The sequence below is a fragment of the Microcoleus sp. PH2017_28_MFU_U_A genome, assembly GCF_020738035.1.
Taxonomy (GTDB): domain Bacteria; phylum Cyanobacteriota; class Cyanobacteriia; order Cyanobacteriales; family Microcoleaceae; genus Microcoleus.
In genome coordinates, this window is sequence record NZ_JAEQCX010000029.1 from 1 (window position 1) to 57,671 (window position 57,671).

Genomic DNA, 57,671 nt, shown 5'->3' on the forward strand with positions numbered 1-57,671 from the left:
GCTAGTAATTGGCAAAAACGTACAATGGAAAAATGAGATCAATTTAGGCAAGAAAACAAATCAAAACTTTGTCAGCATTCCTCATGCTCGACTAATTGAAATGTTGAAATACAAAGCTGAATTGATGGGAATAAAAGTGATAGAACAAGAAGAATCCTATACTTCCAAATCGAATTTTTTAAATTTAGATCCAATTCCTGTCTATGGGAATATTGGCGCCCAGGATGCCAAATTTAGTGGAAAGCGAATTAAGAGAGGATTGTACAAAACATCAGACGGTCGATTGATTAATGCTGATGTTAATGGATCTTATAATATTTTGAGAAAAGCAATCCCAAATGCCTTTGGCGATGGGATAGAGAGCTGCGTAGCTCAGCCGAGGCGGGTTAATCCGCTCGAAGTAAAAGTGAAAGGGGAGGGAATTGAAGCCTCCCATGTCATGTAATAGATGACTATACTTTTACCAGCTATTAAGCGTCAATTTGACCAGGTAAAATATTATGTCGCTCGATATGAGATGATATAAAATCATTTATTAGCGTTTTGGACAAATAGATAAATGTCATCCCGCTGATATTTGAGTGTAAATTGGGGATGGTTGGCGAGTTGAGTTATGAGGTTTTGCACAAAAGCTCGATCGCTCATCCAGCCAGGATACCTCAGATTTAGCAAGACATACTCAAACTCTGCGAGATTTCCAGGAGGCGTCTGAGCCTGAGTTAAGCGTACTACAGGGCGGTGCGTTAAGTGCGGAGCCATGTGAGAAGTGGTTAAAACACTGCCTTTTGTGTTGACAAGGGCGATCGCTTCTCTGCTAGCCGACAAGGTATCGAGGGAATCTACATAAATAGTCCAAAAATAGCCGTATTTCGCTAAAGCTAAGAAACCAATTAACGACCAAATTACAATAACTCTCGGTAATTGATATTTAGGAATTGGCAATTTATCAAAGATTGTATTTCCCTGGTGCTGATTCCTATCTGCTAAACTAGAAATTACCGCAACCAACAAAAACGGCAATATCGGAATAGAATATTGATGAATCAAGTCTCGTTGAGCGGGGATATCCGAAAGAATATTCATCGCCAACATTGGTACAGCGCTAATTAAAGGTGTCAGATGCCGTGGCGAAATCCACCAAATTACAGGTAATATTAATAAGGCTAAATATTCAAAAGTGTCAGCAGAAAACAAACGCCCTAAAATTAGATTTGGTTTCAAGATTAAATTAACAGCTATTTCTAAAACCGAGTTTCCCAAATATTGATATCGCCCGATTCCCGCGTGTTCTCTTCCCTGATTGAAATATGGTATAATTCCCTGAGTAACTACCAGAAACCAACCTACGCCAAGAAATAGAGCTATCAGCCCGCAATTGCGTTTTTTGTCAAAACATAAGAGCCACAATCCCATCGCAGCTACAGTTAAAGATAACACGGCTTTGCAGCTCAAAACTAAGACGATGGCAGCACAAAACCACAGAGTTTTATTGAGTCGCGCGGCGAGGATTGCTGCTAGCAGTGCGGGTAAAGCAATGACTTCGGGGTGGAAGTCGAAGAGGTTGACATTGAAGACTAAGGGGTAGAAAAGGTAGATACAGGCGATCGCCCAAGCTATACTATTCTTTAACCCAGCTTGAATGGCCAAACCCCAAACTGGCAAAGCCCCCGATGTCAGGGCGACTGCTTGCACTAACAACAGCCAATGAACATCGGGATATATTTTGTACAGCAAAGCCACGGGATACATCACCCCAGCGGCGTGATTTCCCAGGTGGTGAATTTCCAGAAATGAGGAAAACGGCGTTTCTCCTTGACTGATGAGATACGCTACTTGATCGTAAATTCCGAGTTCAAAGGCGTTGGATTCAAGCAGGGCGTGGCGTACACTGCTGCATAGAAAAAATATTAGGGCGAAAAGGGCGATTTGCCAACTTACTGGATGATATTTTAGCTTAAAATTGTTCATATTGTATTCATTCCCAAATTATCTTAAAATTATCTGCGTCTGTCTGTGTTGCATTTGCCTTAAATCTGCGGTTGGTTTATCAATGAATAATTGCAATAAGTCTACTAATTGCTGATTTTCTGAAACAAAAAAACATCATCTTGCTGAAAGCTAATTTTAAATGCAGGAGATTGTTTCAGTTGAGTCACGACACTCGCAGCAGTATCCGCAGTATCGTGCCAAGGATGGCGCATATTTAATAGCACATACTCAAATTCATTCAAACTTTGTCCGTTGGCAACTTGATGCAACAATTTAATTGTTGCACGATGAGCGAGATGAGTTGCTAGGGAATTATCCGTTAAGACATTGCCTTGAGTTTGCACTCTATTAATTGCCTGCCGCGTCGCTTGCCAAGTATCGAGAGACTCTAAATAAATTGTCCCAAAATATCCATACTTTGCTAAAATTAAGAAACTCAAAAACGACCACAAAATTAACAATTTAGACACATTAGCAAATAGCAATTTTCCCCACCTCCAACTGCGGTGAATCCACAGGCGGCGCATCCAGATATGTTTGACAGATTTAATCGAAATGCGTTTCGAGACGGGCTTCCAAATTCGCGGCATCAAATTGCGGTGATTCCATAGATAATTTCCGGCATTTTTCCAAAAATTATTGCCTCTTATCTGTCTGTCTGCTATGGTAGAGATTACGACGGTTAATACAAAGGGAAATATCGGTACTGAATACTGGTGAATCAAATCTCGCTGGGCGTCAATATCCGAAAGAATATTCATCACTAGCATGGGAAAAGCACCTATTAATGGTGACAGGTGGCGCGGGGAAAGCCACCAAATTACAGGGAAAAATAATAAAATCAAATATCCGAAAGTATCAGTCGAAAACAAACGGCCTAAAATGAGATTTGGTTTCAAGATTAAATTAATCGCAATTTCCAAAACTGAGTTTCCTAAATATTGATATCGCCCGACACCTGCGTGTTGTTTGCCTTGATTGAAATATGGTACGATTGCTTGAGTAGCTATCAAAAACCAGGCTGCACCGAGAAATATAGCGATGAGTCCGCACTTGCGGGTTTTCTCAAAGAAGAATAACCAAACTCCCATCATCAAGACTGTCAAAGATAGCACGGCTTTGCAGCTTAAGATTAAGAGGATGGCTGCACAAAACCACAATGTTTTATTCAGTCTGGCGGCTAGGATTGCTGCTAAAATGGCGGACATTGCTATGACTTCGGGGTGGAAGTCGAACAGATTGACGTTAAATACTGCGGGATATAGCAGATACATGGCTGAAATGGCGATCGCCTTTGGTTCAGTTAATCCCGCTTGACGTGCTAAACTCCAACTAGGCCAAGCACCTAAGGCTAGGGCAAAAGCTTGCACGAATAACAGCCAGTGCACGTCGGGATATATTTTGTAGAGTAAGGCTAGGGGATAGAAGATAAAGGCAGTATGATCTCCTAAAATATTGATTTCCATTAATGAGGAAAATGGTGTTTGATTTTGGGAGATTAAGTAAATTGCTTGGTCAAAAATTGCTAAGTCGTAGGCAGTGGAATGAAATAAAGCGTGGCGCGCGCTGCTGGCTACAAATAAGATTATCGTTGTGACGACAATCATTAACAATACTGGATGGGATTTTGGGGATTGTAAGGTTAGCATTTTCTTGGTTTAATCGGCGATGCGTTTAAATAGTAGAACTTGTTTTTTGTGATAAGTTAATTGAAAAGCGCGATCGTTTTTAAGTTGATTTGCTAAGGTGTTACCAATTTTTTCAGTATCTGGCCACGGATGGCGCAGGTTTAATAATATGTATTTAAATTCAGCTAGATTTGTTTGAGGTGAAGTTTGTGAAAGTAGTTTGACTGTGGGGCGATGGGCAAAGTGAGGAGCAAGTCTATTATCTGTTAAAATACTGCTTTGGGGTTGAACTTGGGCGATTGCTTCTCGTGTGGCTTGCCAGGTATCTAGTCTATTTGCGTACAGAATAAAGTCTTTGGATTCTCCCAGCAATAGGAATATTATTAATGACCAAATTATCATTGCTTTGGGTAATTGCATTCCCAGCCACAGTTGCGGAATTTGGATGTTTTTAAATTGTAGCTTTGCGGTATTTGGTGCGCTAGATAACGGTTGATTGAGTATGTTTGTATTTTTTATTCCTTGTTCTTTGGCGATAATTGCTAAGATTAAAAATGGGACAATTGGCACTGAATATTGATAAGCTAAACTGCGTTGAAATGGTAAATCGGAGAGGATATTGATAATTAATGTAGGGATGGCTGGAATTAGGGATGTTAAATATTTGAGGTTGCTTTTGCGGGAGAATGGCAGCAACAGCCAAATTACGGGTAAGGTGAGGACAAATAAGTATTTGAATGTGTCGAAGGAAAGGATTTTTCCTAATACTAGCTGTGGTTTTAATATGAGGTTGATGATGATTTCTAGGACTGATTTGCCTAAATAGCTGTAACGCCCGACTCCGGCGACTTCGCTACCGCTAAAGTAGGGGATGATTTTTTGGGAAGCTATCAAAAACCATGCTACACCGAGTAAAAGTGCGATCGCCCCAAATCGTTGCTTTTTATCGCAAACAAACAGCCATAAGCCAATAGCAGCAACGGTTATAGACAAAACTGCCTTGCAACTTAACACCAGCAGAATTGCGGTACAAAACCACACCAGTTTATTTAAGCGCGCTGCTAAAATTGCTGCTAACAGTGCGGGTAAAGCGATTACTTCCGGGTGAAAATCAAATAAGTTGATGTTGAATACCACCGGATAGAGCAAATAAATTAGGGCGATCGCACGAGACTCTTCTTGATTTAAACCCGCCAAACGCGCTAAACTCCAGCTAGGCCAGGCTCCCAGCGATAAAGCAACTGCTTGTACCAACAGCAGCCAATGCACATCCGGGTAAATTTTGTACAGCAAAGCCAGCGGATAATAGATTACCGCAGCGTGATCTCCCAAAATATGAATACCCATCAAGGAAGAAAACGGCGTTTGGTTTTGACTCAGCAAGTAAATTGCTTGGTCAAAAATTCCCAAATCGAAGGCTGTGGATTGGAATAAAGCGTGCCGCAAACTGCTACAGGCAAAGAAAATTGTAGCAGCAATGGCGATCGCCCAAACCAAACTCGACGGTAAGCGCGATCGACCTTCTTCTATATTTTCCCCGATTCCAACGCCGATATCCTCATGGTCATCAGCAAAATTTTCCCCATTTTCCATGAAATCTGGCACTAACTGACGACTCAAAATATGATTCCTTCAAATATGCTTACCACGCCATAGTTCAATACGGTTCACTTAAAACTATTTATGCGCCGGAGATCCCCCTAAATCCCCCTTAAGAAGGGGAGTAGGGGTTGACTTTGAGAGCATTCTTGTCCCACCCCCTACTCCCCTTTTTTAAGGGGGGTTAGGGGGGATCTGTCTTAATTGAACCGTATTGCGGCATAGTTAACCGCTAATTTTAGTTCCGGTAATCGTAATATTAGAATAATCCACAAAACCTTAAAAAATTGTGAAAGCAATAACTCTTCTCGGCTCCACAGGCTCCATCGGCACTCAGACTCTGGATATTGTAGCTCAATACCCGGAACAATTTCGGATTGTCGGGTTAACCGCCGGACGAAATGTAACGTTACTCGCACAACAAATTCGCCAGTTTAAACCAGAAATTGTCGCGATTTGCGACGAAGATAAATTAGAGGAATTGCAAAGCGCGATCGCAGATCTCGACCCTCAACCTATTTTACTTGCTGGCGAGTCAGGCGTTGTCGAAGTTGCCAAATATGGCGATGCTGAAGCCGTCGTCACCGGCATAGTTGGCTGTGCCGGTTTGCTGCCAACAATTGCCGCTATCAAAGCAGGCAAAGATATCGCCTTAGCCAATAAAGAAACATTAATCGCCGGCGGCCCCGTTGTCAACCCCCTGATCGAAAAATACGGGGTTAAAATATTGCCGGCAGACTCGGAACATTCGGCAATTTTTCAATGCCTCCAAGGCATACCGGCGGGAGGGTTGCGCCGAATTATTCTCACAGCTTCGGGCGGTTCTTTTCGAGATTTGCCGATCGACAAATTAGCACAAGTAACAGTCGCCGATGCCTTGAAACATCCGAATTGGTCGATGGGGCAGAAAATCACCATTGATTCTGCTACTTTGATGAATAAAGGATTAGAAGTAATTGAGGCTCATTACCTGTTCGGCATGGATTATGATGACATTGATATTGTCATCCATCCCCAGAGTATCATTCACTCGTTAATTGAGCTACAAGATACATCGGTTTTGGCACAATTGGGCTGGCCGGATATGCGTTTGCCCCTACTTTACGCTTTGTCTTGGCCGGAAAGAATTCAGACAGATTGGCCGCAGCTAGATTTAGTAAAATCCGGTGATTTAACTTTCCGAGAACCAGATCACGAAAAGTATCCTTGTATGCAGTTAGCCTATGCGGCGGGACGTGCCGGTGGTTCGATGCCGGCGGTGCTGAATGCGGCAAACGAACAGGCTGTAGCGCTATTTTTGGCGGAAAAGATTACATTTTTGGATATTCCGAAGTTGATTGAAAAGGTGTGCGACAAACATCAAGCTGATAACTGTGAAAGTCCGGCTTTAGATGATATTTTGGCTGCGGATCGGTGGGCGCGGCAGGAAGTTTTGACAAAAAGCATGGAATTGGGCGATCGTATTCTTTCGGTTCGCTGATTCTTAGATGGAGCGGTTGAAACCGCGTCTATACAAACAAAACCCGGATGGTGCGCGGGTTGAAGATAAGATGGTGAAAATTACGCGATTTTCTTCATTTATTTCTTCATTCCGCGGAGGCGGAATTCGTTTTTGTAGACGCGGTTTCAACCGCCGTCTTATATTTTCCCATTATTGATATAATTCCCCAATATGTCGATCGCAGCAACACCCAAGGAAGAAGCCCAACAATCAGAGCATTTCGAGCTTGGGTAAAACAGCAACTACAAACAAAACAGGGCTAGGGGCGGATTTCAGTAACTCCCCGCTTTCGCCGCCAAATCAGCCGCACTCATCTTTTCGTACATTTCAAAAGGTTGATGAATCCAAGGATTATCCGGCAAATAATCTACATAATAATCCGGCTTCGCAACAGAACAAGCCTTGTACCAAAGCACAGCAGTCCGAATTTCCTGAATATCCTCGCCGTAACGACTCTTCAGCCAAACAATAGCTTGCTCTAAACTAATTCCCGAATCCACCAAATCGTCAACTAGCAGAATGTGGCTGCCCAAATTATCGCCCACCATTGTTAAATTAGGCGCAAACTCGATCGCCCGCCGGACTTTTCCCTCCGCCCCACAATAGGACGAGGCTGCTAAAATCGCCAGAGGTTTGTCGAAAATCCGCGACAGAGTATCGCCGACGCGCAGCCCTCCCCTCGCCAAACAGACAATGCGATCGAATTTCCATTGAGATTCATTAATTTTTACAGCCAAATCTTCAATTTTTCGGTGGTACTCAGACCAAGAAACGTAAAGGTCACTCATGCCAAATATTATTGAAATATCAAAGATATTATTCAATATTTTGGGGAAAAAGACATGAATGCAGAGGAACTTCTCAGACGGTATGCAGCCGGAGAACGGGTTTTTCGTACAGTAGACCTGGCTGGGATCAATATGTCAAGGACAAATTTGCGCGATATTGACTTAACTGGAGCTAGTTTAACAGGTGCAAGTGCGATCGGCATAACGCTCTACAGAGCCAATCTGTATCAAGCAGATATCAGCAAAGCCGACTTCTCCCAAGCCAACCTCATGTCGGCTAATTTCGGCGAATGCGAGGCGATGGGAGCGAACTTGAGCGGAGCTATCTTGCGGAGTGCCGTGCTCAGCGGGGCAGATTTTACGGGGGCGAGTCTCAGGGGTGCAGACATCAGAGATGCCAACCTTCAACGGGCAATTTTGATTCAAGTTTATGCAGTTAACGCTAACTTGCAAGGTGCCAATTTGACAGAAGTAAAACTTTGCGGAATCAACCTGACTCAAGCAAATTTAACTGACGCCAACTTAACACAAGCCGATCTCAGCCATGCTAATCTCACTCAAGCAAATTTGAGTTGGGCTAATTTGACAGAAGCAAATCTCGAAAAAGCTAATTTGAAGGGAGCAGATTTGAGCGGAGCTAACCTGATTTGTGCAAATCTGCATCTAGCAGATTTGAGCGGAGTTTCCCTTAAGGGAGCAAATTTCAGGGGAGCAAACTTGCATCAAGCTTCTTTGCGCGGGACAAATTGGAAGGAGGCGAATCTGAGAGAAGCTATGATGCCTGACGGCACAATCTCGGAGTAAATAAGCTTGCAACACAGAATTTAAAACCGCAGGGTGCTGGTGGCGCACCCTACATTTAGCTTAATTCCAGATTTTATTGAGGGGATTTAATTCGATCTTCAGGTTACCCCGCCCAAAAACGGAGACAGGCCTCCGAGACTCGCCTAGTGGAGAGTCAAAAATTTTAGATCAAAGTTCAATCTCCAGATTTATCTGTTGAGACAATCTCAAATCTCAAATCTCAAATCTCAAATCTCAAATCTCAAATTGATTGACAGTGCATTTAAAGAGAAGTGGCAAAATTTTGGGTAACAGTTTAATCTACAACTTTCAGCCAGCCCCGGCGAACCGCGTGGAGCAAGCGGTTGATGGCTGTTTGATCTTCTTCGGTAAGACAGTCATTTAATAGCGCACTCTTGAGCTGTTGTCGGTGAGTGGGAGTCAGCAGACCGGAGTGATATACCTGAAACACTAGCTCTGCAATCGTAAATTGAGGTAAAAACGTTTGGGTCATCATTGGTTTTTTTTGAAATCACTTTTGACATTATTGACTGATTTTCCAAATATTTATGTGATTCAAATACGCCAGTAAATGTGATCGATTCTGTCTTGATTGGTGATTTGTGTCAATCGGACTTGGGGAGCGGATGTTTCCTCGATCGAGAGAGCATCTCGAAACACAAACCCCGTCCCGATTCCTCCTTTTTAGTAACTCCAAAATCTGTGTTTTTTGTTAAAAGCTGCTGACAAACAAATTAATATTAATTTAACAAATCACTAAGTATGTCCTTACCAATAAACATAGATGCGTTGAGGGGTGAGAACACTCATTTACTCTTTTGTATATGAGCGATCTTGACGCTGAAAAACACCTACAATGTACTGCCTTTTTTTTGCGATGACTACTAAGTAATTACTCCTAACTAAATCAACCGATATTAAACGTAAAACTTTTACGGTGTTGGGAAACCCACTTTGCTTGCATTTACTGGGTATCTTTGTGTAGTTTTTTTTTCCGTAGATATACTTAATGAGTGCCCGCTGCTGACTACTGACTACTGTCCGCGTGCGGGGACAGCACTAAGGACTGTTAACGGTTTTGCATCAAAAATCCCGGCATCTTCAAGAAACCGGGTGCGATCGCAACGATCGCAGCAGAAAATATTTGTGAGAGGGTTAATGGAGAGACCTACTCACTCAAATCTTACTTGCGGGCAAAGCTTTACACCAGACAGAGTAGAACTACCGATCTAAAATTGCTGTCTGAGGGTACTAATCGGAAATTCTGACCCATCCGCGGCGGATGGCGTGAAGTAGGCGGTTGACTGCATCTCGATCGTCTTCGCTGAGAGCGCTTTCACAAAGTGCACGCAGTCCGTGACTTTCGGTACGACTCAGATTACCCGAATGGGTGACTTGATAAAATAGTTCAGCGATCGTGCGATCGGATTTTAAAGTCAGAGTTTGCATGAAATCTCGTTGAACTCGGCTATTCTAATATCCAGCATTTGAGAACAGAGTAGGGTGATGGCCGTCGGCTAAGCTCTGTGATCTTTCTGAGATCAGCTTGTGATCTAAATCTCCAACTGTACGTGAGTCAAATCACCTAAAAGGAGAGACCTCGATCGCATTGGCTGTGATTGTGGCGGTAGCCTCCAGGTTGGACGAAACCTCAAAAACTCCTGATGGCAAGACTTTGAGCGCGATTGTTGGTGGTTTCGTCGGTGTGCCTCCGACATCCTAGGCTGTGGACTCCCAGACTGGTAAAACTGTTCGTTTTCAACACTCCTCACCAAGGCCTCCAGTTGCGATCGGCGAGCCGCAGCCTGAGATACAATAAATTATCAATACTTCGACCCCATCTATAGGCAGGCAGGTAAAAGAATGCTCATTATTGGCTACTTTTCGGTTTCCTTAATCGTTTTTGTGGTTTGGTTCATTGTTTTTTGGAACGATACTTCAACATCCAAAAAAGACTTGCTCTCTTGGGTAGCCTTACTACTCGGCCCCCTGGTTTGGCCTATTGTTCTACCCTTATCCCTGTTTCAAATTAGTAGCAGAAAGTCGGTTGAACAAGAAGCTAAAGCAGAGCAAAAATTATAGTAAATTGTGGAAGTAACTGACTCAAACATAGTTAGTCATCTTGCCTGAATCATCATTCCTCGCTCCTCCCATCGAGTAAATCATCTTGTTTTATTACAAAACGTGGCATCTAGAAGGTGGAATCAGATAATAAAAATACTGAATCCTAAAACAGTATGTTTTTACCGCTATCAAATTCTGCCTTCTGTTTTTTGATGCCTGCTGTTATTTGGTGAGATTGTGATTTAAGGCTGCCACTCAGTCAATCGATTTTAGATTTTAGATTTTAGATTTTAGAGGCGACCCCACGGATAAATTCGGGGGAAGAGAGGATTTTCGATTTTCGATTTGGGATTGATATTATTGGTCAAAAGTGTGAGACCCCGATTTTGGACAGCGACCGCAAAATTTTTTCAGTCATAAATTATCTTGCCACCTCCACCAAGCTCAAACTTAACAGGAAATTTAACACGTTCTCTTGCTGGCAAGAGTATAACTTCAGACATATTTTAGCGTTCGGCTGACAACTTAATGATTTTTATTATTTCCGGCTTCTGCGTACCATTAATCGAATTGGCGAAAATCATTGCTGGTTTTTGATAAAAAGCTATACTCTTTACCCTGTAAGCTTTTGATGTTAGATATTGACAGATTGTAGCAGCTTTCCAACAGAAAATTGTAGAGTTCGACATCGCCACAAGTCCGAAACTCTTACCACAGTTAGATACACAATTAAAGGCAGAGACTTCAATATGAAATAGCCAACAAAACTCTTGCTTGTCTCAAGCAGGACTTGTTTTATGGGAGGAATAACGAGTGAGTTTATAAGGCGAGCGATGGAATTTTGATCTGGTGCTGCATTTTTGGGAACTTCCCCAAAAAAGTGCCGTCACAGTATCAAAATTCACTATTTGCACAAACCCTAGGAGTGAAAATGAACGAAATGTCTGAGAAGCGAATTTATGGAATTCTTAACGCAGTGTCGCTGCTAGTGCTGACCTACTATGCAGCTAGTTCAATCAATTATCTTTTCCAAACTGACGCTCACATCTACAGCTACGACAGCCAGAGCTATGTCAACGGGTCACCAGCAGACTTAGAATCACACTGAGCGGGTAAATAGTACAGCTTGTCTATGAATGCCAACGATTTTTTCGGGAAATTGCTAATTGTTAATTTATTGTGTTCGAGCGCGTCGGAATTAGCAATTAGCAATAAATAATTGCTGAAAACTATAATTTATAAAATTAATTTTTTAAATATAGCTGTATTCCAACTTACCTAAGACTTAGGCAGCACTGACACTTTTACAAAGGGCTGCTATTGATTTGTTGTGGAAGGCTGCGTTGACGTGCTTCCCATGACAGAAAATATCTTATGCACGGGCCATTCCCACAGATAACTTGTGGGGATAACTCATTTCGGCCTCTAAAACCTTGCTGCTTAATGCTTTGGAGATAAATCTAGTGTTTTTGTTTTTTTGGGGAACTAATATTTTAACTGAACAGTCAGGTTGATTGAAGCGTACTAAGAAATGGCACTCTGTTAATTATTACGCAATCCTGACGATCGCAATTTGTGCGATCGATCATTATTTGCCATCTGGCGTGCAAGTTCTATCAAAGAGCATAGTCCCATTAAAAATGGTACATGAAAGCCTATAGCAGCCGGGTCAATCTGGGTCTCAACCGATGTCCCGTTTAATTGATGAAATCCCGTTGAAGGGAACAAGTAGAAAAAATAATTTAGGGGGGGAATGTAAATGACACAGGTAACTAATCCAACTCAGCCACAATCGGCAGTTGAAAATCGTGGGGGTGGACTTGATATTATCGGCACCCAAGGCGATAACAGGATACGTGGAACGATCGAAGAGGATATCATCCTAACTTTTGGGGGCAACGATATCATTGCTGGTGGCAGTGAGAATGACCTGATTTTTTCAGGAGGTGGCAATGATAGTGTGGGTGGTGGCAGCGACAATGATACTATCTACGCTGGTACAGGCAACGATGTAGTCGATGGTGGTAACGGCAACGACACACTCTTCGGCGGTAAAGGTTTCGATCTCGTCAACGGCGGTGATGGTGCTGATTTCGTCTCCGGAGATCGGGGCAATGACACGGTACTTGGCGGATCGGGTAACGATACTGCTTTGGGCGGTGACGGCAATGATATCGTCTTGGGCGGTGACGGCAACGACAGCTTGTTCGGCGGTCGAGGGAACGATACTGTCGATGGTGGGAGAGGGGATGACTTTATCTCTGGCGACAGAGGATCTGACCTTCTGACTGGCGGCGCCGGTAGCGATACGTTCTACTTTGCTGGTGTTGGTGGCGATTATGGAATTGACACAATTACCGACTTTAACCCCGGTGAAGATAAACTCAGTTTCGATCGCAATGCTTTCTCTGGTTTGGGTGGCTCTTTCGATGCTACCGACTTTATCGTGGTTGCTGGTTTTGCTCCCGGAAGCGCACCAGCAAATACTTTGAACAAGATCGTCTACGACCCGCAAAACGGTTTGTTGTACTACAATCCAGGTAACGGCGGAGTGAAGACTGTGGCTCAACTGCAACCGGGGCTCAATCTTAGCTCCACTGCTGTCAGCAAGAACAACTTCGAGCTGTTCTAGAGAAACTAGCTATTGTGAGAACAGCACCGGACAGATTCCGGGGCTGTTCTCACGTGGCAGTCTGACAATTTTGAAGGCTTCAATCTTAAGAAAGTGATGCTATGTGCTTAAGTAATCGATCGCCAAATCGATCGCCAAAATATAAATAATCTTAGAGTATAAAAATCTCAAATCATAACTCTGGGGGTTCACGCCGATGGGCTGAATTTCCAGGGAATAATGTGCTGCTCAACAAATTTTATTTTTCGGGAACTCTGGGCGGAACTTAAAAGTCTCGTGATTCAGAGTCTACTGAAAAATCGCAACTCAGTTTAAGCTCGATTGCGGGCGATCGAACTTTCGGGCGATCGACAGTTGCCAAGGACTGCGGTGCAATTTCTCAATCTTGAGAGCAATTAATTTATCGCGCTTGGCTTTCATCGTGAAAGCTTACCGAGGGATAACCGCTCCCATGCTCCCGATGAAGTAAGAAGCAAATGTCTAGACTTGGCACCCAAGGTACGTATGGTAGACTCACAAACGTTTAAGTGGAATATTTTCGTGCTAGAGGAGGGAGTGATGGAGCCGAGAGTCCAAGGCAGAAAACAACTGATACTTGCTGCTCAACGAATACAAGATTCAACTCGCGGTTCCCGGCTCCCTGCTGACCAAAAATTTGGGATACAAGCCCCGTCCTTTTAGGACGGTTTTAATTGTTCCTAATTTTATTGGCAAAGCCTGTAATATAACAACACTCAAAAGATTTCTAGGCCCAAGACGCGTTGAAACAGCTACGATGCGGGCAAACTTAGAGACGGCTATAAGGGCAATGGTTAGCTCCAACCGTAGGATAGCAGAGTAAAAAGTCGCCATAGGGCATTGGGAGACTCTAAACGGACGCAGAGACAGAGTAAGACTACGACCAGCATCAGTCGATGAAGCGTCAAGAATCACCGCACTTTTAGGGCGGTGAGTATGTCAAAAATTAAATTACATGACAGCTTATAGCAGCCGGGTCAATTAGGGTCTCAACCGATGTCCGGTTCGATTTATTGAATCCCTTTGGAGGGAAAAGTGTATTGTAGAAAAGTGATTCATCTTTTAGGAGGAGTGTAAATGACACAGGTAACTAATCCAACACAACCAGCAGTTTCTTTGCCAGGAGCTGGCGGCTCCAGTGTTGTCGGCACCACAGGCGCAAACAGATTAAGTGCAGGCAATCTCAACGATATCATCCTGACCTTTGGGGGCGATGATGTCATCGCCGGTAACGGTGGGGACGACATCATTTTTTCCGGTGGCGGCAATGACAGTCTCGGCGGCGGCAGCGGTAACGATGCCCTCGTTTCAGGCAGTGGCAACGATGCTGTCTCTGGTGGTGACGGCGATGATAGAATCTTTGGCGGCAAAGGGAATGACCAGCTCGACGGCGGTGCTGGCAATGACTTGGTTTCTGGAGACAAAGGCAACGATCTCGTACTCGGCGGAACTGGTAACGATACCCTGTTCGGCGGCGAAGGCAGCGATACTGTCAGCGGTGGCGATGGCAACGATACCCTCTGGGGCGGTAAAGGCAGCGATACTGTCGATGGTGGCGCTGGCAATGACTTTATCTCTGGCGACAGAGGCAGCGATGTCCTGACTGGCGGTGCTGGCAGCGACACGTTCTACTTCGCCACCTCCGCCGCTACCGGCACATTAGACGGCATAGACACGATCACTGACTTTACACCGGGTGAAGATAAGATTCGCTTGAAGCAGGGCGGTGTGTTCGCTGGTTTGGGCAGCAGCTTCGAGGCGAGCGAGTTTGTCGTCGTTTCTGGTTTCAGCGCCAGCAGCCCAGGATCCACCAGTAACAAGTTGATCTACGACCCGACAAACGGTGCGTTGTTCTTCAACGGTGGCAACGGAGTGTTACAGGTTGCTCAGTTGCAGCCTGGCCTGACTATTACCTCGAACAACTTCGAGCTGTTCTAAAACAACTGGCGGTTGTGGGGCGACACCGGATTTTATCCGGGGCTGTTCTCACAAAAGCTGATAGTTTGAAAGGATTTCAACCTCATTCTGCCAACAGCGGGGTGAGGTTGAAATATTCAAGGGCTCAAGTGAAGCAAGGGCATTAAAAAAAATCGACCAACACCGATCGACCGAATTAATATTTTGCCCGATCGCACAAAATATAAATCAAGACCCTTGGGTTAAGCCAGATCCCCCCTTAGCTTGCCCGCTACTCCCCCTTAAAAAGCAGGGTGGTTTTATTGTGGTCACACAAATTAGGTACGTAGTTGCGCTTGGGCGCTCTTTCCTAATCTTATAAAGAGCGCTGAAGCGCAACTACGTACCTTCGCCCAAGCGTGAGCCAATCTTTGAGCGATAATTTTGGTAGTTTCAGATTTCTTTTCCCGACAATAAAACCACCCTGCCTAGCCCCCCTTAAAAAAGGGGGGGACAAGAACTTCATCAAAGTCCCCCTTTTTAAGGGGGATTTAGGAGGATCTCCGGGTAATAAAAATTGTGAACCCGATCGCCTAAAATATAGATAGTCTGAAAATATCAAACTTTCAAATCAGAATTTATAAGTTTTCCTGAAGCGGTAAAGCAACCGCAACTGCACGGCAAGCAATGACCACTCAAGAATACATCCGGCAAGCCCAAGTTTATTTGAAGCAGGGAAAGTTAAGTCAGGCGATCGATTTTTGCCATCAGGCGATCGAACGACAGCCATTTTCGCCGCTAGCTTACACCACTTTAGGCGAAATCCTCGAAGCGAGCGGAGATCCGACGGCAGCAAGAGATGCTTTTGTGCAAGCTTTGGAGATTTCGCCAACGTTTGTGCTGGCCCATGCTTACTTGGGTCAACTTTACAGTGAGTATTGCTGGCTGGATGAGGCGGCTTTTCACTACGGCAAAGCTCTGGAGTTGAAGCCAGACTGGCCGGAGTTAAATTATAACTTGGGAAATGTTTTTCACAATCAGGGTAATTTGTTGGGGGCGATCGACTGTTACCGAAAGGCGATCGCCCAAAAACCCGATTATTTACTTGCTGTATTCAATCTGGCTGTGGTTTTAAATGAAAATAATCAGCTAGAAGCGGCAATTGATAGCTACCGTCAGGCGATCGCCCTCGGGCCCGATTATGTAGAAGCTTACAGCAATTTGGGCGTGATTTTGCTGAAGGAAGATCGCCCTGCTGAGGCGATCGAGATTTACCAGCGGGCGATCGAGATTAAGCCGGAATGGGCAACGCCGCACAATAATTTGGGCCAGGTGTTCCACGAAAAAAGTCCCGAAAAGGCGATCGCATCTTACCGTCGCGCGATCGAGCTAGCGCCGGAGATGGTTTTGGCTCACTACAATCTAGGGAAAGCTTGGCAATTGCAGGGGGAACATTTGGCGGCGGTTGCTTGTTTCGATCGGGTAATCGAACTCAATCCCCAACATATTTCCGGCTATACAGACGCCGGATTTTCTTTGATGTTTTTGGGCAAAATTGCCGAAGCCATGCCTTATTTTCAGCAGGCGGTAGCTCTCAAGCCAGAATTTGTTGAGGCTTACTGCCGTTTGGGAGAAACGAGGCAAGTTGCCACTGTAGAGGATGATGAGTTGTCAAGGGCGATCGCTGCGTGCGATCGATTTCTGAAAGCGCTAACTGGAAGCAAGAAGGAAGAAGGAACAAGGAACAAGGAACAAGGAAAAGCGAACAAGGAAGAAGGAAGATTTATTACCGATGCCCAATTCCCAATTCCCGATGCTCAATTCCCAATTCCCGATGCCCAATTCCCAATTCCCGATGCCCAATTCCCAATTCCCGATGCCCAATTCCCAATTGCTGAAATATGCGATTATTTAGCAGAAATTTACCTGCATTTGGGGAATGCTTTAACAGAGTATGGCGGATATGAATCAGCCGCTGCTTATTATCAAAAAGCTTTGCAAATTCAGCCCAAAAATGCAGAGCTTTACTGGCGGCTGGGAAATTGCTTGGCCCAGCAGCACCGATTCGGCCCGGCAATTGTCGTTTACCGCATGGCTTTGAAAATTCAACCAGCTTTACCTCATGTTTATTTTGAGTTAGCGAAACTGCTGGAGAAACAAGGACATTGGGAACGGGCGATCGATTATTATCAACAGGTTTTAGAGTTGCAATTGCACGGGTATGGACAGCCAAAACAGTGGGGCAGACAGAGTTTTATATCTTCAGAAGGCAATTCTTTAGAACGTCCGTGCGGTATTTATTTATCGAGTTGGGATTGGCTGGTTAATGCTAAGTTGGATGCTGGCAATTATGTGGAAATTGTTTGGGAATCTGCAACAGAAGCCAGGGTAGAAAATATTCAGACTTCTAAATTTTCTGTTAATTCGCAGTTGGCAAATTCCGATTGTGCCGGTTTAACTTGCGGGCTGTGTTTGCACAGAATTTCTAAGTGGTTCGATCCGGTGCATTTGGGTTGGGGAGTTTGCCGTTTGTCTAACTCGCAGCCGATACCTGTGGATTCCCCAAAAACTTTTGTCGCACAGATTCCCAACGGGCGAGTTTGGATTGTGCCGCAGCAAAATTATTGGCTGATTTGCAAGGCGATTGCTGTCATGACTCCTGATAATTATTTGCTGGCTGATGTGTCGAGAGATTATCCGGGTTTGTTGCCGGGATGCGAGAAGCATGATATCAGAAAACATAGCGTTTTTAAGTTAGAATCCTTTCCACCTTTAAAGCAGATAGACGGCAGCGTGGCGGTGCTTTCTGGTTTATCGGGAAATGTCTATTTTCATTGGATGGTGGACGTTTTGCCGAGGATAGAATTGCTGCGGCGCAGCGGTAGGGATTTGGCGGAAATTGATTGGTTTTTGGTGAATAGTTGTCAGCACGAATTTCAACGGGAAAGTCTCCGGATTCTGGGGATTCCCGAGGAAAAGGTTTTGGAGAGCGATCGCATTCCTCACCTGCAAGCAACAGAGTTAATTGTACCTTCTTTTGCGGGATATTTGGGCTGGCCGTCCGGATGGGCGATCGATTTTTTGAGGCGGGAGTTTCTCAAGGGAATTATACCTGGTTCAAGTTATCCAAAGCGCATTTACATCAGTCGCAGCAAAGCCAGATATCGCAGAGTTTTGAACGAGGAAGATGTGGTTGAGGTTTTGGCACGATCGGGCTTTGTTTCTATTTTACCTGAGTCGATGTCTTTGGCAGAGCAAATTGCTCATTTTTACCATGCTGAGGTGATAGTTGCTGCCCACGGTAGCGGGTTAACAAATACGATTTTTGGTAAATCTGGAACTAAAGTAATTGAGTTGGTGTCGCCTCATTATATCAGTCATTATTACTGGGGAATTAGTCAATATTTGCAGTTGGAACATTACTTTTTAGCTGGTGAGGCTTTTGAATGTTATCCTATTAGACAGTTAATGTATCAAAATTCGCTGACTGAGGATATTTTAGTGAACATGAGTTCGCTGAAAAGGATGGTTGAAGTAGTTGGTTTGGGTTAGCTGGCGTCTGGAGTAAGTTTATTTATGCCCTCGATTGAGAAGATGGAAAAAGCAGCGGTTGATTTGAATCGGCAAGCAGAAGTTTATTTGGTTGAAGGAAGGTTGAATGAGGCAGTTGCTGCTTGCGAGTCAGCGCTGAAAATTGAACCGAATTTGGCGGTGGCTTGTCAGACACTTGGGAAGGTAATGCAGGTTCAAGGTGAAGTCGAGCAGGCTAAACAGTGGTATGAAGCGGCACTGGATCGCAATCCGAATTTGCCGGAAGTGTATGCTAATCTAGGCAGTTTGTATTCTCAAGGAAAACAGTGGGAAAAGGCGATCGCAAGTTGTGAAAAAGCGATCGCCCTAGCACCGAATTTTGCCGCGGCTTATCGGCTGTTGGCGAAAATTTGGATGCAGTTGGATCGGCGAGCACAGGCGGCAGACTGTTGGTATCAAGCTTTCAAGATCGAGCCAAATTGGGCAACGGCTGAGGAATACGTCACTCTGGGAAATAGTTTAGTTGAATTGGGAAAGCTCGATCGCGCTACTGAGTGTTATTCGCAGGCAATTGAACTAGACCCGCAACTGGCAACAGCTTATCACAATATGGGCGAAATGCTGGTCGCACAGAAACGGTGGGATGAGGCGATCGCCAATTACCGACAAGCCATTGCCATCAATCCAGATTCTTTTGAATCTTACCACAGCTTGGGTCAAACTTGGGCAGAGCGAGGAGAAGGCGATCGGGCGATCGCCTGTTACCGCAAAAGCATTGAACTCAATCCTAATTATGCTCGTGCTTACCTTGGTTTGGGCAATGTTTTTGTGCAGAAAGGTGAGTTTGATGAAGCTATTCAATGTTACCGCCAGACTCTGGCAATTAATAATAATTCCTATTGGGCGCATAATTATCTAGGAGAAGCTTTTGCTCACAAAAAGCTGTGGCAAGAAGCTGTTATTTCCTACCGCAAAGCGATCGAACTAAATTCAGATATTCCTTGGTTTTATTGCAATTTGGGAATTGCCTTAACCTGCGAAAAATCCTGGGATGAAGCTGTTGCTGCTTTCCTGCGCGCGATTCAACTTGAACCTAATTTGAGAGGAATTAATCAGAGGTTGGGATATGTTTTGCGGAAGCGCAGTGAATCGGGGTTAGACAGCACAATCGCAACTTTCTGTCAAGGTATTGAGGCACTTGGTAGCGGGGAATTTTTCCATAAATTGCTAAAAATTGAGTTAGATGGAGCTGATTTTTTTATAAATTTAGGCAATAGTTTAGCGAAACAGAAGCAGCTCGAAGGTGCGATCGTATTTTATAGCATGGCCGTGCAGATTGAACCCAATGCTGCGGAAGTTGTCGCGCAACTCAAGGAAGTTCGCGCGCAACAACAGGAGTTATACGTACAAATTGCTAATTACCGCAGCCAAATTGCGATCGATCCGACTAATTCTAAGGCTTACAATGATTTAGGCAATATTTTACCGCAATTAGGGGAATTGGAAGAAGCGATCGTTTGCCATCAACAAGCGAGCGCATTGAGGGGTTGGCCTGAGTGTGCACAGAAAGATTATCAATTTACTCAAGATTGGTTTACCCACAATATTCCTATTTGGCAACGGCACTTGCAGCCGCTTACAGGAATTGCAGATTTTCAAGTGGTGGAAATCGGTAGTTTTCAAGGAATGTCGGCTTGCTGGCTGCTAGATAATATTTTAACTCATCAGACTGCCAAAATCACTTGCATCGATTTATATTTTCAAGAAACTTTTAAGGGCAATATTGTTAAAACGGGGGTTGGTGAGAAGGTAATTGAATTGGAAGGTTACTCTCAAGATTTATTAGTAAACTTGGATTCAGAATTTTACGATATTGCTTACGTTGACGGCTGTCACAAACCCACCAGCGCTCTGCAAGATGCGATTTTATCTTGGAGGTTGGTGAAAGTTGGGGGATTGATGATTTTTGACGATTATCAGTTTACGTTTCCCGACAGCCCGGAGCAAGATACTAAAATCGGCATTGATGTTTTTCTGGAGATGTTTGGAAGTCAGTTAAAATTAGTCCACAAAGGCTATCAACTGATTGTTAAAAAAATCGGCAATGAAAGTTTGGGCGAGGAGCAAACTCTTTTGTCTCTGGGTTGGGAAAAGTTGGGGAATATTGCGGCAGATGCAGGTTATGTGGATGAGGCGATCGAACGGTATCAAACAGCTATTAAAATTAAGTCTGGCAACTACTCAACTTACCACAAGTTGGGCAAAAGTTTGCAAGAAAAAGAAATGTTCGAGCGAGGTGCGGCGGCTTACCAACAGGCGATCGCACTCAACCCTAATTTTAGCTGGTCTTACCACTTTTTGGGCGAAACTTGGCAGGTGATTGAGCAATACGGCGAAGCTGCTGCTGCTTACCGCAAAGCCATTGAATTAAATCCAAATTTTTGTTGGACTTACAACAATTTAGGCGATGTGCTGATGGAGCTTTCTGAGTGGGAGGAGGCTGTTGTTAGTTACCGCAAGTTAATTGAGTTAAATCCCGATTTTTGTTGGTCTTACGACAGGTTGGGCAAGGCTTTAATTGCAGTGGAAAATTGGGAAGAGGCGGCCGCGGCTTACCGCAAAGCTATTGAATTAAATCCCGATGATTGTTGGCTGTACAATAGTTTGGGGGAAGTTCTGGAATCACTAGAAAATTGGTCAGAAGCAGCGGTTGCTTTTGCTCGTGCTGTTGAGCTAGAACCCGAGCACAGTTGGCTGTACAAGAAGCTGGGCGATGCGCTGCGGGAGCAAGGGGAACTCGAAAGGGCGATCGCAATTTACGAGCAAGGCATCAATATAGATCCAAAATCCTGTTGGTGTTACGAAGGATTGGGTTTGAGTTTAATGGTACAACAGCAGTGGGATAGGGCAATATCTAATTTTGTTAAAACCCTGCAAATCAAACCCGATTTGTTTGGAGTTTACTATCATCTAACATATGCTTTAGAACAAAAAGGAGAAGTGAATGAAGCCGACCTCCTCAAACTTGGCTATAATTTTTTGCCGTTAAGTTTTCTCAAAAAATACTGTGGATTTACAGATGATTTAGTGATTGCAGCAGACTCAGATCCAGGGATTACTTGCACAGACATCTATCCTGCAAGTGAAATCAATTTATCTGACTCCAAAACAATCCACACCAACAGCAAATGCTGGAAAGATGAAATATTTTATATCAAAAAATCTTTTGTTGCTGCCATACCAAAAGGACGAGCTTGGGCAGATATTGCTACTACCGCCGTCATCACTTCAGACAATAAACTTGTCACCGATATTTCAATGGGTTGTCCTGAGTTGGTAATAACATCCGACAAATTGTCTCCCGTCGAACACATCGAGGGAAATGTAGCTTTTTTATCCGCTCGCTGGGGAGGCGCAGCTTATTTTCATTGGATGTTTGATGTGGTTACACGGTTCGAGCTTTTGCAGCGCTGCGGATTGATAGACACTATTGATAAGTTTGTTATCAATGCTTGCGATTTGTCTTATGAAAAAGAAAGTTTAAATACTTTAGGAATTCCACTAGATAAAATTTTAGAAAGTCGCTACCAGCAACACTTTACAGCGGACAAATTAATAGTTCCTTCAATTTGTGATGGTGCTTCGGGAACCTCTAAATGGAAATGCGAATATCTGAAACGAATATTTTTAAATCAAGATAATTCCCAAAATACAAAATATTCAAAACGAATTTATATCAGTCGAAATCGAGCATCCTATCGGCGAATAGTCAATGACGAAGAGGTTGTCGCCTATCTAGAAAAAATTGGGTTTAGTACAGTTAAGTTAGAAATGATGTCGGTAGCGGAACAAGCAGCCTGTTTGGCTGCGGCTGAGGTAGTTGTCGCACCCCACGGAGGTGGATTGACTAATTTAGTTTTCTGCACTCCGGGAACTAAAGTAATTGAGATTTTTTCTCCGATTTATGTGCCAACTTGTTTTTGGACTATTAGTAATTTATGTGAGTTGGAACATTACTATTTAATTGCTGAATTGTTTGATGACCAAACTCATAAATATTCGGGACATAAAGATATGCGGGTGGATATGAACTCGCTAGAGAAGTTAATGAATATTGCAGGAGTTGTGCATGAATAGTCACGATTACCACAAGTTGGGCAATTCCCTGCAAGAAAGCGGTGAGTTTAATGATGCTGTTGCTGCTTACCGCAAAGCTGTTGAATTAAATCCAGATTTTTCGTGGTCTCATCACAGTTTGGGCGATGTTTTGTTGAAACTAGAACGCTGGGAGGATGCTGTCGCGGCGTACAAAAAAGCTGTTGAGTTAAATCCAGATTTTTCGTGGTCTTATCATAATTTGGGTGATGCTTTACTGAAACTCGAATGCTGGGAGAATGCTGTCGCTGCTTACCGCTGCGAGATTGCACTCAACTCAGATTTTGCTTGGTCTTTTTACAATTTAGCCAACGCTTTAACTAAACTTAAAGAGTGGGATGAAGCTATTGTCGCGTATTTAAAAGCTATTCAAATTGACGGAAATTTGCCGGGAATTTACGAGAAGCTTGGATATGCTCTCGGACAAACAAAGTCTGACTCAAAGTCATTATCACAACAATTTCAATTGCAAGTTACACCGGAAAATTTGCAGTTTTATTTACAGTTAGGAAAGAATTTAGCAAAGCGCGATCGCCCAAAAAGCGCAACAATTATTTACCAAACAATCTTGACAATTATCCCAGATTGTGGGGTGTCATCAGCAGATTTGGAGCGGTTGTTACAGGAGCAGCAAAAGTGCGTTAGCGAAGCCATCGAGTGCGATCGCCTTTTAGCCTCAGCCCGCGCCACAGTCGCCCAAAAACCGGATGATTGCTGGTCTTATTACAATTTAGGTGCGGTTTTGAGCCAGCAAAAATATGGGGAGGAAGCGGCGGCGGCATTTTTGCAAGCAATGGCAATAAATCCCGATCTTCCTTGGTGGTTTTATTACAATTTGTGGGAAGTTTTGATTCAGCAAAACAAGCTGGATCGAGTTGAGAACTTTTGCCGAGAAGTTGTTGATGCTCAACCGGAGGCTTTTTGGCCTTATTTGAATTTGGGAGAAGTTTTGACGAGGCAAGGCAAAATTGCTGAGGCGATTAGCTGTTATCAAACTGTCAGTTACAAACAAATTTTTGCATCTGTTATTAATAAAAGAACAAGCAATGTAGCTGTGGCAGAAAATACAGAGACAGGCAAGATGCCTGTGCCACAAAATATGGAGACAGGCAAGATGCCTGTGCCACAAAATACAGAGACAGGCAAGATGCCTGTGCCACAAAATTGGAACTTAAAACCAGTCAAATTTCCTAAGTTTATAATTATTGGTTCTCAGCGCTGCGGGACGACTTCTCTGTACACTTATTTAGCTGAACACCCGCAAATTTTGACTCCAATTAAAAAGGAGATGGATTTTTTCTCCTGGCACTTCCACAGAGGGATTGATTGGTATTGGGCCCATTTTCCCCCAATGCCACAGGGAGGGGAATTTATAACGGGTGAGGCAAGTCCGAGCTATTTTGATTTTCGGGAAGCGCCGGAACGTCTCTACAGCGCGTGTCCAGAGGTAAAGCTGATTGTGCTGTTGCGAAATCCGGTCGATCGCGCGATTTCTCATTTTTACCGCTTAAAGGGCCTAAACTGGGAAGGGCGATCGCTCGATCGGGCAATTAGCGACGAAATCGAACGGCTGAATCAAAACCCAGAATACATCATCGGCGAGGAACCTGGGAATTACTTAGCTCGCGGTAGGTATATAGAATTTATTAAAAATTGGCTGGCTTTCTTCCCCCGAGAACAGTTGTTAGTTTTGCAAAGCGAAGATTTGTATGCAGGTGCGGCGGCGACTGTACAGCAAGTTTTAGCATTTTTAGAGTTGCCGGAATATCAATTATCTGAATATCAAAATGCTAATCCTGGTTCTTATCAGCGGGTAAATGAGTCAGTTCGCAAACTGTTGAGCGATTATTTTCAACCTTACAATCAGGAATTAGAGGACTATTTGGGGAGAAAATTTGATTGGGAATAAGATAACACGGCGGTTGAAACCGCGTCTATAAAAACAAAACCTGCCTCCGCAGGTTGAATAAAAGGCGATTAAATTTGGGTTGTTCTCTTCAGTCTGCGGAGGCAGACATCGTTTGTGTAGATGCGGTTTTAACCGCCGTCTGCTAAAATTAGAACAACTTGTAAGGAGGTAATACTAATGCTGACAATCGAGCTAGATACATTACTTAAACAACAAGCACTCCAACGCCAAGATCCTGAAGAGCGCTACATCACGGATAGGGTGAACTGGGAAGAATACGATACAGTGCTAAATCGAATTGGAGATGCTGCGGGATATCGAGTTACTTATTTAGATGGGCTTTTAGAAATTATGTCACCTTCTCGTCGCCATGAAAATGGTAAAACTCGCATTGGGAATTTGCTGGAAATTTATTTTGTAGAAGCTGACATTGAATATTTCCCTTTTGGGTCTACAACTCTGCGGCAAGAGGAAAAAAGTGGCGGTACGGAACCGGATGAAGCTTACTGTATTGGCACAGATAAAGAATTTCCCGACTTGGTAATTGAAGTGATTGTTACCAGTGGCAGCATCAATAAACTAGAACTCTACAGAAGGTTGAATGTGCGAGAGGTTTGGTTCTGGCGAAATGAGAGATTTTCGATCTACCATTTGCGAGAAGAGATTCCGGTTGAGTTTGTATCAAACTGCGGTTATGAATTGATCGCAAACAGCGAATTGCTACCAGAACTTGATATCGAGATGTTGACAGAATGTGTCAAAAATCCTCACCCGCTAGCAGCAGCAAAGGCATGGAGGCGAAATTTGCGATCGAACTAAGGATCGCGAATTAAATAATTTACACATATTTGTGGGATGGGCGTCCCGCCCGTCCTTTCTGGACGGGCGGGACGCCCATCCCACAAGAACAATAAAAAATGTAAGTTATTTAATTTTCATTCCTAAACAGCAATTTTTCAATCTTATCCATGGGTGCATCTCACCTTTGAAGAGGGCGAAGCATGACCGCATATAAGTTATTAGTTATCATCCCATATTGACTACGGTCATGCTTCGCCCCTACAAACATATTTGCCAAAAGCCAGATGCACCCTGCTCGATCGCCAAGCTGTCGCAAAGACGAGCAACTGACTCGCGCGCACCCAGCAGTCCCAAGAAAAAACCCACTGCCCTTGACAAGTCATACTCGTTATGAGTACGCTATAACAAGCAAAGGAATTTAACCCAAGTACCGAAGGATTCAAAATCATGCTGACGAACCACGAAGGTCAAAGAGTACCCAAAGTCACGTTTCGCACTCGCAAGGACAACGAGTGGGTGGATGTCACCACCGATGATTTGTTTGCAGGCAAAACTGTAGCAGTGTTTTCTCTGCCGGGAGCTTTTACTCCCACTTGTTCGTCAACGCACCTCCCTGGCTACAACGAATTGGCCAAAGTTTTCAAAGCAAATGGCGTAGATGAAATCGTTTGTATTTCCGTCAACGACACTTTTGTAATGAACGAGTGGGCAAAAGACCAAGAATCAGACAATGTGACGTTAATTCCCGACGGTAACGGTGAGTTTACCGAAGGCATGGGAATGCTGGTAGATAAAACTGATTTAGGCTTTGGGAAGCGGTCTTGGCGTTATTCGATGGTAGTCAAAGATGGCTTGGTTGAAAAAATGTTTATTGAACCGGAGGAACCGGGCGACCCTTTCAAGGTTTCCGATGCCGAGACGATGCTGCACTACATCAACTCCGCAGCAGCTAAGCCGAAGGTAGTTTCGCTGTTTACAAAAATGGGCTGTCCTTTCTGCGCCAAGGCTAAGAAAATGCTGACTGAAAAGGGCTTGGATTATGAAGAAATCGTCTTGGGCCGGGATGTCACAACCCGATCGCTCCGGGCGGTGACTGGCGCTACAACCGTGCCGCAAGTGTTTATCGACGGCAAGTTGATCGGCGGTTCCGAAGCTCTAGAGTCTTATTTGGCAACTGCTTAGTTAGGGAAAAATACTTAGGCTGCGGGTTGGCAGCGCACACCTTACTCTGTTGTTGTAGGTGTACGCTGCCAACCTGCAACCGTCTTTAGGAATATATATCGCCATTCCCAGAGTTCGATCGCACCATTGATCCATTCTCGTGTAACAATTATTTGTGAAGTAATATTAAAAAAATCAGAAATGGGAGTGAACGATCGTGGATTTAAGCCTCGTAGCGTCAAATATCTTAAATCCACCAGTATTAGCATTTTTCATGGGAATGCTGGCGATTTTCCTAAAATCTGACTTAGAAATTCCTGCGCCCATCCCGAAACTGTTTTCGCTGTACCTGCTGTTTGCGATCGGATTTAAAGGCGGCGTCGAACTGTCCCGAAGCGGAATCAACCAGCAAGTCGCCCTGACAATCTTCGCAGCGATGCTGATGTCAGCGCTAGTACCAGTTTATACTTTCTTCATACTGAAGATCAAACTCGACTCCTACAATGCCGCGGCGATCGCAGCCACCTACGGTTCCATCAGCGCCGTCACCTTTATCACCGCAACTTCCTTCCTCAAAGAACTAGGAATCGACTTTGACGGTTACATGGTAGCAGCGCTAGCATTAATGGAATCCCCTGCAATTATCGTCGGTCTAATTCTGGTAAGTGTCTTCGGTGGAGAGGAAGGAAAACGCGAAATAGTTTGGTCAGAAGTGCTGCAAGAAGCCTTCCTCAACAGTTCAGTTTTTCTGCTAGTCGGCAGCCTCATTATGGGCATTCTGACAGGAGAACACGGTTGGGAAGTTATGAGTCCGTTTACTCAAGATTTGTTTTACGGGGTTCTGACTTTTTTCTTGCTAGACATGGGTCTGGTTGCTGCTAGCAGAATTAAAGATTTGCAAGAAACAGGAATTTTCCTGATCGCCTTTGCAATCCTAATTCCTATAGTTAATGCAGCAGTTGGTTTACTGATAGCAAAATTAATCGGAATGCCGCAGGGAGATAGCCTGTTATTTTCGGTATTGTGTGCGAGTGCTTCTTACATCGCAGTACCAGCAGCAATGCGGCTGACAGTTCCCGAAGCTAACCCCAGCCTTTACATTTCAACAGCCTTAGCAGTGACGTTTCCGTTTAACATCGTTGTAGGCATTCCCATGTATTTATACGCAATCAATATGTTTTGGATGTGAACTTATGGACGCAGTTAAAAGGATAGAAATTTTTGCGAACTCGGTGGAGCTCCCAAAGATTTTAGACGGTTTAGACAAAGCTGGCGTCCCTGGTTATTCGGTGATTCGCGGTGTCGCCGGCAAAACCACTAGGGGACGCAAATCGGACGATTTAGCAATGAGTATGCTGGATAATATTTATGTGCTGGCTTTCTGCGAGCCCGATAAAATATCGGCAGTTGCAGAAAATATTAGACCGGTGCTAAATAAGTTTGGTGGGGCTTGTTTTATTTCGGATGCAGTGGAATTGCTCACTACTAAGTGCGTTGGGTAGTCAGTTGACTGTTGACTGTTGACTGTTGACTGTTGACTGTTGACTGTTGACTGTAGTCAGTAGTTATTAGTAAGTAGTTACTGATTATTGGCAGATATAGTCTTTGTCAAAAAGATGAGGTACGTTGTTGGGCTTGGGCCCTATACGTCTAAGCGGTTATACAAGCCGCCAGTCATACCTCATTTTTCTGAGAATCGCTATATTCAAAAATAACAAATAACAATTGCCAACTGCCAACTACCAACTGTCATTAGAAACCCGGTTTATTTAATAAACCGGGTTTCTGAATATATAGCCTTTCTCAAAAAGATGAGGTATAACTGACAGCCCACATAACTCTTAAACTAAGAGGGCTGAAGCCCAACAACATACCTCATTTTTCTGAGAACCGCTATATAGCCTTTCTCTGAAAAGTGAGGTGCCCATTTTGCGATCGAAAGCTTGATACTATAAGGGTTGCAGCATACCTCGGCATACCTCATCTTTCTGAGAAACGCTATATAGCCATTTCACATTATCAAAATCGGCCATTGCTCCTACATAAAATCGGATTGAGCTTTTACATAAGTTTTTTTTAATTAATTTAGAGTAATTTAATCAACGATAATGTGATAAAAATCTGTGTTGATTATAGCAATTTTACAATTTTAAAATCATCAGCGATCGGTCATTAGCCAGCGGTCATTTCAGGATTAATTGCATTTCGCCGCCCGCACCAAATTCAGAATTCTTAAGATATAGAAAAGAATCAGTAGCCCAAATCCGTTAGCGTGGTAAATTCTAAGCCACAACAGGCTATCGCGCGATCGACTAGCGATATTTTCAATAGGAGTTTAAACATGGCTGCATTAAAAGTCGGCATCAACGGATTTGGTCGCATCGGACGGCTAGTCATGCGTGCCGGCATCAAAAACCCGAACATCGAATTTGTCGGTATTAACGACTTAGTTTCGCCAGAAAACCTGGCTTATCTTTTCAAATACGACTCTACCCACGGTATTTATGACGGCGAAGTTGAAGGGAAACCAGACGGGATTGTCGTTGACGGACGTTTTATTCCCTGCACTTCGATTAGAAATCCGACTGAATTGCCTTGGGGTAAAGCTGGTGCGGATTATGTTGTAGAATCTACCGGATTGTTTACTGATTTTGACGGCGGTTCAAAACATTTGACGGCGGGAGCAAAACGAGTAATACTTTCCGCACCGACTAAAGATCCAGAAAAAGTTCCAACTTTTCTAGTAGGCGTCAACCACCACAAATTTGACCCGGCCACAGATACTGTTGTTTCTAATGCTAGCTGCACTACTAATTGTCTAGCACCAATTGCCAAAGTTATTAATGATAATTTTGGTTTGGAAGAAGGTTTGATGACGACTGTTCACGCGATGACTTCTACTCAGCCAACTGTAGACGGGCCCAGCCAAAAAGATTGGCGGGGAGGACGCGGTGCGGCTCAAAATATTATTCCTTCTTCGACTGGTGCGGCGAAAGCTGTTAGTTTGGTGTTGCCGGAATTGAAGGGAAAATTGACGGGTATGGCTTTGCGTGTGCCGACTCCAGATGTGTCTGTGGTTGACCTTACTTTCAAAACGGGGAAGGAAACTAGCTATAAAGAAATTTGCGAAGCTATGAAGAAAGCTTCTCTTGGCGAACTGAAAGGTATTCTTGGATATACTGAGGATGCGGTGGTTTCGACGGATTTTCAGGGCGATGCCCGATCGAGCATTTTTGATGCAGGTGCGGGTATTGAACTGAATTCTAAGTTTTTTAAGGTCGTTTCCTGGTATGACAACGAGTGGGGTTATTCTAACCGCGTCATTGATTTGATGATCTCGATGGCCGAGAAGGACGGAATTTTGGGTAAGTAGTATTGTAGGGTGGTTCGGCGGGGCGATCGAATGCGAACACGAATAAATCGAGATTTTCCCGCGCCGAACCTACCATCTGGGTAGACCGCCATGGGTTAAATTGTTGTTATTGTCGATCGCACTCCAACTCGAATTATGTCTGAACTGCCACCGCTGAACAACGAAACTATTTGGGCTATCCTCAACGAAGAAATGGACGATGCTGCTGTCAACCAATTAGTTTGGCTGTATCTAGGCTACCGCTTTGATGCGGAGACTGGTAAGTGGAATAGCGCTGATGTTGCTAGCGAGTGGCGCGAAGATTATCCGGAACCGCCGGATTTTATTGATTCTAGGCCTGCGACGGTGAAATTGACGCGATCGACTCTTCCAGAAAACAAGCAGTTGCTGAAGGAAAAATTGGGATTTAAGGGCTATAAGATTGGGGAATTCGGGCCGAGACAGACTCGCAGGGCGACGATGGCTAATTGGTTGATGGGTTTTTTGGAGGCTGGGGCTTCATTCAGTTGACAGTTGACAGTTGACAGTTGACAGTTGACAGTTGACATGGAAGTCCGAGGATTGGAGTAATGAATCGTCTTCTTTTAATTTTTCCCCGATCGGGCTTCGGGCTTTAAACCAATTCTTTCTGGTAATAAATAAGAATTAAATAACTTATAATTTTAATGATTGTGGGATGGGCGTCCCGCCCGTTCTTTATAGACGGGCGGCACGCCCATCCCACAAGCTTGTGTAAATTATTTAATTCGCGATCCTAAGAAAGTATCGAATATTAGGGATTGAAACATTGATCAAAGTCTTGCTCAGTTTCTATTTTTATCTGCCGTTAATTAACAAAAATTAAAGATTTTTAGCGTCAGAATAAAGTAAAACCCGATCGCCCACACCAACATTAATCACCCGCAACCCTGACATCCGGCGGTTCCGTGCACTATTCTAGAGTCGGAACAAAACCATTGTGAGGAAAGCTTTATGAAAACAACCACCATATCTCGCTTAACCAGCATTTCCCTAGCTACGCTCATGCTAGTCGGCGTTTCAGTAAATGCGATCGCCACACCAGCCAACATCAAACCCGCAACCCAACTAGCCCAAGCTACCGCCAAAAAGCGCCTCGTCGTCATGGACTTCGACTACGGCACCACCAACAGCTATTACAGTTCCTACAGAGGAGTCGGCGCAGCCAAAGGCATCAGCGAACTGCTAATCAACGAACTCGTTAACAATGGCACTTACACAGTAGTCGATCGCAGCAAACTCGAACAAGTCCTCAAACAAGAAAATCGCAGCGGTTCAATGGATGCCGGCACCGCAGCCGAAATTGGCAAAAAACTAGGAGTTGACGCCGTACTCATCGGCACCATTACCAAGTTTAATATCGACAAACAATCCGGCGGCGGCAGTTTCATGGGTATCGGTGGCGGTTCCCAAAAAACCAAAGCTACTGTGCAAATAGACGTGCGGTTAATCGGAACAGCTTCCGGAGATATTCTGGCCACGGCAAAAGCACTAGGAGAAGCAGATCAAAGCGATTCGAGTTTTTCTGTCAGAGGCGTTGGCGGCAATTCCGGGAGTAGCAATGAAGATGGACTTTTGAGCGCAGCAGTTGACAAAGCCGTAGCCCAAATGGTAACTAAACTTGCAGAAGTCTCTAAGAAATTAGGATAAGAAGTTTAAAAGTATTTTAGATTTTAGATTTGGCATAATTAAATCTAAAATCTAAAATCTAAAATTATTTCATATCATGTCGGTTCAATTGCCTGTTAGAAAGTTTTTTCGCTCGCTGGGGGCGCTTTATAGATATTGTGGATATCAATGAAAGATTGTTAGTGAAATCGGCTCGATCCATGTAATATTTATTGGTAACTTCATCAAATCTGCTCAACACATAGCTTTTCTCACTCTCCATGAAGTATGACAATTTTTGTGACTGGTTGATAGTACGAAGAGCGTCTTTATCTCCAGAAAACTGACAAAGCTAACAGGCACAAGGAATTACGAATTACCAATTACTATTTAGCATTACCGTCGAACACCTCATCTTTTAGAAAAAGATTACCAAGAAGAATGGGTTTAAAGCCTCCTCCTTTTAGGTGGGAAATAAAACAAAATTATTCACTATTTCAATCCTCTTCCTTTTATGGAGAGGTAGCCCTCAAGCTGTCAACTGTCAACTGTCAACTGTCAACTGTCAACTGAAACTCCAGCCTTAACAGTTTAATTAGTTTTGGGATTTGAGTCAGAAGCAACAGCGCATTTCCCCTGTTGATTCGGGTTGGGACTCGGATTAGTTGCTATCTGAGAAACAGCATCTTGTTCTTGAATCCATCCGATTTCCCCCGCTTGCAATTTGGCGCTTTCTACTCCCACTGTTGGTTTAACCGTGGGAGATGGCGAGGAACTTGCTACCGCCGGAGATGGCGAGGAACTTGCTACCGCCGGAGATGGCGAGGAACTTGCTACCGCCGGAGATGGACTGACTGCTGGTGTTGAAACATTAGAAAAATCCTTATTTAACTTGGGCTTGGGAGAGTTCGATCGCCCTATTTCAGGAATAGAACAAACTTTCAATTCCAGCCAGTTGCCTTGAGGCGTAAGCTGTTTGTTTGTTACCTGCAAAATGCTGCCCGCGGGGACTGTTCCCTTAATGGGCGAGTCACCGATGGCGACTCGCAAATTCAAGCGATCGCCCAATGGATCCAATTCCCCAGTCCCAGAACTTTTAATCTCTATAAACGTGCCTTTTTCTAAAGACTTGCTCGCAGTAGGTGCAGATTCAACTATTTTCCCCGACCCGTTTATAGGATTAGTTAAACGGCGTTTACCGAAAAGCGACTCCCCGGCAGTATCGATCGCCCGACCCACCGGAGGAATGAAAAAATAAGCAAATACACCCCCCAAACCCAACAAAAATACTATTTTTACCAGCAGCGTAAATAGACTTTTGCCTTTGTCGGGCGATCGTACTAACTGCGTTTTCACTTCAGAATTCGTATCGCTAAGGCTGGGGCTTTCCGTCAAATCGGTTGGCATATCCTCGCTGTCAGCAATTAGTTCCATCGGCACTTCTAAAGGTGCGACAGACAATTCTGTCAAAGTATTGCTTTCTTCCCTCAAATGTGCTTGACAGTGAATCAAAGCTACAGTGACATTATCGTGACCGTTTCTAGTATTAGCAATCTCGATCAGTCGATCGCGCGCCTTCGCCACAGTAATGCTACCGTCGAGAATCGGCAAAATCTCCTCTTCCCAACATTGCTCAACCCGGTCTTTATCGCTCAAACCGTCGGAGCACAGCAGCAAAACGCAATCCTCATCCACCGGAAAACGTTGCACCGTCGGGTGCAGAGTGTTGGAAGAAGTAATGCCCAAAGCTTGAATCAGAGCTCCGGCGGCCACTTGTTCCAAAGCATCCCGATAGAGGGAGTAGCCCAAACGTACCTCGCGGCAAGCCACATCGTCATCGAGAGTAACTTGATAGCAGCCGGTGCGGGTAATCCAGTAAGCCCGACTGTCTCCCACGTGGGCGACATAGAGCTCGTGAATGTGCGCTAAAGCCATCACCAGGGTAGTACCCATGCGCTGGCGGCCTTGGCGGTGTTCCGTGTCGTTGCGACCCGCTATTTTGTCGTTAGCAGCACAAGCTGCCCGTTCCAGCTTGGAAGTCAGGCTCAGCGGGTCCCAATTAGCTTGATGCAGGGGCATTTGCAGCAACTTGTCCCGCAGCACAGTAATCGCCAATTCCGAAGCGACTTCGCCGCCGTCTTGTCCGCCGATACCGTCACAGACGATCGCACAAGCTTCCGATCCCGGAATTCCGGCAAACACCGTACCATCGGGCGGATAGCAAGCATCTTCGTTGTGAGCCCGCGCTCTACCGACATCCGTGCCCGTGGCAATTTCCACAGTCCGATCGTAAAATCGGCCGCATTTTGCCAAAGCTTTATCCAATTGGCCCATCAGTTGTTCGCCGTGGCGCACTTGACCGGCCACCATTTGCTGGCAAAGCTGTCGCAAAAAATTGGCGATTGCGGGGTGAGCATCATCGATCCACTGCTGCCACAATTTGCCCAATTGCGACAAACTAGGCGGTTTGGGATCGGGCTGCAATTCCAAAAACCGAACTAATTGCCCTTCCACCCGTAGCAGTTCCGGAGTCAGCAGCGTCGCAGCCACGCCCTGAGCGATAAACGGCTGCCAAACTTTGGCAATTTGCCACAGCCAATTGAGCTGTCGCATGGCGGCGGCCCCTTTCCAGGTGTCCGCCAATTCCGGCATTAATGATTCCGTCACCTTTAAAATAGGTGCGTTTTCCAGCAGCCAGATATCTCCCGAGAGCTTGCTGAGCCGGGACGATACCAGTCCGTATACTTGAGGTACGTGCAACTGATAGGCAAACAGTCTCAGATAAGGAGCGATCGAACTCGGAATCTCTTCGGGCATTTCCGGCAACTGTTCCGGTTGAGTATCGACAAGAAGTCGATCGCGCTTGAGCAAATAGCGACCCGCGATCAGATCGCCCGGCTTACAAGCTTTGATCCCTTCACCTACAGCCCACAAATAGTGTTTTGGCACAGAGTTTTGCATAAGGGTTCCTGACGCCTTTGGGCCCAGTGCTGATCTGAACTATTCTAGCGCTTGAACCTCGATGGGTTGATACGTGGCGATTATTTTACACCCCCGCTTTCTCAGCACGCGGGGACTCTTAAGACTTTACAGTGCTAATCTCCTGATTTTTCAGGTTCCTAGGCTCACCAAGCTAGCACTTTTCGGTGCTCTGTGATTTCTCCAGATAATGTTTTAGGCGTGACTTTCCCCCAGTCCAGCAGTTAGTTTTAATGTCTTGTACTGACAAAAACAGTCTACCATTTTGTGGGCGCTCGGATAAATCTGGCGATCGGCTTTCATAGCTTGACTCAGGCGCGACGGAACCGAAGTCAGGAAGCTGAAGGGCGCGATGTTTTTAGCATATTCCCGATCGTGCCAATGGACGAAGCAATCGCGACTTTGAGCGGGAATAGAGACTTTGAACTGACTGTAATGCTAGGATGCAGGTACGTAGAAGTCCCCTGAGCCAGCAGGTATAAATAAGTATCAATTCTCACTTTTGTCGCGAAGGGCGATCGGTGCCTAGTGCCTGAGTTTCGCCTGTCTAGTTAAATTTAACGTTACCCGCATACCGATGCCAGCCCCCGACAGGAGTCGCAAGCAGCACAAAAAATTAGATATTAGTTCAAGCCCCCAGATTCATCTGTGGTATCAATCTAAAATCTAAAATCTCAAATTTAAAATCGATCGGCCTCTGCAAGCTGTTGAGTTACTAACCATGCCCGTACAAGAGTCCAGTACCATTCCCGAGAATTTGCCCGATCCGAAGCTGCTCCCGACCGTCGAGGTAGACGAAATGCTGACTAAGATTAAGCATTCTCACGGTTTTTATTACCAAGTGATGAATCTTGAGGTATGGGCGCTGGTGGAAACCTTGGATGGGCTATTTCCGGGCGCTTGGGGTCAGTTTATGACCAACCGCCAAGTTGCGGTAAAACAGTTTTTGCAGCGCGATCCCAATTGTGCGGTAACTCCCAAGAAGAGCGGGAAAGACGCAGAAACGGTGGGGAGTGAGGAAGATTGATCTATTGACAACTCCCCTGCCTTGCAGCTTGGGGATTCTTGGTTCATCAGGATAGCTCATGCTACTTGCCCTCCCCAAAATTCACTGCGATGTGTCCCACCGCTGTATATCCACGTTGCAAAACCACTTGCGCGGCTGCTACATCTCGATTCGTTTCAAACCCACACTCAGGGCATTTGTGCATCCGTTCAGACAGTTCCTTCTTGCCTGTGTGCGTCTGGCATCTAGGACAAGTTTGACTTGTTCCATTAGGATTGACCTTAGCAAAGTATGCACCCCTCTTGAAACAAACATGATTCAAGAGGTTGAGGAACTGTCCAAACCCTGCATCCAGAGTGTGCTTGCGGAGCATTCCGGCTGACATCGCTTTGAGATTCAAGTCCTCAGCAAACACAGTCTGCGCTTGGTCGCATAGATGATGAGCGGTTTTGAAATGAAAGTCCTTGCGGCTATTCGAGATGTATTCGTGATGATTAGCAATTTGATGTTGGAGTTGACGAAATTTTCTAGAACCCTTTTTCTTGCGCGACCGTTGACGTTGCAGCAATTTCAGCTTGCGTTGTCCATCCACAAAGAATCGAGGTCTATCAATCAACTCACCATCAGACGTTGCTAGAAAATGTTCCAACCCCAAATCAATGCCTAGTCCGTGACCTGATGGTGAAACTTGAGGGACTTCGACATCGCACTGCAACGTGAGCATCGCATAGTAGCCAGATGCGCGTTTCACAACACGAATTTGCTTGACCTCAAAGCCATCAGGAATGGGACGCGACAAGTGCATTTTGACCAAACCAATCTTAGGAAGATTGACCCAATCCTCACCATCGAATCGTTTCACGGATTCTAAATTCAGTTGCGGAAAGACAAACGATCTCATCCTTTTTTTGAATCTAGGGAAACCGTGACCCCGTTCCCACATTGCGACAAACGCTGCTTCGAGTTGACGCAACACTTGCTGCAAGACATGGGTATGAGGCAGCTTCAATTCAGGGATTGATTTCTTTGCCTCGAAGAGTGTTTTGCACTGACGAGCAAAAGTGGGTCGGGGTGCATCATTCGTGATGATGTACTCCTGCTTGATGCTGCATGAATCAACATCGCACTTACGGGAGTTAACCCAATCTTTTCGCTCACGCAATGCAAAGTTGTAGACCTTGCGGCAAATATCAAGCCACTGGTCGAAGGTTTCGCGCTGCGCGTCGGTCGGAATGAGTTTGTACTCGTAGGTTAAATTCAGCATAAAACCATTCTAGCCTTCCTCTGAATAAACGGATATGTATTTATTCAGAATCCTCGATGAAGCTTTTGATTCTGCTTGACTAAGACTTGAAAGCCGTCCAGGAAGGACGGGGCTTGTACCCATTTCTTCGGTCAATCGATTTTAGATTTTAGATTGAAGAATTTTAGATTGAAGCATTGACCCCACGGATAAATTCGGGGGGCAAGTTTCATCGGATACAGGTTTTTTATTTCTCCACGGATGAATCCGGGGGCTTGTATCCTGGATGATTTCGGTCAGTTGTCGGTTGTCAGTTGTCAGTTGTCAGTTGTCATTAGTCAGCAGTCATTAGTCATTAGGAAGAAGGAAGAGGGAAGATTTTTTTAATCTCCCCGTCTCCCCGTCTCCCCGTCTCCCCTTAGAGGTGAATTTTGGCATCAACTTGAGGAAGTCCCATGCTGTAGTTGACAGCGCGGCTGTTGAGGTTGTAGCTGATTTGGCCTTTTTGTAAGAACGATCGCACCAAGTGTTCCAATTCCGAACCGATGCGGCGGAGGTTGTATTCCGTCAAGTCTTCGCCCTCGTAGGAGTCTACGAGTTGGTCAAATTTGGCATATACCTGTTTGACTGACTCGTCGTTCCAGTTGAGTTCGTTATCTGGGTCAATGTCGATCGTCAAAAGGTCGTTGCTGGGTACGAGTTCGTTGTCTTCGAGGATGGCGGTGTATATGCGAATATGGCGGGTGGTGGACTTGAGCTGCATGAGTTCTTATGTGTAAAGATTTTTTCCTGAACCTATTGTAATGGCACAGAGATGCGCGAAGGACTGGGATGACGAGGATTGAACCGCGAAGACGTGTTAGGCTTGCGCCGCGCGTAAGCACTCTTGTCGCGAAGGAAGAGAGAGGGGAAGAGGGGGAAAGGGGGGAAGGGCGATCGTATTTTCATGTTCGCAGTCAGGTTCGTAGTGAGGACTTCAGTCCTTCTATTTTTAAGGACTTCAGTCCTTACTACAAACATTTTAGTTTTGAGACTTACTTAATTCAACACTAAAAACGAAAGCATTCGCAATGTATAATAGTTGAGAATTCGCCTAGGAGGACAAGGTGGAAGGCAAGAAATTTATTCACTCCCTGCAACTGCAAAACTTCCTTTCCTATGGAAGTGAGGGGGAAACAATTGAACTGCAACCATTAAACGTGTTGATCGGTACTAACGCATCGGGCAAGTCTAACTTAATCGAAGCGATGGGAGTGTTGAAGGCAACACCTACAGACTTACCTGCTCCGATCCGTCAAGGCGGAGGCATCAGCGATTTTTTGTGGAAAGGTGAAAAAGGTATTCCTACAGCAAAAATTGAGGCTATTTTAGATTACCCAGAACGAGCGATGCCACTGCGCTATCAGATTAGTTTTACCACATCCGGTCAGAGACTTGAGGTAGTGGACGAAGCTATAGAAGATATGGAACCGCGCTATAGTTCAGAAAGCGAGCCATTTTTTTATTACCGTCATAATAATTGGGGACGCCCAGTTATCAACGTTACAGAGGACAACGAGCAAACAAGAAAGTTGCGGACTCTGCGGCGAGAAGACATCATTCCCGATCAATCAATCTTATCTCAAAGAAAAGATCCAGAACAATATCCAGAGCTATCATATCTGGGTAATACATTTTCCCAAATAGGTTTATATCGTAACTGGCAGACAGGGAGAGATTCAGTATCGAGAAAAGCTCAACAAACTGATTTGCCGGAACATCCACTTTTAGAAGATGGTGGCAACTTAGGACTGGTTTTAAACAACTTACAGTATCAATTAGGAAGCAGGCAGATTATTGAAAAATTAAAAATATTTTACGATGCAGCCGAAGAACTGAGTATCAAGATTTATGGCGGTACTGTCCAGATATTTATCCGCGAAACCGGATTGATTCAGCCAATTCCCGCAACCCGTTTATCAGACGGTACGCTGCGTTATTTATTCTTAATAGCTTTACTCCTAGATCCAACTCCACCGCCACTTATCTGTATTGAAGAACCGGAGATTGGCTTGCATCCCGACATTTTGCCTGCGATTGCTGAAATGCTAATCGAAGCTTCACAGCGCACGCAATTGATTGTGACAACTCATTCCGATGCTTTAGTGTCGGCGCTGAGTCCTGAGTCTGTGTTAATATGCGATCGAGATGATAGAGGAAGTCACCTGAGGCGTCTCGATCCAGAACGACTAAAAAAATGGCTTGAGAATTACAGTTTGGGAGACCTCTGGCGGATGGGAGAAATCGGGGGAAACCGATGGTAAAGGAGGTTCGCATTTACATCGAAGGTGGCGGCGATGGCAAGAATACAAAGCAATTGCTCCGACAAGGATTTAGCAGTTTTTTCAAAGAACTGGTGCAGGTTGCCCAAAGCAAGAAAATCAAGTGGCAGATCATTCTCTGCGGTTCTAGGAATCATGCTTTCAGGAATTTTAAGAATGCTTTGGAAGATCACCCAAATGCCTTTGTCATCCTTTTAGTTGACTCAGAAGCACCTGTAAAGCAGTCGCCTTGGGAGCATTTGAAGTCGAGGGATAATTGGGATTCGCCTGGGGTGGATGACACTCATTGCTATCTGATGGTTCAAGCGATGGAAGCTTGGTTGATTGCTGATATTGATACTTTGAAAAGATTTTAGGGGCAGGGATTTAAAGAAAATGCGATTCCTAAAAATAGGAATGTAGAGATGATTGAAAAGGATTTGTTAGAACCAAGTATGAAAGCAGCTACCCGCGACACAAAATCGAAAGGCGAATATCAAAAGATACAGCACGCTTCCAAGCTGTTAGAAATGTTGGATGCTGAGAAAGTTCGCAAGGCTTCTTCAGAGTGCGATCGTATTTTTAGAATTCTCACCAAACTAATGGAACAAGACAAATAGAGCGACTTACGCGCTCAGGCCAGAAACCGGGTTTTTTCGAGATATTTCGTTTCAGCCCGCAGATTCGGCAAAAAACCCGGTTTCTCAGAGTCGCAGTGCTTAAATCCAGTACAGGGGCCAGAAACCGGGTTTTTTCGCGAAAATATGGGTTTGGGGCGACAGATTCGGCAAAAAACCCGGTTTCTTTAGTCGCAATGCGTCACTCCAGAAATATAAGGATTGAAGTTTTTATTACACACATTAATTTATTTGCGAGTTCTCTTGTAAGTTCTGCCGTCTGGCATAATTGCGCCCGTTAGTTTTGCACCTTCCATCTTTGCTCCTGTTAAGTTTGCTCCCGCCAAATTAGCCTCCTTCAGATTAGCTTTCTCTAGGTTTGCCATTGTCAAGTTTGCCCCGCGCAAGTCTGCTGAAGTTAGATCGGCTTCACTCAAATTGACACCACTCAAGCTAGTTCCACATAGATTGAACCACCTTAAGTTTTGCCCGCTCAAGTTGATGCTATCTAGGGTTAATCCGACCAAACTTACCCCAATAAGATTAACACCTCTCAGGTCAAGACCTCTGAGGTTAGCTCTCTTCAAGTTAGCTCCAACAAAGCTTACACCTGTGAGGTTAGCGACCTTCAAGTTAACGTTCGTAAGGTCTACTCCCATAAAACTTACACCTGTCAATTCAACGCCTGTCAGATTAGTAGCACTTAGGCTTGCGTTGTTTAGATTTGATTTGCTTAAATCTGCTCCTGCCAAATTAGCACTATTTAGATTGGCAGAAGTTAGGTTAGCACTATTTAGATTGGTAGCAGTTAGGTTAGCAGCCGCAAAATTTGCCCCTGTTAAGTTTGCTCCACTGAGATTTGCCCCTGTGAGGTTTGCTCCTGTGAAGTTTGCATCGCTTAATATTGCTTGACGGAGATTCGCTTGAATCAGTTTTGCATACTCCAATTTTGCCTTAGTTAGATTCGCACTGCTTAACTTTGCCTCTATCAAATCAGCTTGTTGCAGATTGGTTGAGCTTAAGTTTGACTCTTGCAGGTTAGCTCCAATCAAGTTTGCCTTGACTAGGTTGGCATTACTCAGGTTGGCATTACTCAGGTTTGCTTGACTGAAACTAATGGGAGATTCCAGAATTTTTCCGCTCAAATCCACTCCTGCTAAGTTAACGCCTGTAAAATCTCGTTCTCCGTCTCTACACCGCCGCCAAAATTCCTCAGCAGTCAGTGCCGGTTCCTGACTTTCTTGAACTGAACTATCTACATCCCCATCTACTTCCACATTATCCGCATTCACAGGATTAGCAACAGACTCTCCCGCAGCCACTTCCTGCAATTGCTTATCCACCCGATCGCAAAAACGCCTCAAAACCTCAGCATCATCAACCTTCCCACCAGCATTCGAGCTTTTATCAACCGCATTCTCAACATGATACTTGTCCACAAAACTTTGCAATCCAGCATTATATCCTTGTCCTACAGCCTGAAATCTCCATTCACCATTCTTTCTGTACAAACGTCCAAACTCTAAAGCCGTTTCTTGCAAAAAAACCTCTTTTAAATTATACCGAACCAGTTCGCTACCAGTCTTGAGATTGTAAAGCCGGATAAACGAATTTCTGACTTGACTAAAATTTTGATTATTTGCCTGTCCCTCGTGAATGGTAACAACAAACACAATTTCCTCAACAGCAGCATCGATCAGACTCAAATCCACATAAACCGTCTCGTCATCTCCCTCGATTTGTCCCGTTGTGTTGTCTCCCGAATGCCGCACCGCGCCGTCTGGCGATGTCAAATTGTTGTAAAATACAAAATATTTTTCATCGGGAATTCGACCGTCAGCGCCTAACATGAAAACAGATGCGTCAATGTCGTAGTTTTGTGCTGTCTGGCTGACTTGCCAACCCAGGGCGATCGCAACTTTATTGAAATCAGGAGCTTCCTTAGAAAGATTAAATCTGTCACCCTTCGTTAATTCGATAGTCATCTTCAATAATTACCTGATATTTGAAATTAGCGCTTTAAATATTTTAAGCTATTAGTTAGAGAGGATACAACAATATTGTGTCCCTACCCAGCCTACAATACAGATTATTTATGTTAAACCGGAAACAAATTGCATTTTATCTAGAAGATATTGAAACGCCCACAGGGAGAACCGTTAGTTTAATTATTACCGGACTAATTCTCCTCTCTTCCGCCAGCTTTATCGCTGAAACTTATCCGATTTCCCAATCCGTTAGAATCAAATTACAAACTCTCGACACCGCCCTTTTAGTTGTTTTTGCTGTCGAGTATTTACTGCGACTTTGGTGCGCTGACTATAAAATTAAGTTTATTTTTAGTTTTTTCTCTATCGTCGATTTGCTGGTGATTTTACCATTCTTTTTTGGATTTGTCAATGTCAGTTTTATTCGGATTTTTCGCTGGTTTAGAATTCTTAGACTCATCCGCTTTCTGGAATTGAAAAATTCTGTTTTTCGCATCAGCAGCGAAGATGGAGTGATTTTTTCCAGAATTCTGTTTACTTTGCTGGCGATAATTTTTGTTTATTCTGGTTTGATTTATCAAGTTGAACATCCCGAAAATCCTGAAGGTTTTGGGACTTTTTTGGACGCTGTTTATTTCTCGGTTGTGACGATGACTACGGTGGGATTCGGTGATGTTACTCCGATTTCGGAATCTGGTCGTTTTCTGACTATTTTGATGATTGTGACGGGGATTGCTCTGATTCCTTGGCAATTGGGGGATTTGATCAAGCAGTTAGTTAAAAGTGCTAATCAGGTAGAAACTGTTTGTACGGGTTGCGGTTGGTCTGTACATGATGCTAATGCTAAATTCTGTAAAATATGCGGCACTCAGTTAGATAATGGTAAGAGGTAATTGCGAATGGGGCATTGGGCATTGGGCATTGGGCATTGGGCATTGGGCATTGGGCATTGGGCATTGGGCATTGGGCATTGGTTATTAGAACCAACCAATAACTAATAACTCATAACCAATAACCAATAACCAATAACCAATAACTAATAACTAATAACTAATAACTAATAACTTCTTTAAGCTAAGGGTAACAAGATTTCAAATTCGGTACCGGTGCCTAATTGCGATCGCATTCTGAAGGCGCCGCCGTGTTTGCCGGTCACTATTTGATAGCTAACGGCTAAGCTCGTTTCTTTGAGGGCGCGTTTTTCGGTAGAGAATGATTCTAAGATTTTATTGTACTTGTTAGGTGACATTCCTGGGCCGTTATCTGCTATGCGAATCGAAACCCAGCGAACGTGTAATTTATCCAAATCACTCGCAGGTTCGGGACAGCAGACTTGAGTTGTGATTTCAATTTGAGGCTGGCGCTCGAAGTCTTTTATTACTCCACCTTTGAACTCTTTCGCCAATTCTTGACCGACTGCTTCGTTAATTAATGTATTAATAGAATTGGTCAAGATATTCATAAATACTTGGTTTAGCTGTCCTGCATAGCACTGAACTGGCGGCAGGTATCCGTAGTTTTTGACTACTCTGATTTCCCTGGTCAAACGACTTTTGAGCAGCAAAAGTATGCTATCTATGTTGGCGTGCAAGTCGGCTGGTTTGGGATAAACATCGTCGATGTGGCAAAAGTTTTGCAAACTGCTTGCTAATTTCCTCAAACGTTCGGCTCCGGCTTTGATGCTGGTAACTGTTCGGAGGAAATCGTTTTGCAAAAAGTCATAGTCTATATCTTCTTTTAGCTGTGCTATTTCTGGCGGGGGATTGGTACAGTGCGCGTCGTAAACTGAGAGCAACTGCATTAAGTTTTTGCTGTATTCGCTGATGTAGGTTAAATTGCCCCAAATGAAGCCTACCGGATCTAAAATTTCGTGGGCTACTCCGGTGACTAAACGACCTAAGCTGGCCATTTTTTCGCTTTGAATCATTTGAGTTTGGGCTCTTTCGTAGCGGACTTGAGTTTCTATGCCACGAATTTGCCAGTAGGCGATGTTTAGTGCGTGAGGATCTAAGAGCCGGTAAGATTGGGAGTCGATTTGGACTACGATTGGTTCTGACTGCAATTCGGGCGATCGACGCAGAGCTTGTTGAGCCGCTGCCAAAATGGTTGTACTCTCTGCAAGCAATAATATTTCGACGCGAGCGTAACTGTAGAGAACCTTCAGCGGTAAGTGCAAAAATAGCTCGGGGCCTTGGGGTTTGAGCAAATATTCCAGCAGTTGTCTGCGGGATATCATCCCGACCAATTTTCCTGCTTCTATCAATACGGCTCCCGGGATTGGGCGATTCTGTTCAAAGATTTCGGCAACTACTACGGCCAAGCAGCTCGATTTAACCTGAAATTGATACAGGGGCAAATCTTGGAGGGTAGACTCTAGGGAAAGATCTTGATGGCTGCCTTCGGAGAGTGAAGGGCCGAGGAGTTTGGGACTTAATGTATTTGCCACTGAAACTTTTAGTTGCCGAAACACGCTCTTAAAGCAAAATGAGGACTTAACTACTAAGCTAGCCGATCGCGCTTAACTTGGATGGCCGAACCTGAAGGCTGTTCTTGAGTTAATCATGTTTTGCCAACGATCGGCAGGAGTATTTCAAATTCGGTGTGCTGGCCGGGCTGCGATCGCAATTTTAGTTTGCCGCCGTGCTTTTCTGTGATGATTTGATGGCTGATTGCCAGCCCCATACCGCTGCCTTTGCCTGCTGGTTTAGTGGTAAAAAATGTGTCAAATATGTGCTGCTGATTTTCTGGGGTAACGCCGGGCCCGTTATCGGCGATCCCAATGGCGGCCCACTTGCCCTCTGCGGTTTCTACCACTTTAGTCGTAATTTGGATTTGGGGCTGCCAGTTATCCGCGCACTCTGTATCTAGTTCGCGATCGGCTGCATACTCTGTCACGGCGTCTAGAGCGTTAACTAACAAATTCAAAAACACCTGACTCAATTGACCCGAGTAACCGTTAACTAGCGGCAGTTCGCCGTATTTTCTTACCACTTCTATGCCATTTTTAAAGCGATTTTTCAGAATTAACATTGTAATCTCCACGCATTCGTGAATGTCTATTTCTACTGGCTTTGTCTCATCCATGTGAGAGAAGTGGTGCAAACCGTTGACTATTTTTAGTAATTGTGAGGCTCCCCACTTCATGCCTTCTAAGGTGACTGGCAAATCTTCTTGTAAAAAATCAAATTCTATTTCTTCTTTGAGGGCATCAATTCGGGGACACGGTTCCGGATATTCTGCTTCATAAACCGAGATTAGCTGAAGCAAGTTTTCAAAATAGGACAGCAGAAAAGTAAAATTTCCCCAAATACAGTTGAGCGGATTTCTAATTTCGTGGGCTACACCTGCTACAATCCTCCCCAGACTCGCCATCTTTTCGGTTTGGATAAGTTTGGCTTGGGTTTGTTCGTGGAGCAATTTATTTGTCAATTGATGAATTATTGATTGAGCAACCATTAATTGGTGTACGTCTAACAGTCTGTAGGTCTGGGGTGCCACTTCGACTACTACAGGTTCGTAAACTAATTCTACTGATCTGTAAAGCGATTCCTGGGCGGCTTCTACTATTAATTTACTGCTAGGAAGCACCAGTAGCTCTTGCCTGGAAAATCTGTACAATACCTCTATCGGTCGCTTGAAAAACATTTCTAACCCGTAGCGACGGTTAACTTTTTCAAAAAATTGACGCCTGGATATGATGCCGACAAAAGTACCCATATTTGTCAACATGACACCTGGAAGCATGGAATTTTCTTCAAAAGCCTGGGCTACTTCTTTTGCCTGTTGAGTTAATTCTATTTGGCAGTTGTAGAGAGGCAAGTCGAGGAGAGTTGATTCTAAGGAGATGTTCCAAGTACAAATTGCAGGTATGTGTAACACTGATAACTCCGAGCTAATCTGATGCACAGCCAACATAGATGAAACTCCTGTTAAATTTTGTATGATGGATAACTTTAGTTGCTATTTATTGGTAACTGGTAATTGGTGGTGGGTAATTATTAATTTAAAAAATTACAGCAGCACCGGATGGGAAAACTCGATCGCCCTGGCATTGTCTGCTATAGCAATCCTAAATCATTTGCATAATTTTTGTAGGGGATCTTTAAGATCCCGGTTGCCCGATAGATAGGGGGTATGCACGGGGGCACTACCCCTACAAATTTATCTGAATCATTTAGGATTGCTATAAAGATTTGGTTTCTGAATCAATGTTAAACGATCGAAGCTTTTGTGGAACTTACGGAGCTTTGTTATTAACTTTTTACCATGATATACCATGCGATCGCCTGTTTTGGGAAATCTTAAAAAATCATTAAGGCACTTTGGTTATGCGTTATACCATTTTTGGGTGATGGTAGGGAATTGGAGAGCAGCGATAGCGGGCAATTGGTGAATATACGGGCATGGATCGAGGGATCTAGGGGGCGGATGGCGATCGTCCAATCCGCGCCCTAAGGGCAAAGGTAAAATCGGAATCAGCCAGAAGCAAGAAGCAATCGAATGCAAGGGTTTCAGGAATTAAGAAAGTCCTAACCGTCGGGCGTTGCTGCCCTACCACTCTAAATAAATGCAACTTTAGGGAACTTCCCAACTCCGATTACCGTCTTACTACCGTTTATTTTTTGCAATTTACAATCTGCAATCTGCAATCTGCAATCTGCAATCTAAAATCTAAAATCTAAAATCTAAAATCCTCTCAGGGTTCCACCTCGGGCCAGAGGCGTTCTAGCTGATAGCGCCAAGCGCCGAGAGTCTGTTCGCGAGACTCTCGCCCGAGTTCCATTTCGCCCATCAATCCCTCTGCGTAAAAACGGTCTAAAGTCTGAAGGGTGGTTTCTATGGATTGTCCCTGCATCTTGGCAGCTTTGATGATTTGACGGATGCGGCTTTCGATTAAACCGCCGAAAAAGTCGGACAAACCTTGTTCTTGCAAAGCTAGCAGTCTGGTGATGGCGGCCGAGAAATCGGCGGCGGCGAGTGTAGCGCAACTGTGCTGAAACACTCCCCACAAAACGTTTTGATGTATGGCGTAGCGAGTTTCGAGGGTGGTGTCAAAGTTAGCTTCTAGCAGTTTCTCGAAAAACGGTTGAGCTTCTTGGGCATCGGCGATGGGTAGCAAAATCCGCAACCAACTTCCGTCTTCTGAAAGCAGGACTAAAAGCCGAAATTTAGGGGTTTGGACTTGCCAAGAAGTGGCAGCAGGCGTCTCAATATTTTCGCCAAATAAGTCTTTAAGGGTATTACTAATTTCTTCGGGAGTCATGGTAATTTTAGATTTTAGCTTTGAGATTGTAGGCTGGGGAGTTCTTTTTAAAGTTTTTGATGTTTACCACATACTTCAAGTATGGCTTAGTATCAAGTCAATCTAAAATCTAAAATCTAAAATCTAAAATCTGTTTACGGGAGCCAGCGGGGGTGATAGCCGGCAAAGGGAAGTTCTTCTGGCTGTACTTTTGCGGGAGAGTTGTCTGCGGGTATTTCTAATAAGGGTAGCAGCCAGAGGCGACTGGTGGCGATCGACTGTCCGCTATCGTTGCGGGGAGTGTCTGCTGCTGTGGGTTTTGCTGTTGTGACTGATTGGTCGAAAATTAATGCCAGCCCGTCGGGAGATAAACTGATTTGGGTATCTAGTTGGTTTGGCAAAACCAGCAGCGGTTTGATGGTTCCTACCAAACGAGTGCCCTCTTTTTTGAGGTCGATGGCGGCGATGAAAGGCTGTTCTTTGTAGCTTGCGGTTTTGAGGCGTTCGGCTAGCAAGCAGTAGAGACGCTGGAATTGGTTGTCTTTGTCTTTGCGCGGATCGAAATAAACGGCGATGATGCTACCGGGAATCCGCAGTATTTCTTGTTCTGCGCCTTGGTTGTCTAAAATAAAGAGCGATCGAGTGTAGTCGCTGTTGTATTTAACGTAGGCGGCGGCGGAGTTGTCGCGGGCCATCCCCAATACTTGTTCGTATTTCGGCAAAAATTCTACTGGATCTGCTTCTGGTTTGAGGGGGACGATCGCTAATCCTTGTTTTTGAGATATTACCATCGATTTGCTGTCGGGGCGAATCATAAAATCTCCGCCTTGTTGGTTCTCCAAGGGTTTGGGCGCGACTTTTTCTTCCAAAATCCAAGGACTGAAATCGCCGGGATTGCGGCGGTTGACGCGCTGGATAATGATGATTTTTCCGTCGGCTGAGAGGTCGAATTTGAGGTTTTGGTAGTCTTTGGAGTCTAAGAGTTTGTCGATTCTACCTGCTGGTTGTGCTGGTTGGGCTTGGGATCCGGGGGATTGTGGATTGAGGCCGGTGGTGACTGTAAATAGTTCTTGATTTAGGGTGCCGCCTGTGCGGGCGATCGATCGATCTGTGGCTGAGAATAAAATTCGATCGCCCTCGGGATACGGTTTAAAATCGGTGACAACTAAATCTTTGGGAGTCAGCGGTATCGGTTTCGAGTTGCTGCTGCTGAGATTGACTAGCATTAATCTGCTTTCTGTTTCGCCTTGAACGCCGATGTAAACAAAAGCTCGATCGCGGCTGCGGAAGGAACTGCTAAACGGTTGAATTGGCGTTCCTTTGTTTTGGTTGTTTTCTCCAAAATACTTGTCGGTGGCGCCGGCGAGTTTTAAGGTGTAGGTAACACCGTAGGGTGCTGGATCTTTGAGGGTGTAGGCCATGCGCCTGCCGGCCCAACTGAATTTACCTGGGAGGGGCGGTTCTAGTTTTAAGTTTTCCTCGACGGTGGAGTGGTTCATCGGCCGAAAGAAGTTGAGAATAAAGCCGGTATCTGCGGCGCCGATTTGTTTGTTCTCCCAAGTAAAATCTCGCACTCTGGGCGCTGTGCGATCGCCACTCAGCAGCAGCAGTCCCATTAAGACGCTCAGCAGTAGGATGAGGAAAATCGCTACCTGGTCGATCGGCTGTTTGAATTGCCCAATAGCGAAGGATGAAGGATTAATTTTTTTGTTAAAAATACTCACAAATGTTTCTCTCCTTTTCCTGCTGTAAAATTAACCGCCCATTTTTTCTATTTCATTCAGGCCAGGACGCGCTTCCAACTCTTAGAAAGCTATTTTTTTCACCAACAGTAATGGCTGCTACTTCTTTTTGGTTAGAAAAAACTCATTTTTGAAAGTTGTGGTGTGTCTTGGACTGAATAAAATAGACCTATGAAAAATCTACCTATATTTAAATATGTCATGAGTTCGTACCAGATCCTCGGGTGATATTTTATCGATAGGTAGTCCGCCACCCAGAGACTTTCTCACCAAAAGTATGATTGCTAGTGTCCCTAAAAACATTGCTGTCAACTTCATGTCCTCCCAAAAACAAGTTAGCCCTTCTTTCCTAAGACCGTAGGTAACTACTAAATAAGTAGGAATGTCACCGACAGCTACAGCAATCACAGCACCTAAATTACCCATAAAATGATATCCTACTGGGATGCCGATAGCGATACTCAAGAAAGTTGCCAGATTGCCCATAGCTGCGTACTGAGATTTTCCGATAGCTAACAAACAAGAACCCATCAAATTGTGGATAGTCGTGTGCCAAATACCTAAAGCCAAGATTGGCATCATCCAAGATGCTGCCATATACTCTTTCCTGTACAGTGTTAAAATTATCTGATCTCCAAAGCTCACAAAAATTGCTAAGCCTAGGGCTAAAGGGATCAGAATCAAGTTGCGGTTTTTGAGAATTTTGGCGCGCAATTCCTCGCGAGGTAAGTCTGCTAGCATCGAAATCGAGGGAAAAATTACCCTACCTGCGAGGGCGATCATTACTTGACGGGGCATATCGCCGAGGGTAAAAGCAATGCCGTAAATGCCCAACATTGTTAAACTAAATATTTTTCCGAGAACTAGGCGATCGGCTTGAGAACACAGAAAATATAAAATTGTAGACAAAAATATCCATTTTCCATACGAAAATATTTCTTTAACTGCCTCTCGCTCCCAAGCAAAGCGGTTTTTATGACCGCGAATCAAAAAATGGCTCCATACTAATTCCACTACAGAGCCTACGAAACCCCCTGCGAGGATAGCCCAGATACTGCGATCGAACCATGCCCAAACAATCATGACTGTAGTAGAAATGACCTGTATGGCCAATTCAAACATTACTACGTTCTTAACTGTCATTTTGCGTTCGAGAATGGATACGGAAGTAGATTTAAATCCTCCTATGAGAGTAGTTAGACTTATGACCGGAATCAACCACAGGAGACGGGGTTCTCCATAAAAAGTAGCGACTGGCCAGGTGATTAAAATTAAACAAAACCAAATAAAAACACTGCGAATAACTTGCATTGTCCAAGCGGTGTTGAGAAATTCTGGTTCTTCTCCACGCTTGTTTTGGATGATACTTGGGCCAAGACCTATGTCTGTAAATAGGTGGACACCTGTGATAAAAACGTAGGCTAGACCCATTAGACCAAATAGTTCTGGTAACAGCAGGCGCGTCAGGATTAGGTTGCTGCCGAATCGGATAATTTGACTGCTTCCATAGCTGGCGATCGTCCAGAAAGCACCTTTAAGCGCTAATTTTTTTTCAGATGACATATTCAGATGACATATAGGGAGAACTTATTTTCTAATTACGAGTCTAGTTGCTGAATTTCCTGTTGGCAACTGCTACAGGATGTTGCTGCTACTTTTATAGCTGACTTTACTTGATGTTAATTGTCCTACGGAGGACGGGCTCTTCTGGCCCATGCCACAATCTCAAATACAACAGATTTCAAGTCGCGAGATTAAAGTTGCCCACTGGCGGGATGCCCATCTCGCGATCGCCAAGGTAAAATTTAATCTCCAACTTGCTGGCTGTCTAATAATCATAAGGGTTTTTAGGCTCGGGAATCGATCGGAGGGAGGATGCTTGAATAATTAATTTGCGCTTGCCTTGCAGTTCTTCTACGATCGTCTCTCCTTCTATTTCTAGCCAACTGTCTGGGGCGAAGGCGGTGCGACTTTGACCGATCGCTAATTTGACCGGCAACCCGATCGGATAGGCGTCCGCCGCGCAGCAGGTAATGATAAAACGCCCGATCCACATATATTGTTCTGCTACGTTGGGCGGGTGAATCACAAATCCTTGAACCTTGACTTTTTGACCTCTATATGTATCAGGTTCGGGATTGAAATTTAACAGCCGCACCCATTCGATGAGCGATCGCCTTTCGGGTTTTGTAGTATTGCGAAATTCTTGGGGTTGCAGTCTGGTGATGGGCAGGGATTCGGTGAGGCCTCGTTCGAGTGCTGTCTGGCTGGTAAATGTGCGTGGCGTTACCGCTAAACCGATCAATGCGACGCTCAACATTAAGGTGCTGCCGATACTGGGGGGAAATAAAGTAATGTGTTCAACTTCTGTACTTCTGAGAGATTTATTTGCTGGCGATGTCCGGGATTGCTTTTTGGCGCGATCGACCTTTAAGAGTTCCCAAGTTTTTAACCCGCCAATAATCATTAAGCCGATTCCTCCCGCTACAGTCAACCCAAAGTAATTCGGGTGAATGAGAATGCTTAATTTCCCGGTGATCCAATATTTGAGGAGTAATATTCCCCACGCTAAGATAGCTAGGGCGTCCAGCCAGGGGCTAATTTTCTTGAAATTCATTTTTTAAGAGTCATTAGTCATTGGTCATTAGTCATTAGTCATTGGTCATTAGTCATTGGTCATTAGTCATTGGTTATTGGTCATTGTTTATTGGTCATTGGGAATCTCTAGTTATTTTTCCGTCTAGGCTCATTTATTAACCTAGATACAAATTGACAGCGAGGGTCATTAAAAATGTTAACTGAGCTGCCAAGACCATTAAGTAAATTACAGAGCGACCTTTAAAAATAGATAGCATTAAACCGATGCCTTTGAGGTCAATCATCGGGCCGAAAATGAGAAATGCTAACAGCGAACCGCTGGTAAATGTGGAAGCAAAAGAAAGGGCAAAAAAAGCATCTACTGTAGAACAAATCGATACGACTGCCCCTAATAGCAGCATCGCCAGAATCGAAGAAACAGGGCCTTGGCCGAGGTTGAGAATTAGTTCGCGGGGTGCGCCAACTTGAATGATGGCGGCGATCGCACTTCCGACAACCAACACTCCTCCCAATTCCCGCAACTCCTGTACCATAGTATCTAAAAGCAGGCGCAGACGCTCTTTAGAAACGCGGTGGAACATCGAGGAACGTTTCGAGGTTTTGTCAGTTTTGCCTGTTTTTAAGGGCTGTCGCTGGTCTTGTAGCAAAGATTCGATCGGCACTGCACCGCCCTGACCTAGCATAAAAGTTCCCGACTGCAACAGTAGCGGAGTGTCGGCTGGGGCGAGTTCTGTTTCGGACAACTCTGGTTTTGGGAGAGGAATCGCCCGGGCTACAGAAGGGTGTAACAGAGGCCGCAAGTCTGTTTGGACGCTGAACACCCAGCCGATAATTGTGGCTATCAAGAGAGAAAAGACTACCCGCAAAACTACAATTTCGGGCTGATCGCGAAATGCCGTCCAAGTCGCCCAAATTACCACGGGATTGATGGTGGGGGCCGCGAGTAAAAAGCCGATCGCGGCTGGTGCGGGAACTCCCTGCATTAGCAACCTGCGGGCTACGGGGACGTTACCGCACTCGCACACCGGAAACAAAAAGCCGATCGAACTACCCATCAAAGCCGCCAGCAGCGGGTTTCGCGGGATGCGGGATACGAGTTTGCGTTCGTCTACAAAACCCAGCAGCAAACCTGAGAATAAAACTCCCAGCAGCAGAAAAGGTATTGCTTCTACTAACAAGCTGAGAAACAGGGTAAAAGCATTGTTTAACTGATTCGTTAGGACTGGTTGCATCGATCGCCTACTGGTAAATTGCTATCTCGTTACACGTATTTGGCTGAGCCCCTGTAGATCATACCTTCTTCACAGCGCTAAGTTAAGATTCAGTTAAAACTTTTTTGCGATCGTCCTCAATCTTATAGCAATCATTAGAATTTCCAGATTCTGGTAAGGACACGGCAGTGCCGTTTCCCTACAGATGCTCGCCTACAATCTCTATGTTCCCATATTTAATTAATTATTTTTCAGCCCTCTCAGGTTATTGTTAACAATAGGTTAAGACTATAACTCAAGGTTAATTAAGAGTTAAATACTCGAACAAAGCGTTAATACCCCTCAAGCCAATATAAAATAAAGTCAGGCATAATTGCCAGGGCGCATCTATCTCGGTCATACTCGAACTTGCCTAATACTGGAAGTGGTAAAATCTCATTTACCACCGTAAGTTTTTTGTGTAATTTAAAATTCCGTTTCCCAGGAGAATGTCGGCCAAAGCACTCAGCTACTCATCGACTGAGCTTTGGTGGCTAAATATCTGTTGGCAAATATAACCCCAAAAAAGCGTGCTGATGAATTTATGTTAAATACCTCCTGCATAGAAAGACCAGTCCAACCACTCTCCCAGGCTGACTTAGGAGAACTTTCTTTAGATTCTACTCTCGTGGAATTGTCGCTTTACGCTTTTAACGTAGAAGCTACGGATTTGGGAATGCAAATTTCCCAGATGTTAGAAGCCAATCCGCTGTTACCGGGAGTCATTTTAACCGATCGAGGTGAATTTGCGGGGATGATTTCCCGGCGGAGATTTTTAGAATTTCTCAGCCGTCCTTTTGGGCGAGAATTATTTTTAAAGCGACCTGTGAGGGCTTTGTACCGCTTTGCCCAAACTGAGACTTTAATTTTCCCCAGCAATACTTTAATCGTGGATGCAGCCCGGAAGTCGCTGCTGCGATCGAAAGAACTGCTTTATGAACCAATTGTCGTTCAAGTGTCGCCTCAAAATTATAGTTTGGTAGACGTACACGAACTGCTAGTAGCCCAATCTAATATTCACGAACTAGCAACAAAATTACTGAGACAGCAAACTCAATCTCAACTAATTCAAACCGAAAAACTAGCCAGTTTGGGGCAGATGGTTGCTGGAGTTGCCCACGAAATTAGAAACCCCGTCACCTGCATCAGCGGAAATCTCGGATTTTTGTCAAACTACTCAAAAGACATCTTGCAATTGCTGACTGCTTACGAACAAATTGTCGGCCCTAGCGCACAAATTGACGAACTCAAAGAAGACATAGAATTTGATTTCTTACAAGAAGATTGGGCGGAAATTCTCAAAAGTATGAAGGTTTCATCCGAGAGACTGACGGAACTTGTCACCAGCCTGCACACCTTCTCTCACATGGACGAAACCCACTTGAAAGAATCTAATATCCACGAGTGTATTGACAGTACGCTACTAATTATGAAAAACCGTCTCAAGTACGGGTTTAAAGTAGTTAAAAGCTATGGAAATTTGCCTTTGGTGAAGTGTTATTCTGGTCAGTTAAGCCAGGTATTTATGAATATTGTCAGCAATGCGATGGACGCCTTGGAAGAGCTAAAAGGAACCAAAGGTTTTGTACCTGCGATTACTATTCAAACTGAGGTAATAAACAGTGCTGACGGAGACTGCGTAAGTTCAGAATTAATGCAAAATTATGTTTTGGGCGATGGCGTCCCGCCCCGCAAGCTACGACAAAATGCAAAATTGCGATCGTCCGCCAGCCAAAATGGGGACTTCAGCCCAGAAGCAGCGGGGAAAAATCCCAATAATGCTTGGATAGCAATCAGAATTGCCGATAACGGGCCGGGAATTGCGCCCGAAATTCAGCGGCGGATTTTTGAGACATTTTTCACTACTAAACCAGCGGGGAAAGGTACTGGTTTGGGTTTGGCAATTACTCATCAAATTGTTACGGAGAAGCATAAAGGTAAGTTGAACTTGCATTCAACGCCCGGTACTGGTACGGAATTTGAGATATTGTTGCCATTAATTTGAAGGCAGTTGAGGATGAAGAATACCCGGCGGTTGAAACCGCGTCTATACAACCAAAACCCGCCTCCGCGGGTTGAAGAACGAGTTGTTAAAATTACGTTTTATTCTTCAGTCCGCGGAGGCGGACATCGTTTGTGTAGACGCGGTTTCCAACCGCCGGATCCTATCTTCTTCCAGCAATTAAGGTCGAAGCTGAACAGGCATTACTAAGAATGTGGCATTGACTCCGCCCAAAGGCTGAAAAATTACAGGGGCAAGAGCACCGTTTAATTGCAGTTGAATTTCGGGAGATTGAGCCGTTTTCAAAATGTCAACTAAGTATTTCACGTTGAAAGCAATATCTATGCTTTCTCCCGAAATCTGTGCCGCCATTGACTCTTTACCGCAGCCGACATCTTTGGCGTCTACTGACAAAGTAATTTCCTGATTTTCCTCGTCGATGCTACATTTGAGGATATTATTTTTTTGATCTGCAAACACAGCAATTCTTTCGACTGCGGCTAAGAGCGATCGCCGCTCAAGAGTAATTTGCCGCTCAAAAGAGGGCGGAATCAACTGTCGGTAGGCGGGATATTGCCCTTCCAAGGTGCGGGTTGTCAGGCGCTGCTCGGCCCATTCAAACACTACTTGACCGTGTTCAAAATGTAGGGTGACTGGTTCAGTCCACTGTCGCATCACCAGCATTCTTTCTACTTCCCGCAATGCTTTAGCGGGTACAGTCACCTCAAATTCTTCTTCGGTTTCTTCACCTTCTGCTTTTTCGTTGGCAGTTTGAACTACTGCCAATCTGTGGCCGTCTGTAGCTGCAAATTCTAGGCAATCTTTCAGTACCTTTAAATGCACGCCTGCCAGTACCTGTTTTGCTTCGTCGGGGCTAGTAGCAAATAAAGTTCCTTTGAGTCCTTCTATCAAGGCTTCGGGCGGCAATTTCAGGATTGTTCCTGCTTCGATTGCCGGCAATTCTGGGAATTCTTCGGGGCCCATGCCTCTGACTTGATAGCTGCCAGAACTGCAAGTGAGACAAGCGACGGTATCTCCGGCTTCGTCTTCTAAAGTAATCTCTCCATTTGGGAGTCTGGAAACTATATCGTTGAGCAATTTCGCGGGTATGGTAAAACTACCGCCGCCAGTCACTTCTGCTGCAAAGCTGGTGCGAATACCCAAACTGAGATCGAAAGCTGTTAAGCTAACCCGCTGATTTTCCTCATCCGCTACTAAGAGCACGTTGGCTAGTACGGGATGTGTCGGGCGGGAGGGAACGGCCCGACTTACCAACGAGAGGTTGGCGTTGAGGTCACTTTGGGTGCAAACCAATTTCATGAGATGAAGGTTAATTAACCGGATTTGAGATAGAAACAAATCGTATCACAGAAAGTCGGTGGCTCGGTTTTTCTGTGTGTAGGTGTGCACACAGCACCAGATTCATTTTTAATTTGTTGAATTATTTTTCTGGGGTTCGCTCTGTGTAAACTGTGGAAAACAAAATTAAATGCTTGTCTGAAAAGGCTTGTAGTTGCTTTTTGCCTGTGGAAAACTTGTGGAAAAGCTGGAAAAAGTCGATCGCCCGCCCCTCGATCCTCAAAAACTTTTTTCAGCCAGAGAGTTAAGGATCTTTAGGGTGTCGATGATATCGAAGAATGTCCAGGTTAAAAGCATCCGTGATATTTTCCACAAACTTACGGTGATTTGTCCACAGGTTTTTCCACAGCTAATCTCAAATCCGATGCCACCGGATTTGAGATTACCCACAGTCAGGACACGACGGTGTACCGTTTTCCTACAATTGGCGATCGTTACATTCGAGCAAGACAAGCTGAAGTGCATTTAAATTGTATAGTCAAGTTTAAAAAAAGTTCTGTGGGGTGGGCCAGAAAGCCCGCCCGAAAAATACAATTTAGACGCGAAACAGCTTATTCAGCCGAGATATATTTGAAATTGAAGCAACGCCTGATATTACAGTCGCCAAACCTCGATATCATAGAATCCGTTTAACAAAAAAGTCGCCTCCCTACTTAAGCATCCAGCTAATTCTAGTGAGGACATCATTGTTTACCGTCAAAGCCTCAAACCCTTAAGTATATTGAATGCTTGATGAATATCAGATTCTGTAACTGCGCCATATCCAAGCACCAAATAACAATTTGCCTCTTTTGCATCAGGCTCAAAGTAAGCTGCCCCTGACCACAAACCCACTCCTCGTTCTGCTGCGAGATCCACAATCTCGTCTGCGGGCTGATTAGGTGGAAGCTTAATCCAAAACTGCATACCACCACCAGGGAGTTGCCAACTCCACTCTGGAAACAACTCTCGTAAATACAGCGGTTATCAGAAAGATTCGCGGACGTTGTTGGGCTTGGGCCCTCTTGGTTTAAACGGTTATGTAAGCTGTCAGTTATACCTCATCTTTTTGAGAAAGGCTATACGTAGCGATCGAGTCTCGTTCTCGAACTTTCAACGAAACTTTTAGGACTAAGGGTAAGCATCCTATGGATAGTAACCACTAGAGGGTTTGCCCATACAAAGCACCATATATTTGGGCATTGTGTTGATACTAGGATTGGTATCGCTAGATTTTTAGTATCCTTTTTCGTTAGAAATCATACAAGACGAAATATTCCAGCAATGGTACACTCAAAATATCTTTAATTGGAGCATTAGTTAGCTCCAATGACGCCACATCATATATAGTAGTAAATGTTTGTTACTAATGAAACGGAGTTGATTAGGAATTGTAAATATTTATTGCCTGTAACGTTGTTTCCCTTAATGTCAAGGAACTTTTTCATGATGACAGTGAACAAGCTAGGTGCATCTATCTTTCAGGAAAACTACAAAAGCCCTTTGGGCCGATGGAATGAATCAAGTTGGATACGGAACAAACCTCTTCGGGAAGGTAACATTGAAGGTTCACCCTTTTCTCCAGATCTCGTCCCGTTAGCCGATCATCCTGCCATTGCGTCAGATTCAACTCATCGGGTAACGGTTCTAGCTTATCGACTCCTTGCTCATTTACAATTCACAACTTTGTTGGAATTGAGTCATGTCAATCCTGTTTGCAGCAGTCTGGCTCAAGGAAATGCACCCATTTTTTTAAGCACGCTTCAGCGCAATGATGCTCTGCGAATTTATTGCGATGAAGGAGGACACGCTCTCTTTGTTGAATTATTTTCAACTCAGGTGGAGGAGGCATTCGGACTCGATCGATCGGTTATTGGTCGTCCACACTTCG

General features: G+C 44.5%; 44 protein-coding genes (1 of these 44 running past the window's edge). 25 read left to right on the forward strand and 19 right to left on the reverse strand.

Going from position 1 to position 57,671, the window contains the following annotated elements; all coding sequences use genetic code 11:
- On the forward strand, positions 1 to 445 hold a 445-nt coding region (locus tag JGK14_RS04130), incomplete at its 5' end, for an IS200/IS605 family accessory protein TnpB-related protein (protein WP_293196570.1).
- 83 nt (positions 446 to 528) lie between these two features.
- On the opposite strand, the gene JGK14_RS04135 is transcribed toward JGK14_RS04130, so the two are convergent.
- The 3 genes from JGK14_RS04135 to JGK14_RS04145 form a co-directional block, all read right to left on the reverse strand.
- Positions 529 to 1,968 carry a DUF2079 domain-containing protein gene (locus JGK14_RS04135; protein ID WP_293196572.1) on the reverse strand — a complete coding sequence of 480 codons (1,440 nt, stop codon included), beginning with the start codon at positions 1,966 to 1,968 and terminating at the stop codon, positions 529 to 531.
- Between the two features lie 104 nt (positions 1,969 to 2,072).
- Positions 2,073 to 3,638 (reverse strand): DUF2079 domain-containing protein, encoded by a 1,566-nt coding sequence (locus tag JGK14_RS04140; protein ID WP_293233125.1) that lies wholly within the window; start codon positions 3,636 to 3,638, stop codon positions 2,073 to 2,075.
- Between the two features lie 9 nt (positions 3,639 to 3,647).
- Positions 3,648 to 5,210 carry a DUF2079 domain-containing protein gene (locus tag JGK14_RS04145; RefSeq protein WP_293175473.1) on the reverse strand — a complete coding sequence of 521 codons (1,563 nt, stop codon included), beginning with the start codon at positions 5,208 to 5,210 and terminating at the stop codon, positions 3,648 to 3,650.
- Between the two features lie 295 nt (positions 5,211 to 5,505).
- Between JGK14_RS04145 and dxr the strand changes: the two genes are divergently transcribed.
- Positions 5,506 to 6,696 (forward strand): 1-deoxy-D-xylulose-5-phosphate reductoisomerase, encoded by a 1,191-nt coding sequence (gene dxr, locus JGK14_RS04150; protein WP_293241384.1) that lies wholly within the window; start codon positions 5,506 to 5,508, stop codon positions 6,694 to 6,696.
- Between the two features lie 293 nt (positions 6,697 to 6,989).
- Here dxr and JGK14_RS04155 read toward each other — a convergent pair whose 3' ends face one another.
- Positions 6,990 to 7,505 (reverse strand): phosphoribosyltransferase, encoded by a 516-nt coding sequence (locus tag JGK14_RS04155; protein WP_293317815.1) that lies wholly within the window; start codon positions 7,503 to 7,505, stop codon positions 6,990 to 6,992.
- A gap of 54 nt (positions 7,506 to 7,559) precedes the next feature.
- On the opposite strand from JGK14_RS04155, the gene JGK14_RS04160 reads away from it, so the two are divergent.
- On the forward strand, positions 7,560 to 8,309 hold the full coding sequence (locus JGK14_RS04160; protein WP_293175459.1) for a pentapeptide repeat-containing protein: 750 nt from the start codon (positions 7,560 to 7,562) through the stop codon (positions 8,307 to 8,309).
- Between the two features lie 295 nt (positions 8,310 to 8,604).
- Here JGK14_RS04160 and JGK14_RS04165 read toward each other — a convergent pair whose 3' ends face one another.
- Positions 8,605 to 8,805 carry a hypothetical protein gene (locus JGK14_RS04165; RefSeq protein ID WP_293175457.1) on the reverse strand — a complete coding sequence of 67 codons (201 nt, stop codon included), beginning with the start codon at positions 8,803 to 8,805 and terminating at the stop codon, positions 8,605 to 8,607.
- 755 nt (positions 8,806 to 9,560) lie between these two features.
- On the reverse strand, positions 9,561 to 9,758 hold the full coding sequence (locus JGK14_RS04170; RefSeq protein WP_325314795.1) for a hypothetical protein: 198 nt from the start codon (positions 9,756 to 9,758) through the stop codon (positions 9,561 to 9,563).
- A gap of 1,546 nt (positions 9,759 to 11,304) precedes the next feature.
- Between JGK14_RS04170 and JGK14_RS04175 the strand changes: the two genes are divergently transcribed.
- From JGK14_RS04175 to JGK14_RS04235, 13 genes are all read left to right on the forward strand, one after another.
- Positions 11,305 to 11,481, forward strand: coding sequence for a hypothetical protein (locus JGK14_RS04175; protein ID WP_293189505.1), 177 nt, complete (start codon positions 11,305 to 11,307; stop codon positions 11,479 to 11,481).
- Between the two features lie 651 nt (positions 11,482 to 12,132).
- Positions 12,133 to 13,005, forward strand: coding sequence for a calcium-binding protein (locus JGK14_RS04180; RefSeq protein WP_293175453.1), 873 nt, complete (start codon positions 12,133 to 12,135; stop codon positions 13,003 to 13,005).
- Between the two features lie 1,095 nt (positions 13,006 to 14,100).
- Complete coding sequence (locus tag JGK14_RS04185) at positions 14,101 to 14,961, forward strand: calcium-binding protein (protein ID WP_293175451.1); 861 nt, start codon at positions 14,101 to 14,103, stop codon at positions 14,959 to 14,961.
- Positions 14,962 to 15,606: 645 nt separating this feature from the next.
- A complete protein-coding gene (locus JGK14_RS04190) occupies positions 15,607 to 18,471 on the forward strand; it encodes a tetratricopeptide repeat protein (protein WP_325314796.1) in 2,865 nt (954 codons plus the stop codon).
- A gap of 24 nt (positions 18,472 to 18,495) precedes the next feature.
- A complete protein-coding gene (locus tag JGK14_RS04195) occupies positions 18,496 to 22,587 on the forward strand; it encodes a tetratricopeptide repeat protein (RefSeq protein WP_325314797.1) in 4,092 nt (1,363 codons plus the stop codon).
- A complete protein-coding gene (locus tag JGK14_RS04200) occupies positions 22,580 to 24,514 on the forward strand; it encodes a tetratricopeptide repeat-containing sulfotransferase family protein (RefSeq protein WP_325314798.1) in 1,935 nt (644 codons plus the stop codon). Before JGK14_RS04195 ends, JGK14_RS04200 begins: the two co-directional genes overlap by 8 nt.
- A gap of 177 nt (positions 24,515 to 24,691) precedes the next feature.
- Positions 24,692 to 25,333 (forward strand): Uma2 family endonuclease, encoded by a 642-nt coding sequence (locus tag JGK14_RS04205; RefSeq protein ID WP_293175444.1) that lies wholly within the window; start codon positions 24,692 to 24,694, stop codon positions 25,331 to 25,333.
- A gap of 429 nt (positions 25,334 to 25,762) precedes the next feature.
- On the forward strand, positions 25,763 to 26,497 hold the full coding sequence (locus JGK14_RS04210; protein WP_293175442.1) for a glutathione peroxidase: 735 nt from the start codon (positions 25,763 to 25,765) through the stop codon (positions 26,495 to 26,497).
- 196 nt (positions 26,498 to 26,693) lie between these two features.
- Positions 26,694 to 27,665 (forward strand): sodium-dependent bicarbonate transport family permease, encoded by a 972-nt coding sequence (locus JGK14_RS04215; RefSeq protein ID WP_293153762.1) that lies wholly within the window; start codon positions 26,694 to 26,696, stop codon positions 27,663 to 27,665.
- Between the two features lie 4 nt (positions 27,666 to 27,669).
- On the forward strand, positions 27,670 to 27,978 hold the full coding sequence (locus JGK14_RS04220) for a P-II family nitrogen regulator (protein WP_293153759.1): 309 nt from the start codon (positions 27,670 to 27,672) through the stop codon (positions 27,976 to 27,978).
- A gap of 839 nt (positions 27,979 to 28,817) precedes the next feature.
- Positions 28,818 to 29,849 (forward strand): type I glyceraldehyde-3-phosphate dehydrogenase, encoded by a 1,032-nt coding sequence (gap, locus tag JGK14_RS04225; protein ID WP_293175471.1) that lies wholly within the window; start codon positions 28,818 to 28,820, stop codon positions 29,847 to 29,849.
- 135 nt (positions 29,850 to 29,984) lie between these two features.
- Positions 29,985 to 30,359, forward strand: a complete 375-nt coding sequence (locus JGK14_RS04230) for a DUF1823 family protein (protein ID WP_293189498.1) — start codon at positions 29,985 to 29,987, stop codon at positions 30,357 to 30,359.
- Positions 30,360 to 30,821: 462 nt separating this feature from the next.
- Entirely contained in the window at positions 30,822 to 31,517 is a 696-nt protein-coding gene (locus tag JGK14_RS04235) for a CsgG/HfaB family protein (RefSeq protein ID WP_293175438.1), read from the forward strand.
- Between the two features lie 549 nt (positions 31,518 to 32,066).
- On the opposite strand, the gene JGK14_RS04240 is transcribed toward JGK14_RS04235, so the two are convergent.
- Entirely contained in the window at positions 32,067 to 34,436 is a 2,370-nt protein-coding gene (locus JGK14_RS04240; RefSeq protein WP_293189497.1) for a PP2C family protein-serine/threonine phosphatase, read from the reverse strand.
- Positions 34,437 to 34,721: 285 nt separating this feature from the next.
- On the opposite strand from JGK14_RS04240, the gene JGK14_RS04245 reads away from it, so the two are divergent.
- Both JGK14_RS04245 and JGK14_RS04250 read left to right on the forward strand, forming a co-directional pair.
- A complete protein-coding gene (locus JGK14_RS04245) occupies positions 34,722 to 34,922 on the forward strand; it encodes a hypothetical protein (RefSeq protein WP_293175434.1) in 201 nt (66 codons plus the stop codon).
- Positions 34,923 to 35,175: 253 nt separating this feature from the next.
- Entirely contained in the window at positions 35,176 to 35,481 is a 306-nt protein-coding gene (locus JGK14_RS04250) for a hypothetical protein (RefSeq protein WP_293189496.1), read from the forward strand.
- 61 nt (positions 35,482 to 35,542) lie between these two features.
- On the opposite strand, the gene JGK14_RS04255 is transcribed toward JGK14_RS04250, so the two are convergent.
- Entirely contained in the window at positions 35,543 to 36,724 is a 1,182-nt protein-coding gene (locus JGK14_RS04255) for an RNA-guided endonuclease InsQ/TnpB family protein (RefSeq protein WP_293175430.1), read from the reverse strand.
- A 397-nt stretch (positions 36,725 to 37,121) separates the two neighbouring features.
- A complete protein-coding gene (locus JGK14_RS04260) occupies positions 37,122 to 37,466 on the reverse strand; it encodes an NAD(P)H-quinone oxidoreductase subunit M (protein WP_293175428.1) in 345 nt (114 codons plus the stop codon).
- A gap of 343 nt (positions 37,467 to 37,809) precedes the next feature.
- On the opposite strand from JGK14_RS04260, the gene JGK14_RS04265 reads away from it, so the two are divergent.
- Genes JGK14_RS04265 through JGK14_RS33975 form a run of 3 tightly spaced genes read left to right on the forward strand, consistent with a single transcriptional unit; the run spans position 37,810 to position 39,623 of the window.
- On the forward strand, positions 37,810 to 39,006 hold the full coding sequence (locus JGK14_RS04265) for an AAA family ATPase (protein ID WP_293325143.1): 1,197 nt from the start codon (positions 37,810 to 37,812) through the stop codon (positions 39,004 to 39,006).
- A complete protein-coding gene (locus JGK14_RS33970) occupies positions 39,000 to 39,380 on the forward strand; it encodes a DUF4276 family protein (RefSeq protein ID WP_442921424.1) in 381 nt (126 codons plus the stop codon). The genes JGK14_RS04265 and JGK14_RS33970 overlap by 7 nt, the downstream gene beginning before the upstream one ends.
- A gap of 48 nt (positions 39,381 to 39,428) precedes the next feature.
- Positions 39,429 to 39,623, forward strand: coding sequence for a hypothetical protein (locus tag JGK14_RS33975; protein WP_442921425.1), 195 nt, complete (start codon positions 39,429 to 39,431; stop codon positions 39,621 to 39,623).
- Between the two features lie 245 nt (positions 39,624 to 39,868).
- On the opposite strand, the gene JGK14_RS04275 is transcribed toward JGK14_RS33975, so the two are convergent.
- Positions 39,869 to 41,605 (reverse strand): pentapeptide repeat-containing protein, encoded by a 1,737-nt coding sequence (locus JGK14_RS04275; protein ID WP_325314799.1) that lies wholly within the window; start codon positions 41,603 to 41,605, stop codon positions 39,869 to 39,871.
- 110 nt (positions 41,606 to 41,715) lie between these two features.
- On the opposite strand from JGK14_RS04275, the gene JGK14_RS04280 reads away from it, so the two are divergent.
- A complete protein-coding gene (locus JGK14_RS04280; protein ID WP_293175420.1) occupies positions 41,716 to 42,501 on the forward strand; it encodes an ion transporter in 786 nt (261 codons plus the stop codon).
- Positions 42,502 to 42,677: 176 nt separating this feature from the next.
- On the opposite strand, the gene JGK14_RS04285 is transcribed toward JGK14_RS04280, so the two are convergent.
- The 7 genes from JGK14_RS04285 to JGK14_RS04315 form a co-directional block, all read right to left on the reverse strand.
- Positions 42,678 to 44,054 (reverse strand): sensor histidine kinase, encoded by a 1,377-nt coding sequence (locus JGK14_RS04285; RefSeq protein ID WP_293204398.1) that lies wholly within the window; start codon positions 44,052 to 44,054, stop codon positions 42,678 to 42,680.
- Between the two features lie 113 nt (positions 44,055 to 44,167).
- A complete protein-coding gene (locus tag JGK14_RS04290) occupies positions 44,168 to 45,523 on the reverse strand; it encodes a sensor histidine kinase (protein WP_293175416.1) in 1,356 nt (451 codons plus the stop codon).
- A gap of 781 nt (positions 45,524 to 46,304) precedes the next feature.
- Positions 46,305 to 46,871 (reverse strand): hypothetical protein, encoded by a 567-nt coding sequence (locus tag JGK14_RS04295; RefSeq protein ID WP_293204402.1) that lies wholly within the window; start codon positions 46,869 to 46,871, stop codon positions 46,305 to 46,307.
- 134 nt (positions 46,872 to 47,005) lie between these two features.
- Entirely contained in the window at positions 47,006 to 48,574 is a 1,569-nt protein-coding gene (locus JGK14_RS04300; RefSeq protein WP_293196586.1) for a hypothetical protein, read from the reverse strand.
- A gap of 198 nt (positions 48,575 to 48,772) precedes the next feature.
- Positions 48,773 to 50,155, reverse strand: coding sequence for an oligosaccharide flippase family protein (locus tag JGK14_RS04305; protein ID WP_293189492.1), 1,383 nt, complete (start codon positions 50,153 to 50,155; stop codon positions 48,773 to 48,775).
- A gap of 265 nt (positions 50,156 to 50,420) precedes the next feature.
- Positions 50,421 to 51,209, reverse strand: coding sequence for a TIGR03943 family putative permease subunit (locus JGK14_RS04310; RefSeq protein ID WP_293213684.1), 789 nt, complete (start codon positions 51,207 to 51,209; stop codon positions 50,421 to 50,423).
- Positions 51,210 to 51,345: 136 nt separating this feature from the next.
- Positions 51,346 to 52,422, reverse strand: coding sequence for a permease (locus tag JGK14_RS04315; protein WP_293189491.1), 1,077 nt, complete (start codon positions 52,420 to 52,422; stop codon positions 51,346 to 51,348).
- A 562-nt stretch (positions 52,423 to 52,984) separates the two neighbouring features.
- Here JGK14_RS04315 and JGK14_RS04320 point away from each other — a divergent pair.
- Positions 52,985 to 54,445, forward strand: coding sequence for a sensor histidine kinase (locus JGK14_RS04320; RefSeq protein ID WP_293189490.1), 1,461 nt, complete (start codon positions 52,985 to 52,987; stop codon positions 54,443 to 54,445).
- A 177-nt stretch (positions 54,446 to 54,622) separates the two neighbouring features.
- Here JGK14_RS04320 and dnaN read toward each other — a convergent pair whose 3' ends face one another.
- On the reverse strand, positions 54,623 to 55,762 hold the full coding sequence (dnaN, locus tag JGK14_RS04325) for a DNA polymerase III subunit beta (RefSeq protein WP_293175402.1): 1,140 nt from the start codon (positions 55,760 to 55,762) through the stop codon (positions 54,623 to 54,625).
- A 217-nt stretch (positions 55,763 to 55,979) separates the two neighbouring features.
- On the opposite strand from dnaN, the gene JGK14_RS04330 reads away from it, so the two are divergent.
- Positions 55,980 to 56,270, forward strand: a complete 291-nt coding sequence (locus tag JGK14_RS04330; RefSeq protein ID WP_293175400.1) for a hypothetical protein — start codon at positions 55,980 to 55,982, stop codon at positions 56,268 to 56,270.
- Positions 56,271 to 56,497: 227 nt separating this feature from the next.
- On the opposite strand, the gene JGK14_RS04335 is transcribed toward JGK14_RS04330, so the two are convergent.
- A complete protein-coding gene (locus JGK14_RS04335) occupies positions 56,498 to 56,746 on the reverse strand; it encodes a hypothetical protein (RefSeq protein WP_325314800.1) in 249 nt (82 codons plus the stop codon).
- Between the two features lie 480 nt (positions 56,747 to 57,226).
- Here JGK14_RS04335 and JGK14_RS04340 point away from each other — a divergent pair, with 480 nt between their 5' ends.
- Positions 57,227 to 57,671, forward strand: partial view of a diiron oxygenase gene (locus JGK14_RS04340; RefSeq protein WP_293216788.1) — the beginning only. Its footprint extends 506 nt past the window's final position; only the first 445 of its 951 coding nucleotides appear in the window; the start codon lies at positions 57,227 to 57,229; its stop codon lies off the right edge, out of view.

Bases quoted from the DNA above. Each gene is read 5' to 3' on its own strand.
- JGK14_RS04135 (WP_293196572.1), bottom strand. From the start codon at position 1,968: ATGAACAATTTTAAGCTAAAATATCATCCAGTAAGTTGGCAAATCGCC.
- JGK14_RS04140 (WP_293233125.1), bottom strand. From the start codon at position 3,638: ATGCTAACCTTACAATCCCCAAAATCCCATCCAGTATTGTTAATGATT.
- JGK14_RS04145 (WP_293175473.1), bottom strand. From the start codon at position 5,210: ATGGAAAATGGGGAAAATTTTGCTGATGACCATGAGGATATCGGCGTT.
- JGK14_RS04155 (WP_293317815.1), bottom strand. From the start codon at position 7,505: ATGAGTGACCTTTACGTTTCTTGGTCTGAGTACCACCGAAAAATTGAA.
- JGK14_RS04160 (WP_293175459.1), top strand. From the start codon at position 7,560: ATGAATGCAGAGGAACTTCTCAGACGGTATGCAGCCGGAGAACGGGTT.
- JGK14_RS04165 (WP_293175457.1), bottom strand. From the start codon at position 8,805: ATGATGACCCAAACGTTTTTACCTCAATTTACGATTGCAGAGCTAGTG.
- JGK14_RS04170 (WP_325314795.1), bottom strand. From the start codon at position 9,758: ATGCAAACTCTGACTTTAAAATCCGATCGCACGATCGCTGAACTATTT.
- JGK14_RS04175 (WP_293189505.1), top strand. From the start codon at position 11,305: ATGAACGAAATGTCTGAGAAGCGAATTTATGGAATTCTTAACGCAGTG.
- JGK14_RS04180 (WP_293175453.1), top strand. From the start codon at position 12,133: ATGACACAGGTAACTAATCCAACTCAGCCACAATCGGCAGTTGAAAAT.
- JGK14_RS04185 (WP_293175451.1), top strand. From the start codon at position 14,101: ATGACACAGGTAACTAATCCAACACAACCAGCAGTTTCTTTGCCAGGA.
- JGK14_RS04190 (WP_325314796.1), top strand. From the start codon at position 15,607: ATGACCACTCAAGAATACATCCGGCAAGCCCAAGTTTATTTGAAGCAG.
- JGK14_RS04195 (WP_325314797.1), top strand. From the start codon at position 18,496: ATGCCCTCGATTGAGAAGATGGAAAAAGCAGCGGTTGATTTGAATCGG.
- JGK14_RS04200 (WP_325314798.1), top strand. From the start codon at position 22,580: ATGAATAGTCACGATTACCACAAGTTGGGCAATTCCCTGCAAGAAAGC.
- JGK14_RS04205 (WP_293175444.1), top strand. From the start codon at position 24,692: ATGCTGACAATCGAGCTAGATACATTACTTAAACAACAAGCACTCCAA.
- JGK14_RS04210 (WP_293175442.1), top strand. From the start codon at position 25,763: ATGCTGACGAACCACGAAGGTCAAAGAGTACCCAAAGTCACGTTTCGC.
- JGK14_RS04220 (WP_293153759.1), top strand. From the start codon at position 27,670: ATGGACGCAGTTAAAAGGATAGAAATTTTTGCGAACTCGGTGGAGCTC.
- gap (WP_293175471.1), top strand. From the start codon at position 28,818: ATGGCTGCATTAAAAGTCGGCATCAACGGATTTGGTCGCATCGGACGG.
- JGK14_RS04230 (WP_293189498.1), top strand. From the start codon at position 29,985: ATGTCTGAACTGCCACCGCTGAACAACGAAACTATTTGGGCTATCCTC.
- JGK14_RS04235 (WP_293175438.1), top strand. From the start codon at position 30,822: ATGAAAACAACCACCATATCTCGCTTAACCAGCATTTCCCTAGCTACG.
- JGK14_RS04240 (WP_293189497.1), bottom strand. From the start codon at position 34,436: ATGCAAAACTCTGTGCCAAAACACTATTTGTGGGCTGTAGGTGAAGGG.
- JGK14_RS04250 (WP_293189496.1), top strand. From the start codon at position 35,176: ATGCCCGTACAAGAGTCCAGTACCATTCCCGAGAATTTGCCCGATCCG.
- JGK14_RS04255 (WP_293175430.1), bottom strand. From the start codon at position 36,724: ATGCTGAATTTAACCTACGAGTACAAACTCATTCCGACCGACGCGCAG.
- JGK14_RS04260 (WP_293175428.1), bottom strand. From the start codon at position 37,466: ATGCAGCTCAAGTCCACCACCCGCCATATTCGCATATACACCGCCATC.
- JGK14_RS33970 (WP_442921424.1), top strand. From the start codon at position 39,000: ATGGTAAAGGAGGTTCGCATTTACATCGAAGGTGGCGGCGATGGCAAG.
- JGK14_RS33975 (WP_442921425.1), top strand. From the start codon at position 39,429: ATGATTGAAAAGGATTTGTTAGAACCAAGTATGAAAGCAGCTACCCGC.
- JGK14_RS04275 (WP_325314799.1), bottom strand. From the start codon at position 41,605: ATGACTATCGAATTAACGAAGGGTGACAGATTTAATCTTTCTAAGGAA.
- JGK14_RS04280 (WP_293175420.1), top strand. From the start codon at position 41,716: ATGTTAAACCGGAAACAAATTGCATTTTATCTAGAAGATATTGAAACG.
- JGK14_RS04290 (WP_293175416.1), bottom strand. From the start codon at position 45,523: ATGTTGGCTGTGCATCAGATTAGCTCGGAGTTATCAGTGTTACACATA.
- JGK14_RS04295 (WP_293204402.1), bottom strand. From the start codon at position 46,871: ATGACTCCCGAAGAAATTAGTAATACCCTTAAAGACTTATTTGGCGAA.
- JGK14_RS04305 (WP_293189492.1), bottom strand. From the start codon at position 50,155: ATGTCATCTGAAAAAAAATTAGCGCTTAAAGGTGCTTTCTGGACGATC.
- JGK14_RS04310 (WP_293213684.1), bottom strand. From the start codon at position 51,209: ATGAATTTCAAGAAAATTAGCCCCTGGCTGGACGCCCTAGCTATCTTA.
- JGK14_RS04315 (WP_293189491.1), bottom strand. From the start codon at position 52,422: ATGCAACCAGTCCTAACGAATCAGTTAAACAATGCTTTTACCCTGTTT.
- JGK14_RS04320 (WP_293189490.1), top strand. From the start codon at position 52,985: ATGTTAAATACCTCCTGCATAGAAAGACCAGTCCAACCACTCTCCCAG.
- dnaN (WP_293175402.1), bottom strand. From the start codon at position 55,762: ATGAAATTGGTTTGCACCCAAAGTGACCTCAACGCCAACCTCTCGTTG.